Annotated in this window: 32 protein-coding genes, 2 tRNA genes and 1 rRNA gene (1 of these 35 cut by a window edge); 25 read left to right on the top strand and 10 right to left on the bottom strand. The window is 44.7% G+C overall.

Annotation, left to right across the window (positions count from 1 at the left end; all coding sequences use genetic code 11):
• The 3 genes from NQX30_07455 to gloB form a co-directional block, all read right to left on the bottom strand.
• Positions 1–2,575, bottom strand: a 2,575-nt coding sequence (locus NQX30_07455) for a 2Fe-2S iron-sulfur cluster-binding protein (GenBank protein ID MDM5148191.1), incomplete at its 3' end; no start/stop codon positions are given.
• The gene (locus NQX30_07450; protein ID MDM5148190.1) at positions 2,572–2,871 is read right to left on the bottom strand and encodes a sarcosine oxidase subunit delta; all 300 of its coding nucleotides are present in this window, start codon (positions 2,869–2,871) and stop codon (positions 2,572–2,574) included. The genes NQX30_07455 and NQX30_07450, both read right to left, overlap by 4 nt.
• Before the next feature lie 112 nt (positions 2,872–2,983).
• Positions 2,984–3,748: a hydroxyacylglutathione hydrolase gene (gloB, locus tag NQX30_07445; protein MDM5148189.1), complete on the bottom strand. Its 765-nt coding sequence runs from the start codon at positions 3,746–3,748 to the stop codon at positions 2,984–2,986.
• Positions 3,749–3,756: 8 nt separating this feature from the next.
• Here gloB and NQX30_07440 point away from each other — a divergent pair, with 8 nt between their 5' ends.
• The 8 genes from NQX30_07440 (at position 3,757) to NQX30_07405 (ending at position 10,454) form a co-directional block, all read left to right on the top strand.
• Positions 3,757–4,473 carry a class I SAM-dependent methyltransferase gene (locus tag NQX30_07440; protein ID MDM5148188.1) on the top strand — a complete coding sequence of 239 codons (717 nt, stop codon included), beginning with the start codon at positions 3,757–3,759 and terminating at the stop codon, positions 4,471–4,473.
• Positions 4,470–4,919 (top strand): ribonuclease HI, encoded by a 450-nt coding sequence (gene rnhA, locus NQX30_07435; GenBank protein MDM5148187.1) that lies wholly within the window; start codon positions 4,470–4,472, stop codon positions 4,917–4,919. Before NQX30_07440 ends, rnhA begins: the two co-directional genes overlap by 4 nt.
• Before the next feature lie 4 nt (positions 4,920–4,923).
• Positions 4,924–5,619 (top strand): DNA polymerase III subunit epsilon, encoded by a 696-nt coding sequence (gene dnaQ / locus NQX30_07430; protein MDM5148186.1) that lies wholly within the window; start codon positions 4,924–4,926, stop codon positions 5,617–5,619.
• A gap of 23 nt (positions 5,620–5,642) precedes the next feature.
• Complete coding sequence (mpl, locus tag NQX30_07425) at positions 5,643–7,016, top strand: UDP-N-acetylmuramate:L-alanyl-gamma-D-glutamyl-meso-diaminopimelate ligase (protein ID MDM5148185.1); 1,374 nt, start codon at positions 5,643–5,645, stop codon at positions 7,014–7,016.
• A gap of 179 nt (positions 7,017–7,195) precedes the next feature.
• A complete protein-coding gene (locus NQX30_07420; GenBank protein ID MDM5148184.1) occupies positions 7,196–8,329 on the top strand; it encodes a Re/Si-specific NAD(P)(+) transhydrogenase subunit alpha in 1,134 nt (377 codons plus the stop codon).
• Positions 8,326–8,667 (top strand): proton-translocating transhydrogenase family protein, encoded by a 342-nt coding sequence (locus NQX30_07415; GenBank protein ID MDM5148183.1) that lies wholly within the window; start codon positions 8,326–8,328, stop codon positions 8,665–8,667. The genes NQX30_07420 and NQX30_07415 overlap by 4 nt, the downstream gene beginning before the upstream one ends.
• Positions 8,664–10,073, top strand: coding sequence for an NAD(P)(+) transhydrogenase (Re/Si-specific) subunit beta (locus NQX30_07410; GenBank protein ID MDM5148182.1), 1,410 nt, complete (start codon positions 8,664–8,666; stop codon positions 10,071–10,073). Before NQX30_07415 ends, NQX30_07410 begins: the two co-directional genes overlap by 4 nt.
• 96 nt (positions 10,074–10,169) lie before the next feature.
• Positions 10,170–10,454, top strand: coding sequence for a DUF721 domain-containing protein (locus NQX30_07405; GenBank protein ID MDM5148181.1), 285 nt, complete (start codon positions 10,170–10,172; stop codon positions 10,452–10,454).
• On the opposite strand, the gene dnaE is transcribed toward NQX30_07405, so the two are convergent.
• A complete protein-coding gene (dnaE, locus tag NQX30_07400; protein ID MDM5148180.1) occupies positions 10,438–13,809 on the bottom strand; it encodes a DNA polymerase III subunit alpha in 3,372 nt (1,123 codons plus the stop codon). The genes NQX30_07405 and dnaE overlap by 17 nt on opposite strands.
• A gap of 71 nt (positions 13,810–13,880) precedes the next feature.
• On the opposite strand from dnaE, the gene NQX30_07395 reads away from it, so the two are divergent.
• The 8 genes from NQX30_07395 to NQX30_07360 all read left to right on the top strand — a co-directional run bounded on the left by NQX30_07395 (position 13,881) and on the right by NQX30_07360 (position 21,802).
• Positions 13,881–13,956 (top strand) — tRNA-Ile (locus NQX30_07395).
• 723 nt (positions 13,957–14,679) lie between these two features.
• Entirely contained in the window at positions 14,680–14,925 is a 246-nt protein-coding gene (locus tag NQX30_07390) for a DUF3387 domain-containing protein (GenBank protein MDM5148179.1), read from the top strand.
• Positions 14,926–14,963: 38 nt separating this feature from the next.
• The gene (locus tag NQX30_07385) at positions 14,964–15,458 is read left to right on the top strand and encodes a DUF3387 domain-containing protein (protein ID MDM5148178.1); all 495 of its coding nucleotides are present in this window, start codon (positions 14,964–14,966) and stop codon (positions 15,456–15,458) included.
• A gap of 594 nt (positions 15,459–16,052) precedes the next feature.
• Positions 16,053–17,048, top strand: a complete 996-nt coding sequence (locus NQX30_07380) for a D-cysteine desulfhydrase (protein ID MDM5148177.1) — start codon at positions 16,053–16,055, stop codon at positions 17,046–17,048.
• A gap of 48 nt (positions 17,049–17,096) precedes the next feature.
• Complete coding sequence (locus NQX30_07375) at positions 17,097–18,056, top strand: glycine/betaine ABC transporter substrate-binding protein (GenBank protein ID MDM5148176.1); 960 nt, start codon at positions 17,097–17,099, stop codon at positions 18,054–18,056.
• A gap of 75 nt (positions 18,057–18,131) precedes the next feature.
• Positions 18,132–19,190, top strand: coding sequence for an ATP-binding cassette domain-containing protein (locus NQX30_07370; protein MDM5148175.1), 1,059 nt, complete (start codon positions 18,132–18,134; stop codon positions 19,188–19,190).
• A gap of 5 nt (positions 19,191–19,195) precedes the next feature.
• Positions 19,196–20,722 carry an ABC transporter permease subunit gene (locus tag NQX30_07365; GenBank protein ID MDM5148174.1) on the top strand — a complete coding sequence of 509 codons (1,527 nt, stop codon included), beginning with the start codon at positions 19,196–19,198 and terminating at the stop codon, positions 20,720–20,722.
• Between the two features lie 264 nt (positions 20,723–20,986).
• Positions 20,987–21,802, top strand: a complete 816-nt coding sequence (locus NQX30_07360; GenBank protein ID MDM5148173.1) for an alpha/beta hydrolase — start codon at positions 20,987–20,989, stop codon at positions 21,800–21,802.
• An 838-nt stretch (positions 21,803–22,640) separates the two neighbouring features.
• On the opposite strand, the gene NQX30_07355 is transcribed toward NQX30_07360, so the two are convergent.
• Together NQX30_07355 and pyrF are read right to left on the bottom strand one after the other, a co-directional pair.
• Positions 22,641–22,731: transfer RNA gene (locus NQX30_07355), tRNA-Ser, on the bottom strand.
• Positions 22,732–22,777: 46 nt separating this feature from the next.
• On the bottom strand, positions 22,778–23,503 hold the full coding sequence (gene pyrF, locus NQX30_07350; protein MDM5148172.1) for an orotidine-5'-phosphate decarboxylase: 726 nt from the start codon (positions 23,501–23,503) through the stop codon (positions 22,778–22,780).
• 30 nt (positions 23,504–23,533) lie between these two features.
• Here pyrF and pip point away from each other — a divergent pair, with 30 nt between their 5' ends.
• From pip to NQX30_07325, 5 genes are all read left to right on the top strand, one after another.
• Positions 23,534–24,475 (top strand): prolyl aminopeptidase, encoded by a 942-nt coding sequence (pip, locus tag NQX30_07345; protein MDM5148171.1) that lies wholly within the window; start codon positions 23,534–23,536, stop codon positions 24,473–24,475.
• Between the two features lie 62 nt (positions 24,476–24,537).
• Positions 24,538–25,164: a 2-polyprenyl-3-methyl-6-methoxy-1,4-benzoquinone monooxygenase gene (gene coq7, locus NQX30_07340; protein ID MDM5148170.1), complete on the top strand. Its 627-nt coding sequence runs from the start codon at positions 24,538–24,540 to the stop codon at positions 25,162–25,164.
• Between the two features lie 53 nt (positions 25,165–25,217).
• Positions 25,218–26,471: a glycolate oxidase subunit GlcF gene (glcF, locus tag NQX30_07335; protein ID MDM5148169.1), complete on the top strand. Its 1,254-nt coding sequence runs from the start codon at positions 25,218–25,220 to the stop codon at positions 26,469–26,471.
• Between the two features lie 109 nt (positions 26,472–26,580).
• The gene (locus NQX30_07330) at positions 26,581–29,472 is read left to right on the top strand and encodes a tetratricopeptide repeat protein (GenBank protein MDM5148168.1); all 2,892 of its coding nucleotides are present in this window, start codon (positions 26,581–26,583) and stop codon (positions 29,470–29,472) included.
• A 2-nt stretch (positions 29,473–29,474) separates the two neighbouring features.
• A complete protein-coding gene (locus NQX30_07325; GenBank protein ID MDM5148167.1) occupies positions 29,475–32,483 on the top strand; it encodes a hypothetical protein in 3,009 nt (1,002 codons plus the stop codon).
• A gap of 12 nt (positions 32,484–32,495) precedes the next feature.
• On the opposite strand, the gene NQX30_07320 is transcribed toward NQX30_07325, so the two are convergent.
• Genes NQX30_07320 through NQX30_07305 form a run of 4 tightly spaced genes read right to left on the bottom strand, consistent with a single transcriptional unit; the run spans position 32,496 to position 36,177 of the window.
• Positions 32,496–33,557, bottom strand: coding sequence for an FAD-dependent monooxygenase (locus tag NQX30_07320; protein ID MDM5148166.1), 1,062 nt, complete (start codon positions 33,555–33,557; stop codon positions 32,496–32,498).
• Positions 33,554–34,825 (bottom strand): FAD-binding oxidoreductase, encoded by a 1,272-nt coding sequence (locus tag NQX30_07315; protein MDM5148165.1) that lies wholly within the window; start codon positions 34,823–34,825, stop codon positions 33,554–33,556. Before NQX30_07315 ends, NQX30_07320 begins: the two co-directional genes overlap by 4 nt.
• Before the next feature lie 12 nt (positions 34,826–34,837).
• The gene (locus NQX30_07310) at positions 34,838–35,359 is read right to left on the bottom strand and encodes an FMN-binding protein (GenBank protein MDM5148164.1); all 522 of its coding nucleotides are present in this window, start codon (positions 35,357–35,359) and stop codon (positions 34,838–34,840) included.
• Positions 35,350–36,177 (bottom strand): RnfABCDGE type electron transport complex subunit D, encoded by an 828-nt coding sequence (locus tag NQX30_07305; GenBank protein MDM5148163.1) that lies wholly within the window; start codon positions 36,175–36,177, stop codon positions 35,350–35,352. The genes NQX30_07310 and NQX30_07305 overlap by 10 nt, the downstream gene beginning before the upstream one ends.
• Before the next feature lie 348 nt (positions 36,178–36,525).
• On the opposite strand from NQX30_07305, the gene NQX30_07300 reads away from it, so the two are divergent.
• The 4 genes from NQX30_07300 to NQX30_07285 form a co-directional block, all read left to right on the top strand.
• Positions 36,526–38,071, top strand: a 16S ribosomal RNA gene (locus tag NQX30_07300).
• A 440-nt stretch (positions 38,072–38,511) separates the two neighbouring features.
• Positions 38,512–39,525, top strand: a complete 1,014-nt coding sequence (locus NQX30_07295) for an ABC transporter substrate-binding protein (protein ID MDM5148162.1) — start codon at positions 38,512–38,514, stop codon at positions 39,523–39,525.
• 48 nt (positions 39,526–39,573) lie between these two features.
• Entirely contained in the window at positions 39,574–40,476 is a 903-nt protein-coding gene (locus NQX30_07290; protein ID MDM5148161.1) for a proline/glycine betaine ABC transporter permease, read from the top strand.
• Positions 40,469–41,268, top strand: partial view of an ATP-binding cassette domain-containing protein gene (locus NQX30_07285; GenBank protein ID MDM5148160.1) — the 5' portion only. It continues 244 nt past the right edge of the window; only the first 800 of its 1,044 coding nucleotides appear in the window; it begins with the start codon at positions 40,469–40,471; its stop codon lies beyond the right edge, outside the window. The genes NQX30_07290 and NQX30_07285 overlap by 8 nt, the downstream gene beginning before the upstream one ends.

The following is a 41,268-nucleotide window of genomic DNA, read 5'->3' as shown; positions in this document are numbered from 1 at the left end:
CCGCCCGCAATACTCGCATCGTTTCGGTACCATAAGGGGTAATGTGATGTGGTTCGCCCGCCGCCATTAACGTTTCCCATACATGCAATCCATAGCGAGAAGGAACATTAATTTCATAAGATAACTCACCAGAAAAACTCACACGGCACACCCGCGCCCGCACACCTGCTACCGCACCTTCACGCATGGACATAAATGGAAAATCTTCCGTTGTCAGAGAAATATCGGTAACAGCAGACAAAATATCACGGCTTTTCGGTCCTACCAAGGCGATGACAGTCCATTGTTCGGTAACGCTAGTACAAAACACACGCAAGTCTGGTCTTTCAGTTTGCAGCCACTCTTCCAACCAGTTCATAACGCTGGCGGCATGACCGGTAGACGTGGTTATATGAAAATGTCCGTCATCAATCCGCATAGCAACACCATCATCAAAAATCATACCGTCCTCACGCAACATCATGCCGTAACGGCAGTATCCATTTTTAAGCGATGACATGTTGTTGGTATAAATCATATCCAGAAATTCCGCCGCATCCGGTCCTTGAATATCAATTTTTCCCAATGTAGAGGCATCCATAATACCCGCCTCATTCCTTGCCGCACGGCATTCACGAGCTGTTGCCGCCGCCATGTTTTCACCAGCGGTTGGAAAATAGCAGGGGCGCTTCCACTCGCCCACGTCTTCAAATACTGCACCACGAGTCGTGTGCCAACTATGTAGCGGCGTACGCCTTACTGGCGCGTACAACTCACGTCGATTGAACCCAGTAATCGCGCCAAAAGGCATCGGCGTATAGTTCGGGCGAAAAGTAGTATGCCCGATATCCTCCGGCGCTTGTCCACGCACATGAGCCAACAAGCACAGTGCATTAATGTTGCCAGTTTTACCTTGATCAGTGCCAAAACCGGCGGCGGTATAACGCTTCATATGTTCTACTGATTCATATCCCTCACGCGCCGCCAGAATAATATCAGCAGCGGTGACATCATTCATCCAATCCACAAAATGTTTACCCGGCCCCTTCCCCAACGGATGGAAAGTGGGAACAAACGGCACGAACAGTGAGGCACATTCCAGTGGCGCGGGGGTGGTGGTGGGTGCTGTAGCGGAGGAAGAAAAACCAGCCGCATTTGCTGCAGCCGCACCAACCTCAGCGCCCTCGCGTAAACATGATGATAATGAAAACACCGCATTTGCGGCACCACAGGCACGACAAGAGTTAAGTGGGTGTGCCTTACTGGGGATAAAAGCGCCACATTGCTTGTCCCATACGAGTTCGCCGCGTGATTGAGAAAACAAATGTGCCGTAGGTGTCCAACCACCAGAAACGGCAATCGCATCGTAGGCATGGGACAAAAAATTCTTATCTGCTTGCAACGCATCGCCTCCCGGTGCCAACTCCGCCAACTTCGTTGCCAGCAGCCCGCCAGTACGGCGTACTCCACAAATACCATATCCTAATCGCATAGTAATACCGGCATCGCGGGCACGCTGCTGCCAATATCCATCCGCATTACAACGGATATCGGCAACTTCTACGCGTGCTCCCGCATTCACCGCTGCCAGTGCCGCCGCGTAAGCACTATCATTATTCGTAAAAAAAAGAATATTGTGCCCGGGCAGCACACCATAACGATTAATATAAGTGCGTACTGCATTGGCTGTCATCACGCCGGGCACGTCACTGTCTGCAAACACTGGTGGTCGTTCAATTGCACCAGCGGCAACGACAACTTGTTTAGCACGAATTTTCCACAACCGTTGCCGCAATTTGCCGCTGCCCTGAGATACGTTTTCTATCGCAATCAGCGCGTTATAGTCATGATAACCCTGCACCGTAGTACTGGTAATTACTGTGGTATTTTCCATTCCATTTAGTACTTGCTTAGCATCGCGCAACCAATCCGCCGCCGACTGTCCATTGATTGGCATCTCACCATCATCGTTGAGCAGGTCGCCACCCAATTCCGAGTTCATCTCCGCCAGTATGACATTCGCGCCACTTTTTCCCGCCGTCAGTGCCGCCGCAAGACCAGCTGGACCGCCACCGATAATAAGCACATCGCAATGAGCGTGGTGATGAATGTACGCATCTGGGTCGTTTTCCGATGGTGCTTTGCCGCCGAAAGCAAAGCGGCGAATAATTTTTTCATAAAACATCCAAAGCTTTGGTGGCCACATGAAAGTTTTGTAATAAAAGCCCGCCGGTAATAGCATTCCTACTGTTCCCAACACGGCACCAACGTCCATATTTACCGATGGCCAACCGCTTTGCGAGCGCACTGTCATACCATCTTCTAATTTGGTTAATGTTGCGCGCACGTTTGGCGTGTGCAGTGCACCGCTACCAATAGTAAATATGGCATTAGGCTCCTCCGGTCCAGCAGTAACAATGCCGCGCGGACGACGATATTTAAAACTACGACCAACAACATTAACGCCGTTCGCCAAAAGTGCCGAAGCGACCGTGTCGCCAGCGAAGCCCTGTAGCGTTTCGCCATTAAACGTAAAAGTCAGCGGGCGTTGACGATCAACACACCCGCCAGTAGATAAGCGATATTTTTGACTCATTGTTTTTTTTGCGCTTCCAAGGCAGCTGCCGGTTTGTCGTCACCAATTTGATAGGAACCGTAAATTTCTCCAGTCACTGTATGTCGCGCTACGTTAAACCAGCGACGGCAGCCAAAAACGTGCATCCAACGTTCATAATGCACTCCCTTGGGATTAGTGCGCATAAACAAATAATCCGCCCATTCTTCATCTGATAGCGCTTCTGTTTTTTTCGCTCGCACAATGTGCGCCTCTCCGTGATATGAAAATTCAGTTTGCTCTCGCGCACCGCACCAAGGGCAATTAATCAGTAGCATATTTGTTTAGTGGTCGGTATTATTAAGTAGAAATATTTTATCACGGCAGTTGTAGACGATATTACTTTATTTTTGCTACAAAAACATTTTGTATTGCGGCAGACGAAATATGTTAATAAGAATCTTTCCAACGGCGAAGTGCGCTAAAAACAGCGGCATCACCAGTCAACGTTTTACCCGCATATTTTTGCGCCGCGTGGATAACGTTTGTCTCACGCAAGCGAAAAAATGGATTACATGCTTTTTCATCGGCAACAGTAAAAGGTACTGTGGGTATGCCTGCGCCGCGTTTTTTTTCCACCATTACCTGCCGCCGCCGCAAATCGGTATTATCTGGTTCTACGGCACAGGCAAAACGAATGTTAGCAGCGGTGTACTCATGCCCACAGTACAATAACGTTTCATCTGGTAGCGCCGCCAAGCGCCCAACTGAATCGCACATCTGTGCCAAAGTGCCTTCAAACACTCGCCCACAACCGCAAGCAAAAACAATATCACCACAAAACGCCATGCCACCGCCTATATATGAGACATGCTCTTTGGTGTGCCCGGGCGTTGCCAGCGTGCGCAAAATCAGTGAATCATTCAGTAACGTGATATTGTCACCCTCAGCACAAATGTGCGCGGACTCAACATCGCAACCAGCGGGAGCGTAAACGATAGCATTCGGGTAATGCACGATAAGCTCGCTAACACCGTCAACATGATCATAATGACGGTGGGTAAGCACGATGGCTTCCAATGTCAAATTTTCGCGTGTTAAAGTAGCCAGTACGGGTGAGGCTTCACCGGGATCAATAACTACAGCGCCCTTCGCCATCGACAACAAGTGGATATAATTATCCTTTAATGCTGAAATAACACTGACTTTAATCATTCTCTCTTATGATAATACAATCAACTGCAAAAAGCAATGCGGATTCTTGGTTTTTATCCGGTTTTGGTCGCTGGGTACTGGCACAAGAACAACGTTATTGCAATAGCATGGTGCGCGACTCTTTTGGATTTTTTGCCCTGCAACTAGGGCTCACACATCGCCCGATGACTCGTCGCGCGCCAGTACGTAATCACGCAATTATTGGCATTAACGGACATATTGTCGCCGATAGTACAGCGTTACCATTTGCCGACGATTCGGTGGATTTTATTGTGCTACAGCACGCACTAGACGCCGCTGATGCACCACACGCCGTTTTGCGCGAGGCGGTGCGAGCACTGCGCCCCGATGGGCGGTTACTCATTGTTGGCTTCAATCCAATAAGCTTACTGGGTGCCTCGGTAGGGCTAACGTCATTACCGTGGCGCGGACGTTGGTTGACGCTACGGCGAATTAAAGATTGGTTGGCACTGCTTGATATGAGCGTAGTAGAGGGTCGTTTTGCGGTGTTTTTGCCACCACTGTATCGCCGAGAAGCTCGCCGACGCATGGGATGGATGGAAAAAGCTGGCCGCCGCTGGTGGCCGCTGTGTGGTGGCGTATATTTTATTAGTGCCGTCAAACATCGTCTAGGAATGCGGGTGATTATTCCCCACTTTAGCAAAAACCGCCTGCCACGGCGCTTACCGGCAGTTGAACCAAAGCGGCAGCAACGAAACGTATGAGCACACCGGTTATCATCTATACCGACGGCGCCTGCAAAGGCAATCCTGGTCCCGGCGGCTGGGGCGCGGTGTTGCAATGGGATGACCAAGAAAAGCAATTGTGCGGTGGCGAAGAAAACACCACTAACAACCGCATGGAAATGACCGCCGTCATTAATTCTTTAGCGGTACTCAAGCACTCCTGCCGAGTTCAAGTGCGCACCGATTCGCAATATCTACAGCGCGGCATGACGGAATGGCTTGACAATTGGCAACGACGAGGATTTCGCACCGCATCAGGTAAGGCGGTCAAAAATGCAGATTTGTGGCGACAACTCGCCGAGGCTGCAAAACAACATCACATTGAGTGGCAATGGGTACGTGGACATGCCGATTGCGAAGGCAACAACCTCGCCGATAAACTTGCCAATCAAGGCGTCCAACAATTATTAGAGCAGACATCATGACCGTATGAAACAGATTTTTTTAGACACTGAAACCACTGGATTAAAGCCAGCTGAAGGACATCGCATTATTGAAGTCGTAGCACTGGCATACGAAAATCGTCACGCTATTAATGGTACGGAAGGGCAGTTTCATGCTTATTGCAATCCTGAACGCGACATTGATGCCGACGCTGAACGGGTACACGGCATGGGCGCCGAGTTTCTCGCTAGCAAACCGCGGTTTGCCGAAATTGCCCTCGCTCTACAAAATTTTCTGCGTGATGCCGAACTCATCATTCACAATGCTGCTTTTGACTGCGATTTTCTAGACTCCGAATTTGAACGCCTAAATATGCCGCCAGTACGCAACATCACACACAATGTCTTGTGTACGCTTAATTTATCGCGCCGACAAAATACGTTTTTACGTCGTCACCGGCTGGAAGATTTGTGCAAACATTACGGTGTGGACGACTCGGAACGCACCAAACACAATGCTTTGCTAGACGCTAAATTATTAGCAGAAGTGTATCTACACATGACGCGCGGACAACTTGCCATGAGAATGTCGCTACTGTCGCCAATACGCGCTTCTGTCACGCCTGAAAAAGCCGTGCCGGTGCGTTTTTTTGCAGCTAGTGAAGAGGAAATCGCTGCTCATAACGCCTATCTGGACACGATGGAAAAAGAAACCGGTGTACGCCCGCTCTGGCAACAGTAATCTATGTTTATTTTAATTAATAAATGAGCGAGCATTTACATTTTATCGGTATTGCCGGTGCTTTCATGGCGGGTGCGGCACGCATTGCCAAAGAAATGGGATATACCGTAAGCGGCAGCGACGCTGCGTTTTATCCGCCAATGGGAACACAAGCGCAAGCGCTGGGAGTGCCCTTATTTACCGGCTACGACGCCACGGTGGAGACTCGTCCGGCAGATTGTTATGTAGTGGGTAATGCTGTATCGCGCGGCAACCCACTGATGGAATCGGTGTTGCTGGAACGCCGGCCGTATATTTCCGGTGCACAGTGGCTGGGAGAGAAAGTGCTGTCATCACGTACGGTTTTGGCCGTTGCTGGCACACACGGCAAAACCACAACCACTTCGCTACTACTGTGGCTGCTAGAACGGGCAGGTTTTGCGCCTGGTTTTTTACTGGGTGGATTACCACAAAACTTTGACATTTCGGCACGACTGGGGACGTCGCCTTTTTTTGTTATTGAAGCTGACGAGTACGACACTGCCTTTTTTGACAAACGCCCGAAGTTTTTACATTATCGACCAACGGTAACAGTACTCAATAATTTAGAGTTTGATCATGCTGATATTTATTCCAATGTTGGCGAAATTGTGAAACAATTTCATTATTTATTGCGCCTTCTGCCCGCTGACGGCTTGGCAATAGCTCGCACCGATGACGCTAACTTAGCTTCTGCCATAAAAATAGGTGCGTATTGTCCGACCGTTACCTTTGGCGAAACCGGCGATTGGCAATGGCGATGGCATGGAAAAGAAATGGCGATATGGCACGACGGTGAAGAATGTTGCCGTTTTGTGCCACCATTGGCGGGAGCTGCAAACCGTGACAATATTGTCGCAGCAGCAGCAGCAGCGGCCTTTGTCGGTGTAAAGCCGCTTCACGTTGGCGATTATCTACGCGACTTTAAGCCACCGTTACGGCGACTACAAAAATTGACGAATGTCGGTGACGTAGTCTTATATGATGACTTTGGTCACCACCCCACCGCTTACCGAAAAAGTCTGGAAGCGCTAGCGGAAGCAGAGCCCCACAGGCGGTTACTCACGGTGTTTGAGCCGCGCTCCAACACAATGAAAGCCGGCATATTTGCAGAGGAACTACCGAAATCGTTAGCTGCCGCCGAAAAAATCGTTGCCGTCGGTACGCAACCGTGGCTAGAAAAAGCACTCAAAATACTTGGCGACAAAGCTACTATTTGTACAAATGCAGATATGGCATTGGCACATATATTGCAAGAAATACGCCCTGGTGACTGTATATTGTTAATGTCTAATGGTGATTTTGGTGAGCTACCAAAAAAATTGATGGATGCATTAGAAAAAAGTCGTTTACATCCAGATAGCGGTTTAGATATTTAATTCATAACAAAACTAAATAGCCGTTATTTCAATGAATTAAATAAATATTTAAATACTTAATTCACCACAAAACTAAATAGCCAACGCCAAGCGTTATTTACAGCTAACCTTGCATTATTTGCCTCGTTTGTTGCTGTACAGTAATACAACAAATCATTATAATCAGAACTTTGCCCTTTATGCCACTTGTTTTTACCGTTATTAAAGAATGCGACGCCGGTGAACGGCGGGTTGCCGCGACGCCGGAAACCGTCAGCAAATTGACGAAACAAAATCATGTAGTGCGGGTGGAGCGCGGCGCCGGCTTTACTGCCGGTTTTTCCGATACCGATTATGAAACTGCAGGGGCAAATATGATGGCTACTGCCGCTGAGGCAATTAATGGCGCTCAATTGGTGCTTAAAATTGCCTCTCCCACAGATGCTCAAACTACACTGTTTACCGCCGGGCAAACACTCATTTGTCGGCTAGACGGAGAAGGCGCCGCTGCCACTGCACAAACACTTACACAGGCGGGCGTGACTTTGTTCGCACTGGAGCGACTACCGCGCATTACCCGCGCACAAACAATGGACGTTCTATCCTCTCAGGCTAATTTATCCGGTTATAAAGCGGTATTGGATGCCGCAGCACATTACGACCGCTCATTGCCAATGATGATGACTGCAGCCGGAACGGTACCCGCAGCACGCGTATTTATCATGGGTGTCGGCGTCGCCGGCTTACAAGCTATTGCTACGGCACGGCGACTGGGTGCGATAGTGTGGGCAACGGATGTACGCCCCAGCACCAAAGAAGAAGTTGAATCACTAGGTGCCCGTTTTGTCGCCGTTGAAGATGAAGAGTTTAAACAAGCACAAACTGCCGGCGGCTATGCCAAAGAAATGTCGGCGGCATATCAACAAAAGCAGCAACAACTAATTGCCGAAACAATTATCAAACAAGATATTGTCATCACCACCGCGCTAATTCCCGGACGTCCCGCGCCCAAACTGATTAGCGCAGGCATGGTGAACTCTATGAAGCGCGGTACAGTAATTATAGATTTGGCAGCAGAAACCGGTGGCAATTGCGAACTTTGTGTACGCGGGCAAACAATAGTTACCGACAACGGCGTCACCATTGTCGGAAATGTTAATGTTCCGTCACGCTTGGCTAATGCCGCCAGCCATCTATATGCGCGTAACATCCTTGCTTTTATTAATCTTATTACGACAGACGACACGCTAAATTTTGACACCGAAGACGAAATCATTAACGCTACCATGGTGGCCAAAGACGGTTTTTGGCGAGTTCCAAAGGGCGCAAGATGAACACGATTACAGTTACCGTTGCGGCGACGCAAGCGATACAAAGCGGACAACCATCACTGTTGTTTTTATTCACCGTATTCGTTCTCGCCTGTTTTGTCGGCTACTATGTAGTGTGGAGCGTCACGCCAGCTTTGCACTCGCCGTTAATGGGCGTAACAAACGCTATTTCATCGGTTATTATTGTCGGCGCACTCATCGCCGCCGCCCCTGCCGGCGAATTTAATTTATCCAAATTATTTGGTTATGCCGCTATTTTTCTCGCCGGCATCAACATTGTTGGTGGGTTTATCGTAACCCAACGAATGCTAACAATGTTCCGTAAAAAGGATAATACATGACGGCACAAGGAGCCAGTTTTTTGTATTTGTTAGCCGGTGTGTGTTTTATCATGTCACTGCGGAGCTTGTCATCACCAGAAACTGCACGACGCGGCAACATCATCGGCATGATCGGCATGGCTATTGCCATTATTACTACCTTAACCATAGTGGCAACCGACGCCGATAAGTTTTCATTGACTGGCATTCTCATTACGGCTCTCGCAGGCGGCCTTGTTGGCGCACTATTAGCGATTCGCATTCAAATGACAGCACTACCGCAACTGGTTGCAGCATTTCATTCTCTAGTGGGTTTGGCAGCCGTGTTGGTCGCTTCAGCCGCCTTTTTCAATCCCGTCGCTTACGGCATTAGTAGTGCTACTGGAGACATCGGCACCATTAGCTTACTAGAAATGGGAATTGGCGTCATCGTCGGCGCTATTACTTTCACTGGATCGGTAGTGGCGTTCACGAAATTGCAAGGCATTGCCGGCTCATCACCGACAATTTTTGTAGGCCAGCACAAATTTAATGCCCTAATGGCATGTGTATTGATTGCTTTATTGATATGGTTTTGCATAACACAATCACCAACTGCATTTATCTCACTTATCTTGTTATCGTTGTTATTGGGCGTCTTACTCATCATTCCTATTGGCGGCGCTGACATGCCGGTAGTAGTGTCTATGCTTAATTCTTACTCCGGCTGGGCAGCTTGCGGCATCGGTTTTACGTTAGGTAATATCGGATTAGTTATCACCGGCGCGCTAGTAGGCGCCAGCGGCGCTATCCTCTCATATATTATGTGTAAAGGTATGAACCGTTCAATTATCAATGTATTGTTAGGTGGTTTTGGCAGTGACACGGCAACCGGCAGCGGCAACACAAGCGATGGAGAAGCGCGCCCCGTCAAAACCGGTAGCGCCGACGATGCCGCGTTTATCATGCGCAACGCCGAACGTATCATTGTCGTACCGGGCTACGGCATGGCGGTAGCCCAGGCGCAACACGCTCTGCGTGAAATGGCAGATTTGCTCAAAAAAGAAGGTATCTCTGTGAGTTATGCTATTCATCCGGTTGCCGGACGCATGCCTGGTCACATGAATGTACTGTTAGCCGAAGCCAATGTGCCTTATGATGAGGTCTTTGAATTAGAAGAAATTAATAATGATTTTGCGCGTGCTGACGTCGCCTTTCTTATCGGTGCTAATGACACTACCAATCCAGCAGCCAAGACTGATCCTTCAAGCCCAATATATGGCATGCCGATTTTGGAGGTAGGAAATGCTAAAACCGTTATGGTTATCAAGCGCTCGCTAGGCGGCGGCTACGCCGGCGTAGAAAATGATATTTTCTTTCGCGATAACACCATGATGCTATTTGGCGACGCAAAAAAAATGTGCGAACAAATTATTCGGGCATTATAAAAACCATAATTCATTATTTAGCTAGCGCAATTATTTGCGTACAATAAATCCTGAATACCTTACAGGCATCTACGAAAAAGATATTTTATTCCTATTATGAAAAAAATCAGCGACATTCTCGCCGACAATGTCTTCACGCAATATCGGCGTCAAGCGGATACGCTATCACAACTTGAACAAGCAGTTCAACGCGCTATTGTCTTTGCTGGCGGTGAGGGATTGCGTTGCCGAGTGTTTTCTTTTGCCAGTAGCGAGCTGTGTCTTGTTGCTGCTAGCACTGCTGATGCCGCACGGTTACGACAAATGTTACCTTCCGTCACTCGTATAGTCAGTAGTGAATTCCCTCATATTGAAAAAACTCGAATCAATATTCAACCTTAACTTTGATATTTGGTGTCATCTCGCGCAACCGATTACACAATTTTTCGCTCGGACTCCATTTGTCACCCAATGATATGGCGCAACGCAGCGTTTGGTCTGCATAATTTAAAATAATCTCACAGTGCCCAGCTGCGTCTTGTGCAAAATTAAGTTCTTCGTGCAATTTTTCCACTGGCGTATCGGCAGTACAAGATAATACTAAACGACGTGCACGTTCAATAACAAAATCATCCCTTGTGTAAAGACGATCAGCAAATACTCTCGGTGCCGCGTTATGCATACCGTTGCTTACATTACCTTCTACAATCAACAACGCTTGTTGCTCTTCTAGTTTTCCCATTTTTTTCAGCATTACCGCATCCACCACCACTTCAAAAGCGGCGGCACTATCATCTTGCAAAATAATAATTTCACGTCCGCCACGTCGCATTTTGGCAGGCGTCATCGTACCGTTATACACACCGGCAATGCGACAAGATGATGATTTTGCGTTAACTTCAGACAACCGCGGTGGCTGGAGAGGTACATCTCGCAAAAAATCCTGATACAACGTATAAAAAGATCCTGTTAATGCAAACCCCAACGCTTTTAGTTCATTTGCAAGCGTTTCGTATGCGCCCCACTTCCCTCTGTCAATAAGAGCATTACCAGTATCGCCAAACAATCCCATACCACCACGAGCGGCTTCTTCCAACGCTGCCGGCAAAGAATCGAGCACAGCGGCACGATTATCATGCAAGCTGTCAAAAGCACCAGCACAAATCAAATTTTCTAGTGCCGCCTGGGTGATTTGGCGAGTACCGTGCAAGCGCCGACAACAATCAAACAAATTAGCGAATGGCTTGTTGCCACGAGCGCGTTCAATTTCGTCTACCACTCCACCACCCACACCTTTGATGGCTTGTAGACTGTAAGCAATATGTCTCGCATCTGGTGTGAAAAAATCGCGCCCACCGGTATTGATGTCGGGCGGTAGCACTACAATATCCACATTACGAGCGCTATTGGTTAATATTTTAAGTCGCTCGGTATCGCCAGCATCAGCACTCATAACAGCGGCATAAAATGCTGCCGGATAATGCGCCTTAAGATATGCAGTACGATAGGACAGCAACGCGTAGGCAGCAGCATGAGATTTGTTAAACGCATAATCAGCAAAAGATTGAATCTGATCAAACAATGCCGACGATTTGCCCTCAGCCAGCTTATCTTTGGCGCCTTCAACAAAACGCTGCCGCTGGGCGGCCATTTCATCTGCTTTTTTCTTGCCAATAGCACGCCGCAACAAATCGGCTTCGCCCAACGAATACCCGGACAATAACCGGGCTGCTTCCATCACTTGTTCCTGATAGACAAAAACGCCATATGTCTCGCGCAATGCGTCTTCTAGTACGGTATGTGGGTATGTAACATCTGACTCGCCATTTTTACGCCGAATGTAATCATCCGCCATTCCAGAATCGAGCGGACCGGGTCGGAACAAAGCCATCAGAGCGACAATATCGCCAAAGCGATCGGGCTTAAGTCGTCGCATGAGGCTTCTCATACCACGTGACTCACACTGAAAAACTCCCAGCGTATCACCACGAGCATACAAATCGTACGCCTTCACGTCATCCGTTAATATTTTTTCTAGCGAAAAATCTGGCGCCCCCAAACCACTATTGCGAATCAGTTTTTCTGCTTTATCAATAATGGTAAGCGTTTTTAATCCCAAAAAATCAAATTTCACCAAGCCAACTTTTTCAATGTCATTCATGTCTAGTTGGCTGACAGCACTACCTGTATCGGCAGCAGCGTACAACGGACAAAAATCTACGATGGGAGCGGGTGCAATGAGCACTCCGCCGGCGTGAGTTCCGATGTTACGTGGCAATCCTTCTACCTGCTGCGACAACTCGTACAGGTGTGCTACTTCTTCATCATTGTTAATTTCTTCTGCCAATGGTGGTGATTCTTTAACTGCACGTTTTAGAGTCATATCTGGCGCAAAGGGGATGAGACGAGCAATACGATCACTAAATCCATATGGATAACCCAGCACTCTGCCAACGTCGCGCACAGCACCACGCGCACCAATTTGTCCAAAAGTAACAATCTGCGCCACACGATCAACTCCATATTTTTCCATGACATAGCGAATAACACGGTCGCGCCCGTCAATGCAAAAATCAATATCAAAATCAGGCATAGATACGCGCTCCGGATTTAAAAAGCGCTCAAACAACAAACCATAAAAAATGGGATCCAAATCGGTAATTCCCAACGCATATGCAGCAAGCGAGCCCGCACCCGAACCCCGCCCGGGACCAACGGGAATACTTTCTTGCTTTGCCCAGCCGACAAAATCAGAAACGATAAGATAATAATCAGCAAATCCCATTGAATTAATAACGCCGATTTCGTGTGCCAGCCGCTTCTCATATTCATCAGGAATAGTATCGCTTTGCAAACGTAGCAGCAGCCCTTCTGTTGACAATCGCATCAGTGCATCTGCCGGATTTTCTCCCTCTAGTTGCTCCAGCCGTGGCAAAAAGTGCTCACCCAAATGATAAGAAAAATTACACCGCCGAGCAATTTCAACGCTATTAGCCAGCGCCTCGGGCATATCAGCAAAACGCTGTTGCATGTCGGCGGGACTAAGTAAATAAGGCTTATCGGAAAAAGGTTTCCCTCGCGCCTCATCATTGAGCTGCCAGTTGTGAGCAATACAGCGACGCACTTCTAGCATTTGTGTTTCTTCAGCACGGACGCATTGCACAGGATGCGTAGCTACGACCGGCAGGCCTACCTTTGCAGCCAATACCGATAACGCCGCTGCTAGTGGATCATCGTCGGTCGTGCGCCAGACTTCCACATAAAAACGCTCAGGAAACCGCGCCGCCCAACATCGCGCCGCTGCCAAAGCCGCATCCTGCTGCCCTTCTAACAGCTTGCGCCCGATATCGCCACGCGCTCCTCCCGACAAGGCAATAAGCCCAGTGGTGATGTCAGTATTTTCCAGCCATGAAACGTGCAAAACACCACTGCCACCCTCTTCTTTGTCATAGGCACGGGTGAGCAGTCGGCTGAGATTTTTGTAACCGACAGCGTTCATACAAAACAATGGCACAGCGAAATTGCTATCGCCGTCATTTACAGTTACTTCGCACCCAATAATCGGCTTGACGCCGTGCTGACGACACGCATTGAAAAATTTAACGGCACCAAACATATTACCCATGTCGGCAAGCCCCAGTGCCGGCATGTTAAGTTCGGCAGCACGAGCGACAACTGCACCAAGTCGGGCGGCGCCATCGTTCATAGAATACTCGCTATACACCCGCAAGTGGATAAAATCGCTCTTCCTGCTCATTCGTCACCTAATTATACTGTCACCGGACAGCCTTATTAGGTGTGTATAATTTGCATAATTTTTGTATTTGCGGGTCTGTAGCTCAGCGGTTAGAGCACACGCTTGATAAGCGTGGGGTCGTTGGTTCAAATCCAACCTGACCCACCAACTATTCAGAAAACGGTGGGTAATATCCGCGCTCGTAAGGGGCGACGACAAAACGGTAGCGGTATCTTCAAAAAATCAGAATATCAACCATATTCTTAAAAATATTGCAGTAAGACACCTGCTTTTTAACCATCAATAAACAGTAAATATATCAAAGCTTTGCAATATCGTAAAGCATTATGACTTGAGAAGCACAAACTAACATTGACAGCTGACACTCGTACACAAAGTCAGTAAAAAAACGGCGGATTATCTCAACTTAACGTCAAACCAGCAAGTGGTACAATCACATAACCTATTTTTTCATTCTTAAAAGTCTACGTTTTCAGATTAATGAATTAACAATTTGGGCAAAAATTCGCAAGTGATACCTCTTATTGAAGCAGGATAAAATACAGTGGCAAAAAACACAATCTTATCCAAGCTATTTCTAGAGTAAATAGAAAGTTTGAGACAAAAGAAAAGGGATTAGTCGTAGACTATATCGGCATCAAAAAGTAAATGAACCTTGCATTATCACAATATACTAATGGGCTAAATCAAAATCTAGAAGATATTGAACAATCAGTAATCGTGGTAAAAAATCATTTGCACCTATTGGATAGCTTATTTCATGAATTTGATTCAACTTCTTATTACAAGGGCACACCACTTGAATAACTAAACTGCTTACGTTATTCGGCTAACTTTGCGATTAGAACAAAAAAATTTGAAAAGGCTTTTATGGACTTAACCAAACAACTTAAACTTGCTTACGATATTTGCGTAGGAAATGATAAATTAGCTCAAGCTCATAAAAATAAAATTTATTATTATTTAGCAGTCCGCAATATTGTATTTAAAATAACTACTAACGGCACACCCGATGCAGAACAAATGAATCGTAAAGTACGTGATTTAGTTAACCAAGCATTAATGAGCGATGGTGTTGAAGAGATATTCAAACTTGGAAAAGATCAAAGTAGATAGATATTTTTAATCCCGACTATCTTGCAAAGGTAGCCGCTATTAAACAACCTCATACGAAACTTCAATTACTTCAACAAATGATGGCTAATGCAATTGGTGAGTTAAATAAAATTAATAAAGTTAAGGGCATAGATTTTTCTAAGCAGATGAATGCTTTATTTAAAAAATACAATGAGCGTAATGAAAAAGATGTATTGAGAAGCGAAGTAATCAATGATTTTTCAGATGAAATCATCAATTTGTACAAAAAACTTGAAGACGAAATGTCATCGTATAAAGAGATGGAAATTAGTTTTGAGGAAAAAGCATTTTATGATACCTTGCTTCCTTTAACTCATAAATATGATTTTACCTATCTAGAAGATAAATTGATTGGACTCTCTAGCGAAGTCAAAAAAATTATTGACGATAAAGCTATCTATACTGACTGGAACAAACGCGAGGACATTAAGGCAGGGTTGCAGTTTGATTTGACTCTCTTATTAGATAAGTGGGACTACCCACCTATGGATAAAGATGAAGTCTATAAATAAATTTTTGAGCAAGCTGAAAATTTTAAGCGAAATAAATATTAGTTAATAAAACAAGCCGATCGCCAATCTACAAAACACATCGGTTATCTCTAGATGGAAATTTATCTGTGACAATCTGATTAGACCTTCAATATTTCATCATATTTTTTATGGACTTTAAGGCGGCTTATTTATCACGTTTTCTGATACAAATATTTCTAGCATCTCACCCTCATGGTCAACTGCTCGCCATAAATAATGTTGAGCTCCCTTGATTTTCACAAACACTTCATCTAAATGCTAACGCCAATTAGAGCATTGCCCTGTACGCTTTTGTTTGATTGAAGAACCAATACGTTATCCAAATTTTATAACCCAGTAGCGAATAGATTCATGCGTTACATCAATCCCTCTTTCATACAACAACTCTTCGTCCTATCTAAATGATAGAAGGTAGCGGATATAGAGCATAATGGCGTATTTGATTATGGGCAGCTCTGCTTTGAAATAATGAAATGGTGTATTCATAATTACTTGGCTAGAATTATTTTTTCTGAACTGAATTTTGCTACAATCAAACCTCTCTCTTAGTGAGATATGTTTTTTAAATTTATTATGAACTTAACCCGTTTCCCAAGATTGCTTTTTTCACATTTGCCAACACAGTTAGAGCTAATGTCGGCTTTGTCTAAGGCTTTAGGCGGTCCGCGTATTTGGATTAAGCGGGATGATTGCACAGGTCTTGCTGGTGGTGGCAATAAAACACGAAAACTAGAGTTTTTAATGGCTGATGCAGTCAAAAAGAAAGCCGATGTTATTATCACTCAGGGGGCGGTTCAATCAAATCATGTTCGTCAATCGGTTGCTATTGCTGCCAAGCTGGGAATGGCATCTTATGCTTTGTTTGAAGAACGAATTGATAGTAAAGATAATGACTATAACCATAATGGTAATGTCTTACTTACTAAGATGTTTAATACACACATATCACGCCATCCAAGTGGTACGGATATGAATGCTGCCATGGAATCTGTTGCTGAGAAATTGCGTGTTGAGGGCAAAAACCCTTATATTATCCCTGGTGGCGGATCAAATACCATTGGAGCTTTAGGTTATGTCAATTGTGCTCTTGAACTTATAGCGCAAACTAATGAACAGAATCTTCATGTGGATCATATCATTCATGCAACAGGCTCTAGTGGCACTCAAGCCGGATTGGTTACTGGTATTCATGGCATGAATGCCACGACTTCAGTTTTGGGTATTGGTGTACGAATGCCTAGAGACATTCAAGAAGCCAATGTTTTAGCATTGGCACAGGATACCGCTCAAATGTTGGGATTTAGAACCGCAATTACACCAGAAGAAGTGCAGGCAAATTGCGATTATGTGGGTGAAGGTTACGGCATTCCAGCTGATAGCACTTTGGAAGCCATTCAAATGACAGCTCAGCTAGAGGGCATATTATTGGATCCTGTTTATTCGGGTAAGGGGATGGCTGGTTTGATAGACTTGATTCGCAAGGGTGTATTTCACCGTAACGAAAACGTTGTGTTTATCCATACTGGAGGTGCGCAAGCATTATTTGGCTATAGACATAACTTGGAGTAATGGACTGATTTATTTTTAGTGGTTTTTTGCATTTCAAAGGAGAGTATTATGAAAAAAATATTATTATCGTGCTTATTGATGAGCACTTTTATTAGCTCAGGGTCAATGGCTGCTGAAAAGGTGAACATTGGCGAACCTGCTTGGGTGGGAGCAAAAGCTATTGCTCATTTAATTAAAGCAGTAGTTGAGACAAAAATTGGTGGTACTGCTAATTTAGTTCCGGGGAATAATGCTAGCATTTTTCAAGCCATGGATGCTGGTAAAGGTGCTATTGATGTTCACCCTGATGTATGGTTGCCGAATCAACAAAGTTTTACTAAAAAGTATGTTGATGGCACCAAGCGAGTTGCATTGAGTTCAAAAAATTATGTGGGAAAACAGAGTTTTTGCGTTTCGCGTAAATTTTCAGAAAAACATAATGTAAAGTCTATTTTTGATTTAGCACGCCCTGAAATCGCGAAATTAATGGATAACGATGGCAATGGAAAAGGTGAGATTTGGGTTGGAGCTCCAGGCTGGGCATCTGCCAATGTCAATAGCGTTAAAGTTCGCGATTATGGTTTGCTTCCTTTCATGGAGCCAGTGAAAGCTGAACAAAGTGTAATGCAGGCAACCGTTGGTGACACAATAGCCAAAGGCAAAGGTTATGCTTTTTATTGCTATTCGCCTCATGCTATTTGGTTCTTATACGATGTTGTAAGATTATCTGAACCAAAGTATGATCCTGCTAAATATGTCATGCTTCAACCTTCTGATTCCCCAGATTGGTATGAAAAATCTAAAGTAATGACTGAAGATGCCTTGAAACAAGTTCAAGTAGCATTTTCTAAATCTTTGGAAAACCGCTCTCCTATCATTTACGACTTTTTGCAAAATATGCAATTAACATCAGAGGATGTCAGTTATTTTGCCTTCCAAATCGCAGGCGAAAAACGCGATGCCAGTGAGGTAGTAACCGAGTGGATTAAAGATAATAGTAAGCGAGTTGATGGCTGGTTAGGTTTATAATTTTTATTTATTGAGTGTGCAGAAAAGCTTAGCCTCTGCTTGAAAGTAGAGGCTAAACTCTTAAAGCTATTGCGCATGAAAAAAGAGAGTGAATTTGCTATTGAAGTTTCCAAAGTATGGAAATTATTTGGGAAAAATCATAAAGCAGCATTCAAAGCTGTTTTAGAACAAGGCATTTCAAAAAAACAAGTTTTAGAACAATATGATTGTGTAGTTGGTGTTGCGGATGTCAGCTTTACGGTAAAACCAGGACAAATCTATTGTATTATGGGACTTTCTGGGAGTGGCAAGTCAACGTTAGTAAGACATATTAACCGTTTATTAGAGCCAACTTATGGCGAGGTACTAATTAATGGCGTTGACATTATGTCTTTTGAGGATAAGGAATTACAACGTTTTCGCAATAATCATATTGCCATGGTGTTTCAACATTTTGGTCTTATGCCACATCGTTCAGTTTTAGATAATATTTCTTTATCTTTAGAAATTAGAGGAGTGAATAAGAATAAGTGTTTAGAAATTGCCGAACGTAATTTACACCTTGTGAATTTGGATGGCTGGGGCAATAAATTTGCTAATGAACTATCTGGAGGAATGCAGCAGCGAGTCGGATTGGCGCGGGCTTTGGCAGCAGACCCAGATATTTTATTAATGGATGAACCTTTTAGTGCTTTGGATCCTTTAATTCGTAATCAATTACAAAAGCAATTTATGGAATTATCTGTCAAAATGAATAAAACGACGCTTTTTATCACCCATGATTTGGATGAGGCTGTGCGCATTGGTGACCGCATTGCGATTATGCGTGATGGTCGAATTGTGCAAGAAGACACACCTGAAAACATTGTATTGCACCCTGTTGATGAGTACGTATCTGACTTTGTGGCGGGTATTTCAAGGTTAAAAGTTGTTCGAGCGCATTCGGTTATGACCAAATTAATTGTTTTTGAAAATAAATATGGACAGATTAATAGTGATGATTATCCCACTTATGCAGAAGATACTCCTCTTAGTGATTTGATACAGTCAGCAATAGATACTGAAAAACCGATAGTTATAGTTGATAAACAAAATAAGCCGAAAGGTGTCATTCAATATCAAGACTTGCTTAAAGCAGTTATAGATGGAGGATGATACACATGAATAATCAATCACCCGGCAAAAAATCCAAACAACAACAAAACCATGAAGAGCGCTTAGTCTTGATGGATAAGTTTACAGGAACCAATAACGCATATTACCGTCGAGAGTTTGCTCGTTTAGGCGATAGTACATCTTTTATTTGGAGTTTTAATTTTATTGCTTTTTTGCTTGGCCCAATTTGGTTTGGCATGCGTGGGTTGTGGAAATGGGGATTACCTTTTGTGATCGTTGAAACGTTTGCAGTTATTCAAATTGTGCGTAACGTCTTGGGTGATTTTTCACAATCTTATGCTCAACGAATTGAGAGTATTGAAGGCACAATTAATTTAAGAGAGCGACAATTACAAGTTGCAATTGAAAAAGGCAGTGAAAAAGTAGCTGCTATTGAAAGTTGGATTACTTCATTAAAAAATGAGATAAGCAACATCCATCGAGAAATTCAAGTGCAAGAAGACCTTGCGATTTGGTTCGCTTTATTAGGACTGGCTGTTTTATTGTTGGCTAAATTCGTTCAAGGAACAATTGCCAATCGCCTATTGGAAAAAAGATTTTCTCAATGGTTATCCGACCGCAGCATCAAATCAGGCGTGAAGACCAGTAATATTATTTTGAGTGTTTTATTTGTTTGCTTTATATTTTCAATTGGAGTTATTCACTATGGCTTTGGTGCATCAATTATTGATCTCAGGCAATTTCCGACTAACCCAGCTTATCGCCTTGAAGCCATTAACTTCATTGTGAGTTTCTTTGAGTGGCTGACCTCGTCCTCTTCATCCATTTTTTATGGTATTTCTCAAACTATTCGTATCTTCTTAGATTATTTGGAAGTGTTGTTTGTCAATACCCCTTGGCCAATTGTTGCAAGCTTTATTATACTTTTAACAGGGCTTACTGCTGGTATTAAAGGGGCTGTTTTTGCAGCCTTATCGCTTTTATTTATGGGGGTGTTTGAGTTTTGGGAAAAAGCTATGACAACTCTTGCCTTGTTAGGAACTGCTGCTTGCATCAGTATCAGCATTGGCGTGCCTTTGGGTGTTTTTAGCGCCAGAAGAGAGCGGTTTTATAACTTCATTAGCCCCATTATGGACTTTATGCAAACAATGCCTTCTTTTGTTTTTATGATTCCAGTGATTGCATTATTTAGTGTTGGAAAACCTGCTGCAATTATTATCACGATGATTTTTGGCGGAACACCAGTAGTACGTTTGACAGTTCTTGGAATGCGAGGGGTGCCAGAGTCAATCCGAGAAGCTGCCATTGCATTTGGAGCCAATAAGTGGTACTTGCTGTCTAAGGTAGATTTACCGCTTGCTGCGCCTTCTATTTTTGCGGGCATCAATCAAACAGTTATGTTGAGCTTGGCAATGGTAGTAGTCGCTTCATTGATTGGTGCAAAAGGGTTGGGAGAAGACGTATTAGAAGCATTGCAATACGCCAACGTTGGGCAGGGGATTTTAGCAGGGTTTGCTATCTTATTTTGCGCCATGATACTTAATAGAATCATTCAAGGTAAAAACAATTAACTTACAGTGTCTTGCCTCCACTTACCTGTAAATAATGGACTGAATACAAAGAGATTAAATTACCCTAGATTCAATCCCAATAACCAGCATACCGTTAATAAAGGTGATGCACTTTGGTTGCAATTAGCAAATGATACTTTAATTAAAATACACGGTACTGGAATCATTTTATTTTCTGTATTAAATGGATTCACCAAGCACAGTTCAATCAATGCCATTTTTTGATCCCACAAGAAAACGGGCACGCAATATTTATTCCTAAAGATGATCTTACAATATAAAATTTACAACCCTAATAATCTAGATGGCCCACCATTGGTTATGGTGCATGGCTTTTTATGCGCTGGCTCATTCTATTCTAACAATATAACAGTATTTGAAAAACACCATCCAATCATTACCATTGATTTGGCAGGATTTGGCGATAGCGCTGAATACAGTGCGTGTAATAACATAAAAGACATGGCATTAGATGTTTTAGAGACCATAGCAAATTGTGGATTAAGTCATTACTATCTATTAGGGCACTCTATGGGAGGTATGGTTGCCTTGCAATGTGGAGTTTTGACAGCAGAAGATAACAATCAACATACTCCCCAACTACTAAAATTGATCGCATATGCCACTAATAGCAGCGGTGATTTGGGAGAACGTTTTGAAAGCTTTGAACAAAGTAAGGTACGACTGCAAAATAATTACCAATCAGCCAAAGCGGATATTGTTTCTACTTGGTTTATACAAGGAAAGTCAGACCCTAATTTTGAAAGCGTTCTGCAATGCAGTGAGCATGTTAGCTTGCAAAGTGCGCTCAATGCAATACAAGCGATGCAGCATTTCAACATCACATATTTATTGCAAAAGATAACGGCAAAAATACTCATCATCGGAGCACAATATGACCGCACCTATACCCCCAAAAGCATAAGTTTTTTGAGGGCAAATCTACCAAATGCGAATTATAAAGAAATTGCTAACACTGCACACAACGCGCACATAGAAGACCCTAGTAGTTTTGCAGAAATCGTTCTTGCGTTTTTAGCCTCCCGTCCTCAATCCGGCATTGTCAAGTTAAATATTTAGTTACAATAATCATCATGAAACCTTAGTCTAATTTAAAAAAACCATTGAAAACATAAATATTCAATTATTCTGTCTAGAATTTATACTTTCCATAGCAGGTCAAGATTTTTAAATTTTATATGGGATTGCTTCTTTATCTCTTCTAAAAATATCTATCTCAAAAATTCATATCATATCCATAGTAATAGTAATATCAATACTTCATATTGAAGACTTAGCGCTCTACTACCCTTTATTACTCGCTATTCTGGTGGTGGTGGTGGTTGGTAGCGTATTTCAAAAAACAAAGCTGATATTAAGCACGTTTACATAGGGCGTGCCTTTGTTTTATAAAAGATACATTACGCTCTAGATACTTCTCGCCTACGTTTCACTTTAACGACCAAAATATGAAGCCTCTCATCATCTTTTGAACATAAAAGCCTACAATCCCCTACTCTGAATTTATAAAGCCCCGCCTTGTTTCCAGCTAAAGGGATTAAATATTTTTTTGGGTTTACAGATAACTTTTCGCCAATAGCCTTCGTAAGGGTATCGCCAATTTAATTGCCTGAATTTGATAGGATTGGTAGATGAATACATATAAACGACATCGATTCCCGACCGACATTATCAGTTATGCAGTTTGGCTTTACCATTGTTTCAACTTGAGTTATCAAATTTGGGTGATTAAATAGTACATCTAGTCACTGGCAAAAAAGCACTTTGAGACACTTAAATTATTTTGAGCAAACTTTCTCAGATTGAGCCGTCTGAAAAGATATCTGAGAATTAGCATCCCACTGTTGGTGGGACAATTGCCTGTTATGTAAGTCACTGAAATATCTTCAGTTTTAGTTGGCGGAGAGAGTGGGATTCGAACCCACGATGCAGTTTTGCCACATACACGCGTTCCAGGCGTGCGCCTTCAACCACTCGGCCATCTCTCCATAGATAGCACTTCAGTAAAGAAAGTGTATTGTACAAAATCAGACACTACGCAGACAAGGAAGCGGCAATTTCTTTTTGTATCGCCAGTGCTGCATCGCGAGGATTTGCGGCATCACGAATCGGACGTCCCACCACCAGATAATCACCGCCATCGCGGATAATTTGCGTTGGTGTGGCAACGCGCTTTTGGTCATCCGGCGGGCGATTAGTAAGCGGTCGCACTCCAGGAGTGACCACAACCAAATCACTGCCACATGTCCGCCGCAAAGCTGCTACTTCTAAGCCAGACGACACTACGCCGTCACAACCAAGTTTCAATGCCCGTTGCGCGCGCGACAACACCAATTCGCGCACATCGCAAGAAAAACCCAAATCTCGCAAGTCTCCACTGTCTAAACTAGTTAGCGCAGTTACAGCGAGAATTTTTAATTGGGTGCTCCTAGCATCAGCAGCTGCCTGCATAATAGCGTCATTGCCGTGTACGGTGAGAAAGTCGGCGCCAAGTGCGGCAACTTGCGCCGTTGCCCGCGCTACCGTTTCCGGCACATCAAATAGTTTCAAATCCACAAAAACGCGCAACCCGCGTTTTTTTAGTGCCTCCACCAACGTATGCCCATCGCCCGCCGCAAATAATTCCAACCCAACTTTGTAAAAATCGGCGGCATCGCCAATAGCGTCTACTAATGACAAAGCATCATTGGCACTAGGCACATCCAGCGCCACAATCAACCTGCTTGAAGCGGGAATATGCATAGACAGACATTTTAGCATTACCCAAGGCAACGCCTTTATAATCGGCGTGTGAGTGTTTATCCTGCCGGCAAACCGTTTAATGTTGGAACTTTACCCGTATCCTCATTGCACACGCTCGCGTTTTCCGAATATGGTAATCCAAAAGGCAAGCCGGCGGTATATTTACATGGTGGTCCAGGAGCTGGCAGTAGCCCTTCTATGGCAGAATTTTTTAACCCGCAACGCTATCGGATAGTATTGTTTGACCAGCGCGGTTGTGGACACTCAACACCGCACGCCGAATTACGTGAAAACACCACTTGGGATTTAGTCGCCGATATAGAAATATTGCGCCATTATTTGAAAATTGACAAATGGCTGGTTTGTGGTGGCTCTTGGGGTAGCAGCTTGGCACTGGCGTATGCGCAAACGCATCCAAGGGCAGTCAGTGAAATAATTGTGCGCGGCATATTCACCCTGCGTCGCCGTGAATTGCTGTGGTTTTATCAAGAAGGGGCAAATTGGCTATTTCCAGATTTGTGGGAGGAATTTATCGCACCCATCCCACCGGCAGAGCGCGGCGATATCATCAGCGCCTATCACCGCCGATTAACTGGCGATGACGAAAAAATAAAGATTGTCTGTGCTCGTGCTTGGAGCCGATGGGAAGCGGCAACACTATCTTTTTCGCCCAATCCAACACGGGTTGAAGATTTTTCTGATACAGATTTTGCCTTGGCTTTTGCGCGTATAGAAAGCCATTATTTTGTTAACGCCGGCTTTTTTTCCCACGACGGGCAACTACTGGACAATGCATACAAATTAGCTACCATTCCCGGAGTGATTGTGCAGGGGCGCTATGACGTAATAACGCCAGCAAAAACCGCATGGGAACTGTCGCGCCGCTGGTCTCAAGCCAAGCTCATACTTGTGAATGATGCCGGTCATGCCGCCAATGAACCGGGTATTGCCACTGCAATCACCGAAGCAACTGACAACTTTTGCCGCTGACGACGGGAAATTCATGATAGGATTCTTTATCTTAATTGCAAACTTTCAATGGTGACAAACGCATGACATTAAAAAATCGCTTATTTGACATTGTGGGCAACGGCCTAAAAACAATTTTTACACCAATTACCGCGAAGCGCCCAACGCCAGCGGATGAAGCATCGGAAACAGATATGAGTGATGCCGAGCGACGCCACGCAGCGGCATTAATGCGCGTCAATCATTGTGGTGAAGTTTGCGCACAGGCGTTATATCAAGGACAGGCGTTATTTTCTCGTGATCAGAAAATAACGAATGCGCTACAAGAAGCCGCCGACGAAGAAATTGATCACTTGGCGTGGACAGCACAACGTATTCATGAATTAGGCGGGCGGCAAAGCTTCCTCAATCCACTGTGGTACGGTGGTTCTTTTGCCATTGGCGCCGCCGCCGCTCTAGTGTCGGATAAAGTATCGTTGGGGTTTGTGGCCGAAACTGAACAGCAAGTATCAGCACATTTGCAAAGTCATTTGCAAAAATTGCCGGCAAATGACGAAAAAAGCCGCCGTATTGTAGAACAAATGGATGTTGACGAACAGCAACATGCCAGCAACGCGATATCAATGGGTGGCGTTGACCTTCCACCTCCAGTTAAAGGAGCAATGCACTTGTTTGGTCGGTTGATGACGCGTAGCAGCTATTGGATGTAAGCACGTGCGGAACACCTCAACCGCCATGCGCTAGCACCCATTCAGCAAAAAACGTGCAAAGTAATATTTCACCCGATTTTATTGATGAGAAAGCCGCCGGACAAGCACGCGATATTATTCGCAGCTGCGTACACTGCGGCATGTGCTGTGCGGTTTGCCCCACATATGCTCTAGACGGCGATGAGCGCGACAGCCCACGCGGACGAATTTACCTCATCAACGAAATGCTAGCACAAGGGGCACCGTCGGCAATAACACTAAAACATTTAGACCGTTGCCTAACTTGCCGTGCGTGCGAAACCGCCTGCCCATCCGGTGTGCGTTATGGTGAATTACTCGACATTGGCCGTCACGCTGCCGAACCCGCACGAACTCAAGCATCCGTATGGCTACGACGGTTAGTCGGTACCGTTTTGAGCAATCCTCGCCTGCTAAACATGATGGCTGCAATAGCAACAATGGGACGATTTGCGTTGCCCACTAGCTGGCGCGCCCACTTTGAACGCCGCCGCCTGCCACACCCAGTGCGACATTCACGCAACGTCATCATGCTCGCCGGCTGTGCCGAAAGTGCCTTGTCTGCGCAAACTCACGCCGCGCTAGTGGACGTGCTTGGCGCCATCGGTATTGGCGTAATCAATCCACCAAATACTGGTTGCTGTGGTGCCTTGCGATTTCATCTAAATCAGCAAGAAGCAGCACAAGCGGACATGCGCCGCAACGTAGCAGCTTGGGCAACACTGTTGCGTTCAGGAGAAGCAGAAGCGGTAATCATGACCGCCAGCGGCTGCGATGTTATGGTACGAGAATACGCACATCAACTCAATACTCCTGAAGCAGCACTGGTAACTAAAAAAACACTCAATATTATTGAACTACTGGAACAAGAATGGCCCGTATTGCAAACAAAACTATACCCACCAACAAATAAAAAAATCGCTTATCATTCACCATGCACCATGCAAAATGCCCTAGATTTGGGCGGACGCGTGGAAGCATTATTAAGCGCCGCAGGCTACGACATTACGCTACCGACAAATAAAACCCAGTGCTGCGGCTCTGCCGGCACTTACTCTTTACTACAGCCAAGCCGAGCAAAGCGGCTGCGCGCAGATAAAATACGCAACTTGACCGCCTGCGATGGTCAACGTACGGTTACGGCCAATATCGGCTGTCAGCTTTTTTTGACTAGCGGCGGCTTACCGACAATGCACTGGCTGGAATTACTAGCTGAACTAATTGTTGTAAATTTAACCAAAACATGCAAAAAGAACGCCCCTAGTGCATCAATCAAAGTGTGTGATTAATTCTAGTAGTATAATATCAAAGTTTAAGGGAACTATAAGTAATTTTTTTGGCATTTACGGCGAGATGTCATAAAAACGACTTCCTATTATGTGATAAGAGAAATAGCATATGGTTGAAGAAAAAGTATCATCTGACAAAGACAAACGCGCAGATTTGAGTCATTTGGCGCGTACAGTTCAACCAGATATTCCGGAAGTTAAAGCTCGCGTTGATTTTATTGCGCTAATTGAGAATTTTGTTCAATCTATTAAAGACAAAATACAAAAAAGCAAAATAAAAACAATAGCGACGTCGCTCCCTTCACTAAACAAAATAAGCAAAAACAAAACAATTACCATTGCCAGCGGTGTTATATTGCTATTGGCGGTCATTATATTACCTAATATTCAATCGCTTATTCAACGCAGCGACGCCTTCAGCACTTTTGACAAAGGAGATTACGCTACCGCGCTTGGGCAATTTCAAAAGTATCTTGCCGATAACTCGGACGACACCGAAGCTTTATTTTACGCAGCGCGGGCTGCTATAAAAACTGGCAACCATGGCTATGCCGTTTCGGCAATGGAGAAAATTACTCAAACTCAGGATTACTCAACCAATCCGGACTTTCTCTTTAATTACGCATTGCTCGTAGCACCTTCTAACAAAGCACTGGAAGCGCTAAATACACTGATTGTAATGAATCCGGGACATGCTGGCGGGCGGTTATTGCGTGGGATTATGCTAGCTGAACAAGGTGAAGTTCGACAAGCTCGTGAAGATTTCTTACAGGCTGACGATGTCTTGCGTAGCGATCCTGACACTGACGTTGCTGCCATTTATGCTGTACATAAGCGTGTTGAGGCTAATCTCAAATTTAAGCGTGATTACGGCACCCCTTCGCCCGATATAGATACCGTGTTGCGCTGGCGATTGAAAAATGCTTTTGGGGTCGCCATAGGTGCTGATTTTTATATTAATGCTTACGAGTCGTTGCGAGATAGTAATGTTACCGAAAAATTAACGCCCAGCAATATTATTGCCGTACACTACACGCGACTACTTCTTGAAGAAGAAGATTTTAATGAAGCACAGGTAGAAATATCGCAGTTTTCAGAAAGCACATTAAAAAATTCTCCCGCTGCGGCCAGTTTGGTCGGATTGCGCTTAGCGTTGATAGGAAAAACTGAGGAAGCAGCGATAGCATTTCAATCTTTAACGAAGACGTTTCCCAAATCAGCAACGGGATTTATCAATGCCGCCAACAGCATTTTTAGCTCACAACCCACGATTGCGGGCGCAATAAGCGCACTAGCGCTGTTAGACCAAGCGATTAATCTAGAGCATGACAACGCCATCGCCCGTAGTAATCGCGCCGCATTACACATGATGCTTGGCAATTGGGGTCGCGCTCTAGCGGATGTGAAAACAATTGCCAACATTACTGCAGACCAAACACATTTGCTAAAACTACTGTTAGAAATAAAAAATGGCCAAGAAGACATTTCTTCTCTGGCGCAGGCAGTGCCCGAACACGACCTCAGCAAACGTAACGCGCTTGCCGCTCATAGTATTGCCAATGGCGATTACGACACCGCTATATACTTGTTACAACCAACAGAGCAAGACCTCGCAAACAATTTTGACTCGCTGTTGCACTATGTTGATTTGCTATATGATACTGGACTTTACATGCGCGCGCGCAATGTATTACAAGAAGCTCAAAAACGCACACATAAAGACGGGCGAGTTGACTATCAACTAGGTTTGGTAGCGCTGGCAGTTGGCGATATTAATGGCGCTAAAGAACATCTCAACACACTGTCAGAGCAAGAAAGTTACTTACTACAATCCAGCGTTCTAGAAGCACTTATCCTCCATCAAGAAAAGAACAAAATTGGGGCATTAGCGGCATTTGAACAAGGCATTACTGCTACTGAAAATTCATCAAATCAAGCTGAAGCAGCGATGCGCGCAGCTCCGGTGCTATTTGACACAAATACGACTCTATTGCGTGAATTACTATCTGCCGCTGATTCGTTGCCGCCCGCCGGGCGCGCCATGCTAGCACAGCTACAAACAGAAAATGATCCTGCAGCCGCATACTTGCTAGCCAAAAAAGCAGCATCCGAATCGCTGCTGTATGACACACAATATCACGCTGGCTTGGCCATGGTAGCTTTGGGTAATCCTGCTGAAGCTTTGTCCATGTTACAAGCCGCCACCGTTTGGAAACCAGCGGATGTTAATTTACTAGAAATCGTTGCCACACTTCAGGACTCGCAAAATTTGCATGAATTAGCCGCAAAAACCACCGCCGCTATTGATAACATCCGTCATGCACTTAAGGGTGAAAAAATGTCCGTTGAATCTTATCGTGTACTGTCCCCACCTGATGCGAAATTGTCTCAATCCATTGCTGCCGCACTACAAAACGATAGTAACTCCAGCACAGTAATAGCCGGGTTCCAGCAACTATTGGCCGCAACGAAAACAAATGAACAAAAGGCATTATTGCATTTTCAGCGCGGCACTTTTTTTCTGGCGCTACGGAAATATGCCGACAGCGTCGCTGATATTAAACAAGCCCTTGCCCTAAAAGTGGAAAATGAAAATGATGCGCTTTTTTATCTAGCTAAGAATTTTATGTTTCTAAATAAATACGAACAGGCGTTTGCTATCTATCAGCAATTAGCGGAAACATTCCCTAAAACACCACTATACCGCCGCTTAGCCGGTGATGCCTTAGTCAGCAACGAAGATATTGATGCGGCTATTACTTACTTGCAGGAAACCATCGCATTTTTTCCTCTTGACATCCCCTCTTATATTTCACTTGCTGACGCTCATTCCAGAGCAAAAGATACCTCAAGTAGCATTGCGGTATTGCGCCAGGCTGCGCGCGCTACGCCGCTGTACGCACCCATTTACAAAGCATTATACAAAAAACAAACCGCCTTTGATATGTTAGCTGCAAAGGAAAATAATGCAGTGTTGGCCCAACTAATTGACGGGAGTTAAAAATGTCTATCTATCTTAAAACAAAGAAGCTTGAGAAACAGGAAAATAGCTTAGTTTCCTCAGAAACTACTGCTACCCCTTCGTCATCAATACCCACCACACTTGAGCCAATAGCACCAAGGTATGAGCAGAAAAATACACCAGAGGTGCCAGAGGATTTCCCGCCGCCTTCTGATTTTTTCTCCCTTCATCAAAAGACTCTTGTTTTTATCCAAAACAAAAATATCATCATTGCTATTGCTGTCGTATTAGTTTTAGTTTCCGGGGGCTACACTTGGTTTAACCTACGTGCCAATAATTTTCTAAAAGAAGGAAAGGCTGCTCTAGTAGAAAAAAATTACTCAGTAGCACTCGAATCGCTGACCCAATACGCAGAATTTGCCAATCCATCCGAAGAAGAAATTATTCTGCTGGCACGCGCGCAACTAATGTCTGGAAACATAATGCAGGCAGAAAAAACACTGAGACCGTTATCTCAAAAATTTTCCGAATTACCAAAAGCCAGTTATATCAACGCTGCAGCAAACTATGGTAACGCACCTCAAAAAGCCATGTCACTATTGGAAAAAAGCAAATATAGCTCTTATCCACCCGTATATGCATTGCTCGGAATTTTTGCCCTTTTAGAAAACAACCCTGTCATCGCACGCGATTATCTAGAAAAAACCGTTGACACATTATCCAACACAGAACTATCAGTAGAAGAAACGCAAACATTAAACGATCTATTACTCCATTCCTATTATTTTTATTTGCAAAATACAGACGTCAAAATCGGCGAAAAATTCCCGTTGCCATTTGACAAATTAAAAAAACCAATGCCAATAGACAAAAATCTTGGTTTTGCCGTCAACACAGAAGGGTTTAACAATTATTACGGTATACCGCTAAACGTAGAAGCATTGGCTCAACAAGAAAATAGCACGCCGGCCTCCGACATTGTCGCCTTGCAAGCGTTATCTTACGTTATTGATAAAAATCACAAACAAGCCCGTAAAATTATTGTTGAATCAACTGTCGCATCGCAATCTTTACTGTCGCAGTACATTATTGCCTATTTGGACATGGCAGATGGAGATACTCAATCCGCTCAAAAACACTATGAAGAAATTAACCAGCGTACGCCCAGCACGTATTCTTTCGCCTATGCTGCGGGGGCTGCGTGGTCGCGACAGGAGGGAAATTTACCAAATGATGATATCCTGGCAATGTATCAAAAAGCGACAGACACTGATCCAACTAATACTGTCGCATTAAATAATTATGTCTTTTTACTTATGTATGCCGGTAATGAAAAAAAAGCCGCCGAATTAATAAAACAAGCACAAAAACGCAACCTCCTCAATAACGAACTGTTAGCGCTATCTTTCTTACTTGATATTAGCGCACAACGGCAACCAGAAACAACACGCGTTGAGTTGCTTGATGAACTTAGTAACAATCCCGAATCGTCATTGCTACTTAACGCCGCTATCGTATTGGAAAAACTTTCTGGAAATTACGCTGAAGCCGCTACACTAACGCGGAGATTGCAAATATTGTTACCAGAGGAACCTCGTGTGGTAGATACTCTTGCTGACTTGTATGAGCTTCGTCAACAACAACTCCTTATGATAGACACCTTAGAACAAGGGTATCGCAAGTTTCCCTTTGATGAGGCTATTTTGAACCGCCTGTTACTAACATATGCAAAAAATGGTAGTCGCCAAAAAACATATAAATTACTTCAAGTATCTTCTTTTCAGCTTAAGGATGAATCAATAGGGTTGCATGCCAAAGCTCTTCTTGATGTTCGAAATACTCCCTCCTCTACCTCAGGGATGGAACAAGCAAAATTAGCTATAGAAAAAGCTCCCACCGCACAGCGTAAAGCCGAAATCGCCAATGATTTCGCACACATTTATCTTGATTACAATTTTATAGAAAGAACCTCATATTTTTATCCTTTTATTGCAGAAGCGGCCAAAACGGGCAGTGTCGTTGATGATATTGCACTACGTGCGCTTGACGCACGCCTCAAATCAGCATCCGCCGCCGATAATATTAACGCTGAAGAAATACGAGTTATCTTACAAGAAGCAGAAAAGCACCACCACGTTATTGCGCAAGTTGATGCCTGTTTAGCGTTAGCTGCAGTTGGCGACAGCAAACATGCCATTAACCACTTGAAAAATATGCGTAAAAAACAGAATGCCTCAACTTCTATATTACGGGCACTATTAAATGTCTATAAGCAAAGCAATGACGCGAACAATGCCGAGCGCATAGAAGCTCGCATTGCGGTTCTTGAACAACGTCTGCCTCGCGACACCGCAGAAAAATTATCAAAGAAAAATCAGAGTGCAGAGGCTATTTTTGTAAACTACACTGATGAGAGTGAATTTATAAAAAGCATTGACCAAGCGGTGGAAGAAAGAGATTTTAATAAAGCCATTGATTTGTATACACAGTTGCTTTCTCACGAAACCATTCGTACCAAAAATCCGGCACGTACCTACCAAAACCGCGCTGGGTTTTATATGGCCATCGAAAATTATGTACGCGCAGCGGAAGACTATGCAAAAGCACTAGAAATCGGAAAATTAAATTTGTCCAGCGAAAACATCGTACGCCACAATTATGCAAGAGCATTATTTAGCATTAAAGACTATAGGGGCGTTGTAGAACAGTTAGAATTGTTACTTCCCGCCAAAGCGCCAGAAGACCTAAATTATTTGAGGCTCTTGGCTTTCTCTCAGCATCGGCTGTCCAATATGGATGCATCCATTGACGCTTACCTGAAAATCATAGAAAAGTACCCTGAACAAATTGAGAGTTATTTAAGAATTGCTGCTATTGAAGTGCAGCGTAACCGCGCTATTGAAGCAGTCAGTATACTCAATCAAGCGTTGGAAATTGAGCCACGCAACGTATCAGTTCACAAAATGCTGTCTGGCATATATATCTCAGTGGAAGAACCTGAAAAAGCGCAACGACACCTTAATATTGCCAAGCAAGAAGGTAGTCAATAAATTACCGCGGCATTAACTATTTGAAATCGCTACGGCCAACTGTCTCAAAAATTTTTGTTTACCCATTTTCAAAGCTACCGCTGGCAACCATCTTGATTCATTAAAAGATGCGGTGAGCAGATTCCACCATCCTCCTTGCCAATTACCTTCAGCGTACACCGCCAACGCTTCGGCAACATTTTTATTTTTATCTAAGCATTGCCATAACAATTCGGCATCCAACAATCCCAAATTTAATCCTTGCCCCGCCAATGGGTGAATAACACGCGCGGCATTGCCGACAAATGCCAACCGTTGAGTCACACGCACAGCACGACGCATCGAAAACAACGGGAAAGAAAACATTGTCGCATCTACCGCTTCCAAAGGCATATTAATGTGTGCCGCCGCCGCTGCCACTACCGCTTTGCTGCCTTTGGCCAGCAGCGTGTGTACTTGAAGTTCTGACAATGACCATACCAGTGAAAACAAGCCACCACCCAGTGGTAATAACGCTAGCACATTACGCTGAGAAAACCATTGCGCTGCACAATCATCATCCAAAGGCGCACGTAATACCATGGTCAACGCGCGCTGCTCAAAAGAGTGTACCGCCGCACCGACTGATGCAGCAGTAGCTACTGCCGAGCGAGCACCGTCGGCGGCAATAAGCAGTTCCGTCTCATAATGCCCGCCATCACTCAAGAATAATCGTCCAGTTTCTAAAGAAACTTGATAATCAATAATACGAGAATCCTTAGACAGCGTGCGACAGTTCACCTTTTCATCTAATATCCGCGCTTGCAGGCATTCCAACAACGCCGATTCTCTTACAATATGGCACAGCACATCTACACCAACTGCAGAAGCATGAATATTTATTTGTTCATTATCTGCTGTTAGCAAAAAGCGCCGAACTGGATTGCCTATAGGAAGTGCGCCTATCCGTTGCAAAAAAGCGGATGCTTTACCTCCCAAAGCATAAACTCTGCTAGATTTTTGTGCCGGCAAGGACAATAACATTGCAGTTTGAGGACGCGCCAACGCTAGTGTCATGCCCACTGGCCCACCACCGACAATAAGCATACCGTTCATCCAAACAAATCGCGCAACTGATAGTACAGCATAGCCAAAACTAGCAATGGCGTGCGAAATGTGTTGCCTCCGGGAAAGGGCCGGTGACGAATGCGGCTGAACACGTCCAACTTTTCCGTATCCCCCACAATAGCGTCAGCTAGAATTTTCCCAGCAAACCCCGACAATGCCACACCATGCCCTGAAAAACCTTGCGCATAATAAACATTGTTGCCTTGTCGCCCGATATCGGGAAAACGATTAATGGTAATGGCAACAGCTCCTCCCCACACGTAATCCAATTTTTCTCCAATTAATTGTGGAAACACCTTTTCCATACGCTGGCGAATGCAGCCTGCCAAATCGGAAGGAGTACGATTAGCATAATCTACCCGTCCGCCGAATAGCAGACGAGTATCTGCACTACAGCGAAAATAGTCAATGACAAAATTCATATCACATACGGCACGTTGATTGGCAATCAAATTTTCTGCTGCTGCCGCTCCTAATGGTGCTGTTGCACCAATACACGTACTCGCCGGCATAACACGCGTGCGCAAACGAGGGGCGATTTCCAAATAAGCATTGCCAGCAAAAACTACTTGCCTGCAGCACACCATACCTGCAGCTGTTTTGACTTCAATATTGTTACCCATATCAACGACCGATAAAGCTGGCGATTGTTCGTGCAGGCGCACACCGGAGGCAAGAGCCGCATTGGAAAGACCCAACACATATTTGAGCGGATGCAAGTGGCCGCTTTGTTCATCCACCATCGCACCACAATAACGGCGGCTGGCAATAGCGGCACGTGTTTCCGGCAAATCCAGCAAGCGCAACGGATAGTGATAACGATTAGTCAATGTGTTGGCGTGCTCTTCTAACTCTCGGCAATGGCGGGCGTGAATAGCTGCCAGCAAATAGCCACTACGCCAGTCACAGTCAATAGAATATTGTTGCCTACGAGCGTGCAACAAGGAAATTGCCTCACGCGTCAAATCAAAAAGATATTTCTCCGTCACACCAGCTTGCCGAGCTGGACCGGCAAGCGCGTCGGTGGAATAACCACAAATACATTGTCCGCCATTACGCCCCGATGCGCCCCACCCTACCCGTTCGGCCTCTAACAATATAACTTTCCGACCAGCCTGCGCTAATTCCAATGCACAGGAAAGACCGGTAAAACCGCCACCAATAACGCATACATCAGCATGCACTTCACCCGTTAGCATCGGCTCCGAAGGCGGTCGGGATACACTAGCCTCATAATAAGAGTTAATTAATTCCATGAAAAAATCCGATTAGTTAAAAAGCATGACGGTATTATCGCGCACCCAATCTGCAATATCGGCTGCTGCATCAGCCACAGCGTTTGAAGTAATAGTCGCACTACTAACACCGTCAATAGCACGCAAAGCTCCACCACGTGAATGTAAAAAATCACCAATACCTGGAGTTTCACGATGTTGGACGATACGAGCACCAAGTCTCTCACCTCGCAAATTATAAGCAATAATAAAAATAATATCACCGCCGTATCCCTGTGCTACAGCTTTGACAACCACTGCCGTCAATTGATTTTTATAAACGGCTTTCCACACGACATTAATAGTTGCCGTCGGGAAAACAACGAGAATGGATTGTCTAGTCGAAATAATATCATTATCATACGGCGTGTTCTGCAGTGCCTCATTCACTAATTCTTGTTCATAATTTAACCGATTGTTATGAATGGTATCTTCCCATAAAGCATGAAGTCCCGACAATGTGGCTAATGCTAACGCTAACGACACTGCCAATGCTCCTGCGTGTTTCAGCGCCATCGCACTATTCTATCCATAAGTGGTGCCAGCATGTTACAAATAAGAATGGCAAAAGCAATGCCATCGGTATGCTGTCCATCGGCGCGTAGCCATACAACTAATGCACCTGCCGTTAATCCATATAACCACTTGCCACGTACGGTAACAGCAGCAGTAGCTGGGTCAGTAATCACAAAAAATGCAGCCAGCAGCGTACCACCCGCCAATAGCGTATCTGCACCGCCCACCAGCACCACTCCCAGTAAAAAAGCTGATGTCAGCCGCCAATCTGCCGCTCGCCTCAGAAATAAAATAGCCCCTCCGATAATGCACGATAGTGGAAAAATAATCGTTATTACAGGTACTGCCACACCCATTTGTCTGGCGGTAAGCGGAGTAGGACTACTAATGGCATCAGCACCACCAAAAACAACATTTAGTACCGACGCCGTTGCCCAGCCATCAAAGTCTGCCGGAAAAGACACCAGTGCTAAAGCATAACCAGCCATAGCAGGATTGAAAGGATTATTGCCCAACCCACCGTAGCAATGTTTAGCCAGCACCATAGCAAACGCGCTTGCCGCAATCGACACATACCAAGGCGTCAGTGGCGGCAATGAAAGACCTATAATTATTCCTGCCACAATAGCAGTACCGTCCACTAAGGTTGCTGTTACCGGCTGTCGCCGCCAAACGAGACACAGTGTTTCAAACAGCAAACAACCACCAATCGCCAGCACTACCTGCAACAATGCACCAGCTCCGCGTTCATATATAGCTGCCACCACAACCGGCAGAAGCGCGGCAATAACTGTCCGCATAAGCGCTGCCGTTTTCATAAAAAAATTATACTCCGCACTATATAACGTTGTGCGTAACCTCCCCTAAAAAAAACAAAAATCATCAAAGAAAACTCCGAAAACAGAATATAACCGCTTTACTTTCGGTTACGAAAAAATAGAATTGTCATGAAAATAAATTATTGCCAAAAAACACATTGTTTTTCTTTGATTTGTGTATATAATCCCGTATCTTGCCGCAACGCAAGAAAGTTCATTAACAATCAACACAGCCAGTATGCGCGGACGCCGACTTGGACACAAGAAATCGGCGTCTTGCAATCTTGCGGATGCGGATATTTTTCGCATCGGTATAACAGTAAAAAATGACGCCAACCATTCATTCTCTAACTGAAGAGTTTGATCCTGGCTCAGATTGAACGCTGGCGGCACGCTTTACACATGCAAGTCGAGCGGCAGCGCAGGGGTGCTTGCACCCCTGGCGGCGAGCGGCGGACGGGTGAGTAATGCATGGGAACATACCCAACAGTGGGGGATAACCCTGGGAAACCAGGACTAATACCGCATAATCTCTACGGAGGAAAACGGGGGATCGGCTTGCCGGCCTCGTGCTGATGGAGTGGCCCATGTCCGATTAGCTTGTTGGCGGGGTAACAGCCCACCAAGGCGACGATCGGTAGCTGGTCTGAGAGGATGATCAGCCACACCGGGACTGAGACACGGCCCGGACTCCTACGGGAGGCAGCAGTGGGGAATATTGGACAATGGGGGCAACCCTGATCCAGCGATGCCGCGTGAGTGAAGAAGGCCTTCGGGTTGTAAAGCTCTTTCGCAAGGGAAGAAACGGCGAGAGTTAATACCTTTCGTCACTGACGGTACCTTGAGAAGAAGCACCGGCTAACTACGTGCCAGCAGCCGCGGTAATACGTGGGGTGCAAGCGTTAATCGGAATTACTGGGCGTAAAGCGTGCGTAGGCGGCTATGCAAGTCAGATGTGAAAGCCCCGGGCTCAACCTGGGAACTGCGTTTGAAACTGCATGGCTAGAGTTCGGCAGAGGAAGGTGAAATTCCGTGTGTAGCGGTGAAATGCGTAGAGATACGGAAGAACACTAATGGCGAAGGCATCCTTCTGGGCCGATACTGACGCTGAGTCACGAAAGCGTGGGGAGCAAACAGGATTAGATACCCTGGTAGTCCACGCCCTAAACGATGCCCGCTAGCCGTTGGGAGGCAACTCTCAGTGGCGAAGCTAACGCGTTAAGCGGGCCGCCTGGGGAATACGGTCGCAAGATTAAAACTCAAAGGAATTGACGGGGACCCGCACAAGCGGTGGATGATGTGGTTTAATTCGATGCAACGCGAAAAACCTTACCTGCTCTTGACATGTTCGGAATCCTGCAGAGATGCGGGAGTGCCTTCGGGAACCGGAACACAGGTGCTGCATGGCTGTCGTCAGCTCGTGTCGTGAGATGTTGGGTTAAGTCCCGCAACGAGCGCAACCCTTGTCGTTAGTTGCCATCAGGTTATGCTGGGCACTTTAACGAAACAGCCGGTGACAAGCCGGAGGAAGGTGGGGACGACGTCAAGTCATCATGGCCCTTACGAGCAGGGCTACACACGTCATACAATGGTCGGTACAATGGGTAGCCAACCCGCGAGGGGGAGCCAATCTCAAAAAGCCGATCGTAGTCCGGATTGTAGTCTGCAACTCGACTGCATGAAGTCGGAATCGCTAGTAATCGCGAATCAGCATGTCGCGGTGAATACGTTCCCGGGTCTTGTACACACCGCCCGTCACACCATGGAAGTGGAGGATACCAGAAGCAGGTAGTTTAACCCGCAAGGGAGAACGCTTACCAAGGTATGTTCCATGACTGGGGTGAAGTCGTAACAAGGTAGCCGTAGGAGAACCTGCGGCTGGATCACCTCCTTTCTAAGACCATTCCAAGAAAGAAACGACTTTTTTTTATTTTTTGCAAAGAAAATTAAAAAATTCGTTTCCCTCGGCGTCCGCTCATACCGGTTATGTTTGATTTTTAATAATTTTAGTTTTTAATTTATCGTATTTTTTTCCGCGTCTATTCTGATGGCTATACAACCAAGCCAAGATAAACGAGATTGAATCGTAAAATACAATTTTATGAGTTTAGGCAATATTTCACACTCGTAAAATATTCATTAACCATATCCTATAGAAGATTCTCGCTAGAAGCGTGTCTTTTTTAGGAGATTTACGGATTACGGCAATGTAGCTAGCATTTCATAATTCCTTTTCGTCTGTCTCATGTACTATGCCTCCATCACACGACTTGGTGAATAACTTACATGTATGTATAATTTTTTCGTTATACATTACAAATAGCAGGAGAAAAAATGAAATTCCTTATTGGTTACATAAATAAAATCTTTTTAGCAACTATCCTTATGGTTGCCACATTTTCGGTGTTACCCGCAAGCGCAGCTTGTGGAAAAATCGTAATTGCCGACATGAACTGGGCGTCCGCAACTTTTATGGCGCACATGGATAAAATGATTTTAGAATCCGGATTAGGCTGTGAAGTGGAACTGGTCCCCGGCGACACAATGCCCACAGGCACCTCCATGGCAGAAAAAGGTGAGCCTGATGTAGCTCCAGAACTCTGGGTAAACGCCCTCAAAGAAGCGCTGGACAAATCAGTATCTGAAGGACGATTGGAATATGCCGGACGTTCGTTGCTAGAAGGTGGTGAAGAAGGTTTTTGGGTACCTCGCTATATGGTAGACAAAAATCCCGAATTGGCCACCATTTCTGGAATTAAAAGAAACGCTAAACTGTTCCCCAATCCCGAAGACAAGTCACAAGGTCTATTAATGGGTTGCCCCGCTGGTTGGAATTGCCAGATTACGACTGGTAATTTATACAATGCTTTTGATCTAGAAGAAGCAGGATTTGTTCTCGGAGATCCGGGGTCCTCAGCAGGATTGGACGGCTCACTAGCCAAAGCCTATGAGCGCGGTGAACCTTGGTTTGGATACTACTGGGCACCAACAGCTTTTCTTGGTAAATTCGACATGGTCAAAGTAGATTTTGAAGTATCACATGACAAAGAGGAATGGGACAAATGCACGACAATCCTTGATTGCCCTGCCCCCAAACCAAACGCGTGGTCACTTTCCGAAGTATTCACCGTTACCACTACCGAATTAAAAGGAAAATCCCCAGAAGCTTATGCTTATCTTGCCAACCGCGGCTTTAAAAATGATTTCATGAACAAATTTTTGAAATGGATGGATGATAATCAAGCAACAGGCGAAGAAGCAGCCGAACATTTTCTAAAAAATAATGAAGATATTTGGTCCAAGTGGGTATCTGCTAAAGTTGCCACCAATATTAAAGCAGCTCTTTAATTTTTTATTAAAAGCCCGCCAATCAATAATCGGCGGGTTTTTATACTTATGGCTGAAAAAAACAACGTTTTTTTTGATTTTCCAGAAATGGATGTTGAGCTATTACGCTCAATAAAAAAAAGTATTGATGCCAGTTATAAAAATTTCTCTCGCGAGTATGGTGAGGGAATTGAATCTTTTTTTGATCCTTTATTGCAGTTTTTGGTTTTTTTTGAAAAACTGCTAATTGCCACTCCTTGGCCAATATTGATTATCGTTTTCTGTGTATTAGCCTATTTAGGAAGCCACAGTAAGAAAGTAGTAGTCGGAGTTATTTTATCTTTTTTCGCTATCGGCTATTTTGGCATGTGGGACAATACCATGCGCACCATCAGCATCATTGTCGTATGCACATTCATGGCTGTTTCTTTGGGCATCCCGATTGGTATTGCGATGGCTCGATCCGACCGGGCTCAATCCGCTATTACGCCCGTTCTAGATATTATGCAAACGATGCCCTCTTTTGTCTATCTCATCCCCATTGTCATGCTATTAGGCATCGGCAAAGTTCCGGGAGTTATTGCCGTGATAATTTACGCTATTCCGCCAGTAATTCGATTAACCAATCTCGGAATCCGCTTAGTAGACAAAGAAGTACTAGAGGCCGCGGATGCTTTCGGCGCCAACACCTGGCAGAAACTAACTCGAGTGCAATTCCCATTAGCACTACCAACTATTTTTGCTGGCATTAACCAGACTATTATGATGGCACTAGCCATGGTGGTCATTGCATCCATGATCGGTGTAAAAGGGTTGGGACAACCAGTGCTCAAAGCAATTACCAACCAGTATTTTACCTTGGGTGTTTTTAATGGTCTTGCCATCGTAGCACTTGCGATTATTTTTGACCGCGTTTCCCAATCCTATGGCAAGCGTATTCAAAAACATTTGTATGGGGCCGTTAATGGCTGATATTAAAATCGCCATTAAGTCGCTATATAAAATTTTTGGCGCGTCTCCGGAAAAAATGGTTAAACTTGTCAAAAAAGACCTCAGCAAAGAAGATTTACTAGAAAAAAATAATCATGTGCTGGGGTTAAATAATATTAACTTGAACATATATGAGCGAACCATTCATGTCGTAATGGGACTATCCGGATCTGGAAAATCAACGTTAATTCGTCATATCAATCGCCTCATAAACCCTACTGCTGGCAGTTTGATAATAGGTGATGTTGATATACTCTCACTAGATAAAAAACAATTACTGAAATTTCGCCGTAGTGAAACAGCAATGGTTTTTCAAAAATTCGCTCTGTTACCGCACAAAACTATTATTGAAAACGTATCTTTTGGCTTGCAAATTCAAGGCGTCAGCATCTCCGATTCTCATAAAAAAGCCCAAATTTGGATTGACCGCGTCGGTCTGTCCGGCTTTGAAAAACATTATCCACAACAACTATCCGGCGGAATGCAACAACGGGTAGGATTGGCTCGCGCACTGTGCAATGACGCCGGCATACTACTCATGGACGAAGCTTTCAGCGCTCTTGACCCACTGATTCGCAAAGACATGCAAGACATGTTATTGCAATTACAGTCTGAACTTCATAAAACAATCGTCTTTATTACCCACGACTTAGACGAAGCATTGCGATTAGGTGATTGCATCAGCATTCTCAAGGATGGTAATTTAGTCCAAAATGACAAACCTGAAGACATCATCGTCCGCCCAGCGGATAAATATGTTGCCGATTTTGTCAA

It is taken from the genome of Candidatus Persebacteraceae bacterium Df01, from assembly GCA_030386295.1.
Classification (GTDB): domain Bacteria; phylum Pseudomonadota; class Gammaproteobacteria; order Tethybacterales; family Persebacteraceae; genus Doriopsillibacter; species Doriopsillibacter californiensis.
Note: the sequence above shows the minus strand (reverse complement) of the source record. Positions and strands in the feature narration are given on the sequence as shown.

Coding starts and splice junctions, on each gene's coding strand:
- NQX30_07450 (MDM5148190.1), bottom strand. CDS start 2,871: ATGCTACTGATTAATTGCCCTTGGTGCGGTGCGCGAGAGCAAACTGAA.
- gloB (MDM5148189.1), bottom strand. CDS start 3,748: ATGATTAAAGTCAGTGTTATTTCAGCATTAAAGGATAATTATATCCAC.
- NQX30_07440 (MDM5148188.1), top strand. CDS start 3,757: ATGATAATACAATCAACTGCAAAAAGCAATGCGGATTCTTGGTTTTTA.
- rnhA (MDM5148187.1), top strand. CDS start 4,470: ATGAGCACACCGGTTATCATCTATACCGACGGCGCCTGCAAAGGCAAT.
- dnaQ (MDM5148186.1), top strand. CDS start 4,924: ATGAAACAGATTTTTTTAGACACTGAAACCACTGGATTAAAGCCAGCT.
- mpl (MDM5148185.1), top strand. CDS start 5,643: ATGAGCGAGCATTTACATTTTATCGGTATTGCCGGTGCTTTCATGGCG.
- NQX30_07420 (MDM5148184.1), top strand. CDS start 7,196: ATGCCACTTGTTTTTACCGTTATTAAAGAATGCGACGCCGGTGAACGG.
- NQX30_07415 (MDM5148183.1), top strand. CDS start 8,326: ATGAACACGATTACAGTTACCGTTGCGGCGACGCAAGCGATACAAAGC.
- NQX30_07410 (MDM5148182.1), top strand. CDS start 8,664: ATGACGGCACAAGGAGCCAGTTTTTTGTATTTGTTAGCCGGTGTGTGT.
- NQX30_07405 (MDM5148181.1), top strand. CDS start 10,170: ATGAAAAAAATCAGCGACATTCTCGCCGACAATGTCTTCACGCAATAT.
- dnaE (MDM5148180.1), bottom strand. CDS start 13,809: ATGAGCAGGAAGAGCGATTTTATCCACTTGCGGGTGTATAGCGAGTAT.
- NQX30_07390 (MDM5148179.1), top strand. CDS start 14,680: ATGGACTTAACCAAACAACTTAAACTTGCTTACGATATTTGCGTAGGA.
- NQX30_07380 (MDM5148177.1), top strand. CDS start 16,053: ATGAACTTAACCCGTTTCCCAAGATTGCTTTTTTCACATTTGCCAACA.
- NQX30_07375 (MDM5148176.1), top strand. CDS start 17,097: ATGAAAAAAATATTATTATCGTGCTTATTGATGAGCACTTTTATTAGC.
- NQX30_07370 (MDM5148175.1), top strand. CDS start 18,132: ATGAAAAAAGAGAGTGAATTTGCTATTGAAGTTTCCAAAGTATGGAAA.
- NQX30_07365 (MDM5148174.1), top strand. CDS start 19,196: ATGAATAATCAATCACCCGGCAAAAAATCCAAACAACAACAAAACCAT.
- NQX30_07360 (MDM5148173.1), top strand. CDS start 20,987: ATGATCTTACAATATAAAATTTACAACCCTAATAATCTAGATGGCCCA.
- pyrF (MDM5148172.1), bottom strand. CDS start 23,503: ATGCTAAAATGTCTGTCTATGCATATTCCCGCTTCAAGCAGGTTGATT.
- coq7 (MDM5148170.1), top strand. CDS start 24,538: ATGACATTAAAAAATCGCTTATTTGACATTGTGGGCAACGGCCTAAAA.
- NQX30_07330 (MDM5148168.1), top strand. CDS start 26,581: ATGGTTGAAGAAAAAGTATCATCTGACAAAGACAAACGCGCAGATTTG.
- NQX30_07325 (MDM5148167.1), top strand. CDS start 29,475: ATGTCTATCTATCTTAAAACAAAGAAGCTTGAGAAACAGGAAAATAGC.
- NQX30_07320 (MDM5148166.1), bottom strand. CDS start 33,557: ATGAACGGTATGCTTATTGTCGGTGGTGGGCCAGTGGGCATGACACTA.
- NQX30_07315 (MDM5148165.1), bottom strand. CDS start 34,825: ATGGAATTAATTAACTCTTATTATGAGGCTAGTGTATCCCGACCGCCT.
- NQX30_07310 (MDM5148164.1), bottom strand. CDS start 35,359: ATGGCGCTGAAACACGCAGGAGCATTGGCAGTGTCGTTAGCGTTAGCA.
- NQX30_07305 (MDM5148163.1), bottom strand. CDS start 36,177: ATGAAAACGGCAGCGCTTATGCGGACAGTTATTGCCGCGCTTCTGCCG.
- NQX30_07295 (MDM5148162.1), top strand. CDS start 38,512: ATGAAATTCCTTATTGGTTACATAAATAAAATCTTTTTAGCAACTATC.
- NQX30_07290 (MDM5148161.1), top strand. CDS start 39,574: ATGGCTGAAAAAAACAACGTTTTTTTTGATTTTCCAGAAATGGATGTT.